At 58.0% G+C, this 57671-nt stretch carries 40 protein-coding genes and 1 pseudogene (1 of these 41 running past the window's edge); 25 read left to right on the top strand and 16 right to left on the bottom strand.

Going from position 1 to position 57671, the window contains the following annotated elements; translation table 11 throughout:
• A protein-coding gene (locus V6942_RS11340; RefSeq protein ID WP_106927113.1) for a UxaA family hydrolase crosses the window boundary here: on the top strand, nt 1–1003 show its 3' portion. The gene continues 485 nt to the left of window position 1, outside the view; 1003 of the gene's 1488 nt are visible here — the last part of the coding sequence; its start codon lies beyond the left edge, outside the window; it ends in the stop codon at nt 1001–1003.
• A gap of 84 nt (nt 1004–1087) precedes the next feature.
• Complete coding sequence (locus V6942_RS11335) at nt 1088–1639, top strand: YgjV family protein (RefSeq protein ID WP_182929976.1); 552 nt, start codon at nt 1088–1090, stop codon at nt 1637–1639.
• A gap of 21 nt (nt 1640–1660) precedes the next feature.
• On the opposite strand, the gene sstT is transcribed toward V6942_RS11335, so the two are convergent.
• The 4 genes from sstT to V6942_RS11315 all read right to left on the bottom strand — a co-directional run bounded on the left by sstT (nt 1661) and on the right by V6942_RS11315 (nt 5991).
• Nucleotides 1661–2908: a serine/threonine transporter SstT gene (gene sstT, locus V6942_RS11330; protein WP_106927109.1), complete on the bottom strand. Its 1248-nt coding sequence runs from the start codon at nt 2906–2908 to the stop codon at nt 1661–1663.
• 282 nt (nt 2909–3190) lie between these two features.
• Nucleotides 3191–4159: a TerC family protein gene (locus V6942_RS11325; RefSeq protein ID WP_106927107.1), complete on the bottom strand. Its 969-nt coding sequence runs from the start codon at nt 4157–4159 to the stop codon at nt 3191–3193.
• A gap of 272 nt (nt 4160–4431) precedes the next feature.
• Nucleotides 4432–5418 carry a Gfo/Idh/MocA family protein gene (locus tag V6942_RS11320; RefSeq protein ID WP_106927105.1) on the bottom strand — a complete coding sequence of 329 codons (987 nt, stop codon included), beginning with the start codon at nt 5416–5418 and terminating at the stop codon, nt 4432–4434.
• Between the two features lie 72 nt (nt 5419–5490).
• The gene (locus V6942_RS11315) at nt 5491–5991 is read right to left on the bottom strand and encodes a M48 family metallopeptidase (protein ID WP_333501266.1); all 501 of its coding nucleotides are present in this window, start codon (nt 5989–5991) and stop codon (nt 5491–5493) included.
• A gap of 83 nt (nt 5992–6074) precedes the next feature.
• Between V6942_RS11315 and rlmG the strand changes: the two genes are divergently transcribed.
• The 3 genes from rlmG (at nt 6075) to V6942_RS11300 (ending at nt 8159) form a co-directional block, all read left to right on the top strand.
• Nucleotides 6075–7211, top strand: coding sequence for a 23S rRNA (guanine(1835)-N(2))-methyltransferase RlmG (rlmG, locus tag V6942_RS11310; protein ID WP_106927101.1), 1137 nt, complete (start codon nt 6075–6077; stop codon nt 7209–7211).
• Nucleotides 7212–7422: 211 nt separating this feature from the next.
• Nucleotides 7423–7740 carry a type II toxin-antitoxin system HigB family toxin gene (locus tag V6942_RS11305; protein WP_182929979.1) on the top strand — a complete coding sequence of 106 codons (318 nt, stop codon included), beginning with the start codon at nt 7423–7425 and terminating at the stop codon, nt 7738–7740.
• Between the two features lie 2 nt (nt 7741–7742).
• Nucleotides 7743–8159, top strand: coding sequence for a helix-turn-helix domain-containing protein (locus V6942_RS11300; RefSeq protein ID WP_181358007.1), 417 nt, complete (start codon nt 7743–7745; stop codon nt 8157–8159).
• Nucleotides 8160–8162: 3 nt separating this feature from the next.
• Here V6942_RS11300 and V6942_RS11295 read toward each other — a convergent pair whose 3' ends face one another.
• The 4 genes from V6942_RS11295 to V6942_RS11280 form a co-directional block, all read right to left on the bottom strand.
• Complete coding sequence (locus tag V6942_RS11295; RefSeq protein WP_333501265.1) at nt 8163–10181, bottom strand: NADPH-dependent 2,4-dienoyl-CoA reductase; 2019 nt, start codon at nt 10179–10181, stop codon at nt 8163–8165.
• Between the two features lie 137 nt (nt 10182–10318).
• The gene (locus tag V6942_RS11290; protein WP_182929981.1) at nt 10319–11401 is read right to left on the bottom strand and encodes an ABC transporter ATP-binding protein; all 1083 of its coding nucleotides are present in this window, start codon (nt 11399–11401) and stop codon (nt 10319–10321) included.
• Nucleotides 11398–12786 (bottom strand): phosphomannomutase CpsG, encoded by a 1389-nt coding sequence (locus tag V6942_RS11285; protein WP_333501264.1) that lies wholly within the window; start codon nt 12784–12786, stop codon nt 11398–11400. Before V6942_RS11285 ends, V6942_RS11290 begins: the two co-directional genes overlap by 4 nt.
• 29 nt (nt 12787–12815) lie before the next feature.
• Complete coding sequence (locus V6942_RS11280; RefSeq protein ID WP_420107850.1) at nt 12816–13805, bottom strand: LacI family DNA-binding transcriptional regulator; 990 nt, start codon at nt 13803–13805, stop codon at nt 12816–12818.
• Between the two features lie 293 nt (nt 13806–14098).
• Between V6942_RS11280 and V6942_RS11275 the strand changes: the two genes are divergently transcribed.
• Genes V6942_RS11275 through V6942_RS11250 form a run of 6 tightly spaced genes read left to right on the top strand, consistent with a single transcriptional unit; the run spans nt 14099 to nt 20614 of the window.
• Complete coding sequence (locus tag V6942_RS11275; RefSeq protein WP_333501291.1) at nt 14099–15361, top strand: ABC transporter substrate-binding protein; 1263 nt, start codon at nt 14099–14101, stop codon at nt 15359–15361.
• A 10-nt stretch (nt 15362–15371) separates the two neighbouring features.
• Nucleotides 15372–16238 carry a carbohydrate ABC transporter permease gene (locus V6942_RS11270; protein WP_182929985.1) on the top strand — a complete coding sequence of 289 codons (867 nt, stop codon included), beginning with the start codon at nt 15372–15374 and terminating at the stop codon, nt 16236–16238.
• Entirely contained in the window at nt 16239–17066 is an 828-nt protein-coding gene (locus tag V6942_RS11265) for a carbohydrate ABC transporter permease (protein WP_182929986.1), read from the top strand.
• 11 nt (nt 17067–17077) lie between these two features.
• Nucleotides 17078–18664 carry an alpha-amylase family glycosyl hydrolase gene (locus V6942_RS11260; RefSeq protein WP_333501262.1) on the top strand — a complete coding sequence of 529 codons (1587 nt, stop codon included), beginning with the start codon at nt 17078–17080 and terminating at the stop codon, nt 18662–18664.
• The gene (locus V6942_RS11255; RefSeq protein ID WP_333501261.1) at nt 18645–19703 is read left to right on the top strand and encodes a glycoside hydrolase family 130 protein; all 1059 of its coding nucleotides are present in this window, start codon (nt 18645–18647) and stop codon (nt 19701–19703) included. Before V6942_RS11260 ends, V6942_RS11255 begins: the two co-directional genes overlap by 20 nt.
• Nucleotides 19679–20614 (top strand): DUF1861 family protein, encoded by a 936-nt coding sequence (locus V6942_RS11250; protein ID WP_333501260.1) that lies wholly within the window; start codon nt 19679–19681, stop codon nt 20612–20614. Before V6942_RS11255 ends, V6942_RS11250 begins: the two co-directional genes overlap by 25 nt.
• A gap of 38 nt (nt 20615–20652) precedes the next feature.
• Here the strand turns inward: V6942_RS11250 and ygjG are convergent, their stop codons facing one another.
• Entirely contained in the window at nt 20653–22044 is a 1392-nt protein-coding gene (ygjG, locus tag V6942_RS11245) for a putrescine aminotransferase (RefSeq protein ID WP_333501259.1), read from the bottom strand.
• Between the two features lie 346 nt (nt 22045–22390).
• On the opposite strand from ygjG, the gene V6942_RS11240 reads away from it, so the two are divergent.
• The gene (locus V6942_RS11240) at nt 22391–23911 is read left to right on the top strand and encodes a methyl-accepting chemotaxis protein (protein WP_333501258.1); all 1521 of its coding nucleotides are present in this window, start codon (nt 22391–22393) and stop codon (nt 23909–23911) included.
• Here V6942_RS11240 and V6942_RS11235 read toward each other — a convergent pair.
• Complete coding sequence (locus tag V6942_RS11235) at nt 23908–24477, bottom strand: PadR family transcriptional regulator (protein ID WP_106927089.1); 570 nt, start codon at nt 24475–24477, stop codon at nt 23908–23910. The two genes, V6942_RS11240 and V6942_RS11235, sit on opposite strands and share 4 nt — an antisense overlap.
• Before the next feature lie 236 nt (nt 24478–24713).
• Between V6942_RS11235 and V6942_RS11230 the strand changes: the two genes are divergently transcribed.
• The 4 genes from V6942_RS11230 to V6942_RS11215 all read left to right on the top strand — a co-directional run bounded on the left by V6942_RS11230 (nt 24714) and on the right by V6942_RS11215 (nt 29174).
• Nucleotides 24714–25478 (top strand): siderophore-interacting protein, encoded by a 765-nt coding sequence (locus V6942_RS11230; RefSeq protein ID WP_333501257.1) that lies wholly within the window; start codon nt 24714–24716, stop codon nt 25476–25478.
• Between the two features lie 491 nt (nt 25479–25969).
• Entirely contained in the window at nt 25970–27523 is a 1554-nt protein-coding gene (locus V6942_RS11225) for a peptide MFS transporter (RefSeq protein ID WP_106927085.1), read from the top strand.
• A 180-nt stretch (nt 27524–27703) separates the two neighbouring features.
• Complete coding sequence (locus V6942_RS11220) at nt 27704–28003, top strand: DUF1889 family protein (RefSeq protein WP_106927083.1); 300 nt, start codon at nt 27704–27706, stop codon at nt 28001–28003.
• A 784-nt stretch (nt 28004–28787) separates the two neighbouring features.
• Nucleotides 28788–29174, top strand: coding sequence for a hypothetical protein (locus tag V6942_RS11215; protein WP_106927081.1), 387 nt, complete (start codon nt 28788–28790; stop codon nt 29172–29174).
• 64 nt (nt 29175–29238) lie between these two features.
• Here V6942_RS11215 and V6942_RS11210 read toward each other — a convergent pair whose 3' ends face one another.
• The 5 genes from V6942_RS11210 to V6942_RS11190 form a co-directional block, all read right to left on the bottom strand.
• Nucleotides 29239–30309, bottom strand: coding sequence for an ABC transporter ATP-binding protein (locus V6942_RS11210; protein ID WP_106927079.1), 1071 nt, complete (start codon nt 30307–30309; stop codon nt 29239–29241).
• Nucleotides 30302–32071, bottom strand: coding sequence for an ABC transporter permease (locus V6942_RS11205; protein ID WP_182929992.1), 1770 nt, complete (start codon nt 32069–32071; stop codon nt 30302–30304). Before V6942_RS11205 ends, V6942_RS11210 begins: the two co-directional genes overlap by 8 nt.
• 78 nt (nt 32072–32149) lie before the next feature.
• Nucleotides 32150–33238 carry an ABC transporter substrate-binding protein gene (locus V6942_RS11200; protein WP_182966969.1) on the bottom strand — a complete coding sequence of 363 codons (1089 nt, stop codon included), beginning with the start codon at nt 33236–33238 and terminating at the stop codon, nt 32150–32152.
• Nucleotides 33239–33389: 151 nt separating this feature from the next.
• Nucleotides 33390–34091, bottom strand: coding sequence for a response regulator (locus V6942_RS11195; RefSeq protein WP_333501256.1), 702 nt, complete (start codon nt 34089–34091; stop codon nt 33390–33392).
• The gene (locus V6942_RS11190) at nt 34084–35736 is read right to left on the bottom strand and encodes an ATP-binding protein (RefSeq protein ID WP_106927072.1); all 1653 of its coding nucleotides are present in this window, start codon (nt 35734–35736) and stop codon (nt 34084–34086) included. The genes V6942_RS11195 and V6942_RS11190 overlap by 8 nt, the downstream gene beginning before the upstream one ends.
• Nucleotides 35737–36189: 453 nt before the next feature.
• Between V6942_RS11190 and V6942_RS11185 the strand changes: the two genes are divergently transcribed.
• Nucleotides 36190–37506, top strand: a complete 1317-nt coding sequence (locus tag V6942_RS11185) for a tyrosine-type recombinase/integrase (RefSeq protein WP_232931592.1) — start codon at nt 36190–36192, stop codon at nt 37504–37506.
• Nucleotides 37507–37510: 4 nt separating this feature from the next.
• Nucleotides 37511–38125: a Fic/DOC family protein gene (locus V6942_RS11180; protein ID WP_232931593.1), complete on the top strand. Its 615-nt coding sequence runs from the start codon at nt 37511–37513 to the stop codon at nt 38123–38125.
• Here V6942_RS11180 and V6942_RS11175 read toward each other — a convergent pair.
• Complete coding sequence (locus tag V6942_RS11175) at nt 38122–38280, bottom strand: hypothetical protein (RefSeq protein WP_106105421.1); 159 nt, start codon at nt 38278–38280, stop codon at nt 38122–38124. The two genes, V6942_RS11180 and V6942_RS11175, sit on opposite strands and share 4 nt — an antisense overlap.
• 286 nt (nt 38281–38566) lie before the next feature.
• Between V6942_RS11175 and V6942_RS11170 the strand changes: the two genes are divergently transcribed.
• The 7 genes and pseudogenes from V6942_RS11170 to V6942_RS11140 all read left to right on the top strand — a co-directional run.
• Nucleotides 38567–39264, top strand: a protein-coding gene (locus V6942_RS11170) for an IS1 family transposase (protein ID WP_227661257.1) whose coding sequence is annotated in 2 segments (ribosomal slippage) — nt 38567–38816 and nt 38816–39264 — 699 coding nt in all. Because the reading frame shifts where the segments join, the coding sequence is not laid out codon by codon here.
• A 320-nt stretch (nt 39265–39584) separates the two neighbouring features.
• Nucleotides 39585–50579, top strand: a complete 10995-nt coding sequence (locus V6942_RS11165) for an Ig-like domain-containing protein (RefSeq protein ID WP_232931571.1) — start codon at nt 39585–39587, stop codon at nt 50577–50579.
• Between the two features lie 79 nt (nt 50580–50658).
• Nucleotides 50659–52575, top strand: a complete 1917-nt coding sequence (locus tag V6942_RS11160; RefSeq protein WP_223596854.1) for a TolC family protein — start codon at nt 50659–50661, stop codon at nt 52573–52575.
• Nucleotides 52576–52589: 14 nt separating this feature from the next.
• Nucleotides 52590–53471 (top strand): efflux RND transporter periplasmic adaptor subunit, encoded by an 882-nt coding sequence (locus V6942_RS11155; RefSeq protein ID WP_001548177.1) that lies wholly within the window; start codon nt 52590–52592, stop codon nt 53469–53471.
• Nucleotides 53468–54817, top strand: a complete 1350-nt coding sequence (locus tag V6942_RS11150) for an efflux RND transporter periplasmic adaptor subunit (protein WP_232931569.1) — start codon at nt 53468–53470, stop codon at nt 54815–54817. Before V6942_RS11155 ends, V6942_RS11150 begins: the two co-directional genes overlap by 4 nt.
• 1 nt (nt 54818) lies before the next feature.
• Nucleotides 54819–56951, top strand: a complete 2133-nt coding sequence (locus V6942_RS11145; protein WP_232931567.1) for an HlyD family efflux transporter periplasmic adaptor subunit — start codon at nt 54819–54821, stop codon at nt 56949–56951.
• 378 nt (nt 56952–57329) lie between these two features.
• Nucleotides 57330–57620 (top strand): annotated as a pseudogene (locus V6942_RS11140) (Tn3 family transposase); the annotation flags it as partial.
• Nucleotides 57621–57671: the final 51 nt, after the last annotated feature.

The following is a 57671-nucleotide window of genomic DNA, read 5'->3' as shown; positions in this document are numbered from 1 at the left end:
CACTTACGGCTGTTCGCAACTGGGCGACGACCATATCAACACCCGTACCATGCTGCAAAATATGGTGCGTCATCCGAACGCGGGTGCGGTGCTGGTGGTGGGCCTGGGCTGCGAAAATAACCAGGTAGATGCGTTCCGCGAAACCCTTGGCGAGTTCGATCCTGAGCGCGTTCACTTCATGGTCTGCCAACACCAGGAAGACGAAGTGGAAGCCGGGATCGAACATCTCCATCAGCTGTACAGCGTGATGCGCAATGATAAGCGCGAGCCGGGCAAACTGAGCGAGCTGAAGTTTGGTCTGGAATGCGGCGGGTCTGACGGCTTGTCCGGTATTACAGCCAACCCGATGCTGGGCCGTTTCTCTGACTACGTGATTGCCAATGGTGGCACCACCGTGCTGACCGAAGTGCCGGAAATGTTCGGCGCCGAGCAACTGCTGATGGATCACTGCCGCGATGAGGCGACCTTCGAGAAGCTGGTGACCATGGTCAATGACTTCAAGCAGTACTTCATTGCTCATGACCAGCCCATCTACGAGAACCCATCGCCGGGTAACAAAGCAGGCGGGATCACCACGCTTGAAGATAAATCGCTGGGCTGTACGCAAAAAGCGGGCTCCAGCCAGGTGGTTGACGTGCTGCGCTACGGCGAGCGTCTGAAAACCCACGGCCTGAACCTGCTGAGCGCACCGGGCAACGATGCGGTTGCCACCAGCGCGCTGGCGGGCGCGGGCTGCCATATGGTGCTGTTCAGCACCGGCCGCGGCACGCCTTACGGCGGCTTTGTGCCTACGGTGAAAATCGCCACCAACAGCGAGCTGGCCGAGAAGAAGAAACACTGGATCGACTTCAACGCCGGCCAGCTGATTCACGGTAAAGCGATGCCTCAACTGCTGGAAGAGTTCGTTGACGTTATCGTCGACTTCGCCAACGGCAAGCAGACCTGCAACGAGCGCAACGACTTCCGCGAGCTGGCTATCTTTAAGAGCGGCGTCACATTGTAATCAAAGTGTGATCTGATACGATAAAACGGCGTTTCATCTTTTGAAGCGCCGTTTTTTTATGCTTGTTTAACAAGGACCCCCTCCATGACTGCGTATTGGCTTGCCCAGGGCGTAGGCGTTCTGGCGTTTTTGATTGGTATTACCACCTTTATCAACCGCGATGAACGACGCTTTAAATTTCAGCTGTCTCTCTACAGCGCTACGATTGGCGTGCACTTCTTTTTGATGGGGGCATTTCCCGCCGGAATGAGCGCCGAGCTGAACGTCATTCGTACCATTATTTCGGTCTATACGCGTCGTATCTGGGTGATGTTTGTGTTTATCGCGCTGACGTTGATCCTGGGGCTGGGCAAACTTCAACACGCCATGGAGCTGCTGCCGATTGCCGGTACCGTTGCCAGCACCTGGGCGCTGTTCCGCTGTAAGGGGCTCACGGTACGCTGCGTGATGTGGTGCTCTACCGCCTGCTGGGTAATCCACAACTTCTGGCTTGGTTCGATTGGCGGCACGCTGATTGAGGGGAGTTTCCTGGTGATGAACGGGCTGAACATCATTCGCTTCTGGCGCATGCAGCGCAAAGGCATCGATCCGTTTAACGTCGAGAAGAAAGTGCAGGAAGAAAACCCCTCCGCCTGACGGCAAAGGGGGCTGGTGTGATTAGCTGCGCAGCGCGTTTTTCGCCAGACGCTCGTCTTCCGCCTGACAGGCTGCCGCGGTAAACAGTACGTCGGTTGACGAGTTCAGCGCGGTTTCACAGGAATCCTGCAGGACGCCGATGATAAAGCCCACGGCAACGACCTGCATGGCCACATCGTTCGGAATACCGAACATGTTACAAGCCAGCGGGATCAGCAGCAGGGAACCGCCCGCTACGCCGGAAGCGCCGCAGGCGCACAGTGAGGCCACGACGCTCAGCAGCAGCGCGGTCGGCAGATCGACCGGAATACCGAGGGTATGCACGGCCGCCAGCGTCAACACGGTAATGGTGATAGCGGCACCGGCCATATTGATGGTTGCACCCAGCGGGATGGACACGGAGTAGGTGTCGCGGTCGAGGTTCAGTTTTTCGCACAGGCTCATATTGACCGGAATATTGGCCGCTGAGCTACGGGTAAAGAAGGCGTAGACGCCGCTTTCACGCAGGCAGGTCATCACCAGCGGGTAAGGGTTGCGGCGAATCTTCCAGAACACCAGCAGCGGGTTAATGACCAGCGCAACCAGGAACATACAGCCAATCAGTACCAGCAGCAGCTGTGCGTAGCCCCACAACGTGCTAAACCCGGTCGTGGCCAGCGTCGAGGCCACGAGACCGAAGATCCCCAGCGGCGCAAAGCGAATCACCACCTTCACGATAAAGGTCACGGCATGAGAGATGTCGTTGATTAAATTCTTCGTGGTTTCATTCCCATGGCGCAGGGCGAAGCCAAGGCCGACCGCCCATACCAGAATACCGATGTAGTTGGCGTTAAGCAGGGCGGCAATCGGGTTAGATACCATGCTCATCAGCAGGCCGCGCAGCACCTCAACGATGCCGGAAGGCGGTGCAATATCTTCTGCTGCCGCGCTGAGGTGTAGCGTAGACGGGAAAAGGAAGCTGAACAAAACGGCCGTTAATGCCGCGGCAAACGTCCCCAGCAGATAGAGAAACAGAATGGGGCGGATATTGGTTTTTTGCCCCTGCTGATGGTTAGCAATAGAGGCCATAACCAGCATCAGTACCAGCACCGGCGCAACCGCCTTCAGCGCGCCAACGAACAGCGTGCCCAGCAGCCCAGCGGCCTCGGCGGCAGGCTTGGAAACGACAGCGAGAAGTACGCCCAGGATCAAACCCACCAGAATTTGTTTCACCAGGCTACCAGCCATCAGTACACGCAAAAATCCGGGAAGCGAGGATTTTGTTGTCATTTATGCATTCCTTAATGTGATGTGTCGTGTCTTTCCAGTGACGTATTATTTGTTACGTTTATGTCTGGATGTAAAAAAATGTTTGCCAGATCGAGTATAAGGAAAGTCGTCGTTTGGGGAAGTACAAAATGCTGGAATTTACGCCATGCGTCATATTTTTTAACCAATAATTCACATTTCGTGACGCCAATCGCGTACAAAAGAGGGGCAGGGCGAGGCGTTCACGCCGGGGGATGTGGTAGGAGATATCCCCGGCATCGCAGTGCTCTGCCGGGGACGCCATTACAGGGCTTTATTTTTTATATCATGGCGATGGTTAACCCACGCATTGATCAGGAGCGTAACGACCAGGATCCCACCCACGACGCCGAGTGAGATGGCGATAGGGATATGGTAGAACTCGACGATCAGCATCTTGATGCCGATAAACACCAGGATCACCGCCAGACCGTACTTCAGCATCGAGAAGCGCTCTGCTACGCCCGCCAGCAGGAAGTACATCGCACGCAGGCCGAGGATAGCGAACAGGTTCGAAGTCAGTACGATAAACGGATCGGTGGTGACGGCAAAGATGGCCGGGATGCTGTCGACCGCGAAGATCACATCGCTCAGTTCGACCAGAATCAGCACCAGCAGCAGCGGCGTGGCAAACAGTACGCCGTTCTTACGCGTGAAGAAGTGCTCGTTTTCGATTTTGTCGGTCATGCGCAGATGCCCGCGCAGCCAGCGTACCAGCGGTTTGTCGCCGATGCCGCCTTCGTCTTCTTTTGCCAGCGCCATCTTGATGCCGGTGAACAGCAGAAACGCGCCGAACACGTACAGCAGCCATTCAAACTGGGAAATCAGCCAGCTTCCGGCGAAGATCATGATGGTACGCAGCACAATCGCGCCAAGCACCCCGTAGACCAGCACCCGACGCTGCAGCGCCGCAGGCACCGAGAAGTAGCTAAACAGCATCAGCCAGACGAAGACGTTGTCCACTGCCAGCGATTTTTCGATCAGATAGCCGGTGAGAAACGCCAGCGCCTGTGGATCGGCGACCGCGCGCCCCTGGGTTTGCACCAGATACCACCAGAATGCGGCGTTAAACAGCAGCGAGAGGGTAACCCAGACCAGCGACCAGCTTGCCGCCTGCTTCATTGACATGGTGTGAGCGCCACGGCGCCCCTGTAATAACAGATCGATGGCAAGCATGATCACCACGACGACAGCGAATCCGCCCCAGAGCAACGGTGTGCCGACAGTATTCATAGAAATTTCCTTACGCATAAAAAAAACGGCTAACGTCAGAAGACGATAGCCGCTGCTTTTTTATGCATAGACCTCGCCTTCCGGCAAGGTCTCACTTACAACAAAAAAAGAATGCGCTGACGCATTCCTTTTTCGTTGCCCGGCGACCGGATACGGTTTTGCACGTATCGTAATGACGATCCACCGACAAGGAAGTTACTCCCCTTTGCACGTAACAAAATATGACAGGCCATTGATTTCGTCAATGGCCGACAATATCCGTTTACGTTGCTTTACGCAGCAGGCGCATCCGCCGGGAACACGACGCCGGTCTGGCGACGAATTTCGGTCTGAACTTTGGCGGTAATACGGCTGACTTCAAGCCCCGGGTGGTCCACTTCGTTGTTTTCGACCAGCCGTGCAAACGCCTCGGCTTCATACAGCATAGTATTAATATGCTGCGGCTGGCTAAGATCCTGCGCTTTGCTGCCGCGCGGCACGAAGGAAACCTTCTGGCACTCGGAGATTTTCTCAATCACCAGCGCGCCCGCTTCCCCCTGGATTTCGCTCGGCAACGTGGAATCGCTGACTTTCGAGTGCTGTAACGTCACGCTGAAGTCGCCGTAGTCCATCACCACCACGCCGTGGGCGTCTACGCCGCTGTCCAGCAGGCTTGCTGAAGCCTGAATCTGCTTTGGCTCGCCCCACAGCGCAATGGCCGAGGCCAGGCAATAAAAGCCGATATCCATAATCGAGCCGTTCGAGAAGGCCGGGTTAAAGGTGTTTGGGTTTTCGCCATCAAGGTAGCGCTGGTAGCGTGAAGAGTACTGGCAGTAGTTGATGAACGCTTTACGAATCTGCCCCAGCTTCGGCAGCGCCTGCTGAAGCTGCTGGAAGTTTGGCAGACTGGCGGTTTTAAACGCTTCGAACAGCACCACCTGGTTTTCGCGCGCAGCGGCAATGACCCGCTCAGCTTCGTCAATATTGGAGGCCAGAGGCTTCTCGCAGATAACGTGCTTTTTATGTCGCAAGAATAGCTCGGTCTGTGGAGCGTGGAGCGAGTTTGGGCTGGCAATGTACACCGCATCAATATCGTCGCTTTGCGCCATAGACTCCAGCGAGGTGAAAAGGTGCTCAACGGGATAATCATTGGCGAAGCTTTGCGCCTGCTCAAGGCTGCGGGAATAAACGGCGGTCAACTTATACTTGCCGGTCTCATGGGCGGCATCGACAAACTGGCGGGTGATCCAGTTTGTTCCAATCACAGCGAAACGTATCATAAACGCCTTCAGGCTCCATAAAGGGATTCTTTGGTCAATGTACCATGCCTTTATGACAATGCCAGTGCCCGACTACGCAGTTTCCTTTAGCGAAAGGTGCGTCAGCCACAGACGAGTATCAAACTCCAACTGATGGTACTGCGGCTCCATATGACAGCACAGCTGATAGAAGGCCTTGTTGTGATCCTTCTCTTTCAGGTGCGCCAGCTCGTGCACCACGATCATCTTCAAAAAGGCTTCCGGGGCGTTGCGGAACACGGTCGCGACGCGAATTTCCGCTTTCGCTTTCAGTTTGCCGCCCTGCACGCGCGACACGGCGGTATGCAGCCCGAGCGCGTTCTTCAGCACGTGGATCTTATTGTCGTACATCACTTTATTGATCGGCGGTGCGTTGCGCAGATATTGGCTTTTGAGATCCTGTGTGTACTGCCAGAGGGCTTTGTCGGTGGCGAAATCATGCGTGTCCGGGTAGCGCTTTTCCAGCACCGCCCCCAGGCGCTGCTCCGCAATCAGCGTACGTACCTGAGAAAGCAGATGCTCGGGATAGCCCTGGAGGTAAGTTAGTTGGTTCATCTTTGCCCATGCCAATCATAAAAAGTGTATACTCACGCACCCTTTTCAGGGATACGCCGAAATTTTACCATTCAGGAGGGCCGATGAGCCACACAGACAACGGTTTCCGTTCACTGACACTTAAACGTTTCCCGGAGACGGACGACGTTAACCCGCTGCTGGCGTGGGAAGCGGCAGATGAATATCTGCTGCAACAGCTGGACGATACCGAGATTAGCGGCCCAGTGCTTCTCCTGAATGATACTTTTGGCGCGCTGGCCTGTGCGCTGGCGGAGCACACGCCATACAGCATTGGCGACTCCTACCTGAGCGAACTGGCAACGCGTGAAAACCTGCGCCATAACGATATCGCCGAATCGAGCGTGAAATTCCTCGATAGCACCGCGGAGTACCCGCAGGCACCGGGCGTCGTACTGATTAAAATTCCGAAAACCATGGCGCTGCTGGAACAGCAGCTACGCGCGCTGCGCGACGTGGTGACGCCACAAACGCGGATTATCGCCGGGGCTAAAGCCCGTGATATTCACACTTCCACGCTGGAGCTGTTTGAAAAAGTGCTTGGCCCGACGACGACCACGCTGGCGTGGAAAAAGGCGCGTCTGATTAACGGTACTTTCACCAGGCCTGAACTGGCTGAAACCGCGCAAACGCTGAGCTGGAAGCTGGAAGGCACCGATTGGACTATTCACAACCACGCTAACGTTTTCTCCCGTACCGGGCTGGATATTGGCGCGCGCTTCTTTATCGAGCATCTGCCGGAAAACCTCGAAGGGGAGATTGTTGACCTGGGCTGCGGCAACGGCGTGCTGGGCATGACGCTGCTGGCGAAGAACCCTGAGGCTAGCGTGGTATTCGTTGATGAATCGCCGATGGCGGTGGCGTCAAGCCGTCTGAACGTGGAGACCAACCTGCCGGACGCGCTGGATCGCAGCGAGTTTATGATCAACAACGCGCTCTCCGGCGTTGAGCCGTTCCGCTTCAACGCGGTGTTCTGCAACCCGCCGTTCCACCAGAAGCACGCGCTGACCGATAACATTGCCTGGGAGATGTTCCACCACGCGCGCCGCTGCCTGAAGATCAACGGCGAGCTGTATATCGTGGCCAACCGCCATCTCGATTATTTCCACAAGCTGAAGAAGATCTTCGGTAACTGCGAAACCATCGCCACGAACAATAAGTTTGTGATTCTGAAGGCGGTGAAGCTGGGCCGTCGTCGTTAAATAGCTAAATATCGGTGCCGGACAAGACATGAACGTCTTATCCGGCCTGGTTCTGGAATCGTGTTCGCAAACGATAAATTCTCCCCGTTATCCCCCCTCCTTCTCTTGTTATCTCTGGCGTATCGTCACGTTGATTCCTACAAGGTCATGAGTTGCCAAATTGGCAACTCATGTTATTATGTTGCCAATTTGTCAACGGACGTGATAAAGAATGCATCTGATATCAATGGCTGCAATTGACGAGGGATGTGGCAGATTTCCCCAGTTTGCGAAAGAAATTAAGCTGTTAGGTAAGGTGATTGCGAAAGCAAACTGTCCAACGCCAGAAGCGTTGAGGGCATTTTATCCCTCATTGGATAACTTCAAATATCTTGATAAACACTATGTTGTGAACATTGCTAACAACAATATCAGGGTGATTGCGTTGATTTTTTTCGAAAGCCAGAAGTTTTATATCCGGCACATTTTTAACCACGCTGAGTACGATAGGTTCACAGATAAACACAGAACGAAGGGGAAGAAATCATGATTATGATGACGGCAAAAGCCCTGAAAGCCACAAAAACGCTGGTTGCTGAAATTCCTCTTCTGGGAGATAACCCCACAGAGGCCGATCATCGTGACGCACTGGAACTGCTGGCTGAACTGCTGATGGACGACCCAACAAATCCGTTGGTTGATCTACTGTGCGTTCGCATCCGTGCGTATGAGGACAATCAGCCGAAATTACGTGCGTTACGTGAAGAGATTGAGGCTATTCCCACGGGCATCGCAATTTTGCGAACCCTGATGGAGCAGCATAAACTGACGCTTTCCGATTTTGCCGATGAGATTGGCAGCAAGTCGATGGTTTCACGCGTACTCAGCGGCCAAAGAAAATTAACGCTGGATCATGTCAAAAAGCTGGCCGCTCGATTTGGCATTTCACCCGCGTTATTTATTGATTAACCGCTAAATCCCCAGCGCCAGCTTCGTTCCCTGCGCAATAGCCCGTCGTGCGTCCAGTTCACCGGCCACATCGCTGCCGCCAATCAAATGCACAATCTTCCCTGCCGCCAGCAGCGGTTCTTGCAGCGCGCGGTTCGGTTCCTGCCCGGCGCAGATAATGACGTTATCTACCGCCAGCAGCTGACTTTCGCCGCCGATTTCCACGTGTAATCCCGCATCGTCGATCTTCTGATAGCTGACTGCCGGGATCATCTTCACGCCGCGTGACAGCAGGGTGGTGCGGTGGATCCAGCCGGTGGTTTTGCCTAACCCCTCGCCCGGCTTGCTGGCTTTACGCTGTAGCATCACAATCTGTCGCGGGCTGCGGGCCAAATGCGGGCCTTCCGGGCGCAGGCCGCCCGCCTGCTGCAGGCTGGTATCGATCCCCCATTCCACGCAGAATTCGGCAATATTCTGGCTGGTGGGGTTTCCCGGCTGGCTGAGATACATGGCCGTATCAAAACCGATGCCGCCGCAGCCAATAATGGCCACACGTTGCCCAACCGGCGCTTTGTCACGCAGTACGTCCAGATAGCTCAGCACCTTCGGATGGTCGATCCCCTCGATCGGCGGCGTGCGTGGCGCGATCCCGGTGGACAGGATCACTTCATCAAAGCCGAGTAAGTCGTCGGCGTTAACGCGCCGATTTAGCTCCAGGGTCACGCCGGTGACGTCGATCATGCGGCGGTAGTAGCGCAGCGTCTCGTAAAACTCCTCTTTGCCGGGGATCTGTTTGGCGATATTGAACTGCCCGCCGATCTCGGCGCTGCCGTCGAACAGCGTGACGTGATGGCCGCGTGCAGCGGCGTTGATCGCAAAGGCAAGGCCCGCGGGACCCGCGCCGACCACCGCCAGGTTTTTACGCACGACGGCAGGGACGATCGGCATTTTGGTTTCATGACAGGCGCGCGGGTTCACCAGGCACGAGGTCACTTTACCGACGAAGATCTGATCCAGGCAGGCCTGATTACAACCGATACAGGTGTTGATCTCGTCGGCGCGCCCGGACTGTGCTTTGGACAGCAGCTCGGCGTCGGCGAGGAACGGGCGTGCCATCGACACCATATCGGCGTCGCCGCGCGACAGAATGTCATCAGCGACCTGCGGATCGTTAATACGGTTGGTGGTGACCAGCGGGATCGTCACCCGGCCTTTCAGCTTGCGCGTCACCCAGCTAAACGCACCGCGCGGCACCGGCGTCGCAATGGTGGGGATCCGCGCTTCGTGCCAGCCAATACCGGTATTGATGAGCGTTGCGCCTGCCGCTTCAATCGCCTGTGCCAGTTGGACGGTTTCATCAAAGATGCTGCCCTTATCGACCAGATCGAGCATCGACAGGCGATAGATGATAATAAAATCGTTGCCTACCCGCTGGCGTACCGCGCGAACGACTTCGACGGCAAAGCGTATGCGGTTGGCGTAGTCGCCGCCCCATTGATCGTCGCGCAGGTTGGTGCGGGCGGCGAGAAATTCGTTGATCAGGTAGCCTTCCGATCCCATCACCTCCACGCCGTCATAGCCTGCCTCGCGGGCCAGCTGAGCGCAGCGGGCAAAATCGTCGATCAGCGTCAGGATTTCCTGGTGGGTGAGCGCGTGTGGGGTGAAGCGGTTGATCGGCGCCTGAAGGGCCGAGGGCGCCACCAGGTTTGGCTGATAGCTGTAGCGGCCGGTGTGCAGAATTTGCAGGGCGATTTTACCGCCTTCCTGGTGTACCGCATCGGTAATCGTGCGGTGATGCGGCAACTGGCTGACATCGTTAAGCATCGCGCCGCCCGCCATGCCTACGCCGGTGGGATCGGGGGCTATCCCGCCGCTGACGATCAGCGCCACGCCGTGGCGCGCGCGCTCGGCGTAAAAGGCGGCCAGGCGCTCAGCGCCGTCAGGGTACTCCTCCAGCCCGGTATGCATAGACCCCATCAGCACACGGTTTTTCAGCTGGGTAAAACCCAGATCGAGCGGGGCGAACAGCGACGGATAGCTCATAAGAATGTCCAGTATGTGAAATTATTGTTATGTGGTCGGATGAGTTACTAATTTAGCCGTCGGCGGGGAAAAGGGAAAAGGGGATTGCGATGATTGTGATGGGATTCAAAGAACGCCCCCGCAACCGGGGGCGTGACTCAGGCCGTAGGATCGCTAAAGGTGACACGTTTTCCAATGGAATCAAAAAGATGAAGGTGCGATTCCTGCACGGTCAGGGTCAGCGCGCTTTGCGCCGGGAAGCTGAGCTGCTGGAAGGACTTCAGGCAAATCGAATGCCCGGCAACGTCCAGCCATACCAGCGTGGAATCGCCCTGCAGCTCGCACAGGCGGGTGTGTCCGCTGAGGCTAAAGTCGCCGGGCTGCTGGAGCTGCATGTGCTCCGGGCGGATGGCGACAAACATCTTATCGTTTTCACGCACGCCGAGCGGCTGACGAGAGAGCGGGAAGATAATGTTCTCGGCAATATGCAGCGCGCCCTGCCGCCAGACGGCGGGCAGAATGTTGATTTTAGGCGTACCGATAAACTCGGCGACAAACAGGTTGGCCGGGGTGTTGTACAGCTCCAGCGGCGTGCCGACCTGCTCAATTTTTCCCTTATACAGCACGACGATACGGTCCGCGAGGGTCATCGCTTCAACCTGATCGTGCGTCACGTAAATCATGGTGTTTTTCAGCGTGTTGTGCAGCTGCTGGATCTCCTGGCGCATCTCCACGCGCAGGGCGGCGTCCAGGTTTGACAGCGGTTCGTCGAATAAAAACAGCGCCGGTTGCTGAACGATAGAGCGCCCGATGGCCACGCGCTGACGCTGGCCGCCTGAGAGATTCTGTGGCAGCCGGTCGAGCATTTCATCAAGCTTGAGCATGGTGGCCGCATGGGCGACGCGGCGGGTAATTTCCGCCGGCGGGGTGCGAATATTGCGTAGCCCAAAGGTCAGGTTTTCCCGCACCGTCATGTGCGGGTAAAGGGCGTAGGATTGAAAGACCATCGACAGGCTGCGTTTGCCAGCAGGCAGATGGGTGACGTCCTGGTCGCCCATCATCAGCTTGCCGCTATCGGGCATTTCCAGCCCTGCCACCATGCGCAGCAGCGTCGACTTGCCGCAGCCTGAAGGGCCGACCAGAACGATAAATTCCCCCGACGCGATCTCCAGCGAGAGGTTCTCGATGATGGTGGTTTTATCGTATTTTTTATGGATGTTGCTGAGGGAAAGGGCGGTCATTGCGTCTCCTCCGCGCCGCGCTGAGCGGCAATAAACGTTAAAATCTCATCGGTTTTGGTGGCCAGCAGAGCAGTATCGCCGCGCGTTTCGACGTTAAGCCGCAGCAACGGTTCGGTGTTGGAGGCGCGTAAATTAAAGCGCCAGTCGGCAAAGGCCAGGCTGATGCCATCGCAATCATCGCGCTGCGGTGCTGCCGACTGATAGTGCTCGGTAATGTTGCGGACCATCGCCAGCGGATCCTTCACCTGCAGATTGATCTCGCCGGAAACCGGGTAACGCGCCTGCGCGGCGGTAATGCGGGAAGAAAGCGGCTGAGGGTCGCCGCCGAGGATTTGTAGCATTAGCATCAGTGGGATCATGCCGCTATCGCAATAGCCGAAGTCGCGGAAGTAGTGATGGCCGCTCATTTCGCCACCGTACACGGCATCTTCCTCGCGCATTCGGGCCTTGATAAACGCATGGCCGGTTTTACTGACGACGGGCGTACCGCCGCAGCGGGTGACGATATCCAGCGTGTTCCACGTCAGGCGTGGGTCGAGAATAATGCGGCTGTCGGGATACGTGCGCAGGAAATGCTCGGCGAACAGTCCGACCAGATAGTAGCTCTCGATAAAACTGCCGCGCTCGTCAAAGAAAAAACAGCGGTCGAAGTCGCCGTCCCAGGCGATGCCGAAATCGGCCTGATGGTCGATAACGGCCTGCTGGGTAACCAGACGGTTTTCCGCCAGCATCGGGTTGGGTACCCCCGCAGGGAAGTGGCCATCCGGGTGATGGTGAAGACGTATAAACTCCACCTGCACGCCCGCGTGGGCCAGCCCTTCAGCAATTGCATCCAGCGCAGGCCCCGCGGTGCCGTGCCCGGCATTAGTCACGATGCGCAGCGGGCGGACCGGCGGGCGTTGCAGGAAACGCAGCAGGCAGTTAACCCAGGACGGGCGATTATCAAAATCTATCAGGCTACCGCGATGTACAACGGGAGAAAAAGCGTTCCGCTCGGCGAGCGCTTTAATCTCCAGCAGGCCATTGTCATTACTGATGGGCCGCGCCTCTTCACGCACCAGCTTCATGCCGTTGTACTGGGCGGGATTATGGCTGGCGGTGACCTGAATGCCACCGTCAGCCCGTAGCTCGCGGGTGGCGAAATAGATCTCCTCGGTACCGGAAAGACCAATATCAATGACGTCAACGCCGCTGGCGGTCAGACCTTCCGCAAGCGCCGCCTTCAGCGATGCTGAGCTCAGGCGCACGTCGCCGCCGCCGACGACTCGCCGCGGGCGCTGCCAGGTCGCGTAGGCGCGGCCAATGCGAAAGGCGATCTCCGGCGTAAGGTTAATACCGACTTCACCGCGAATGTCGTAGGCTTTAAAACAGGTTAGTTCATCCATAATCCACTCTTCTGTTAAGCAATAGGCACTCAGGCCGTCTCCCGCACGATGAGCTGATATTCCAGCGCATAGTGGGTGACAGGCCCGTTTTTCAGGAGCAATTCCACCGCAATTTCGCCTTTATGTTCGGCGTCCTGAGCGATGGTGGTGAGGCCAAGGCCGCCAACGACGGGCATGATGTTGTCGAAGCCGGTGACGGCGACCCGCTGCGGAATGGCAAGATGGTGCTGCTGGCAGTAGCGCACCGCGCCGAGCGCGAAGCGGTCAGAGAGGCAAATCAGCGCGCTGATTTCCGGGTGTTCGCTCAGCAGCGCCTCGGCGGCCAGCTCGCCGTGCAGCTCGTCGTGCTGGGTTTCAAACAGCCAGCAGTGGGTCAGCGGAATGCCGTGCTTGCGAAAGGCGTCGCGGCAGGCGTTAACGCGCGTCAGCATCAACGTATTATCGCCGGCGACGGCGCGGCTGAGGTGTCGCATACCCTGCGCGCCGGGGCGCGAGGCGAAGGCGATAATGCCAAAGCGGCGGTGCCCTTTGCCGATCAGATAGGTGGCGATATCGCGCATTGCGGCGGCGTTATTTATCGACACGCTGCTGTATTGCGGCAGCTGAAAATCGAGCGTGACCACCGGCAATTGGCGGGCGAGGGTTTGCTGAATAACGGCCGCGTTATTGTGGGTGGCGTTCAGGATATAGCCGTCGACCAGCGTGGTCAGAGAGGGCGTCTGGTTTTCTGCGCCTTTACGCAGCGGGATGAGCACCAGGTTTATACTCTGTGCTTCGCAGCGCACGGCGATCCCGCGCATCAGTTTAATATCGTGGGGATCGATAAAGACGTAGCTCATCGAATCGTTAAAGATGACGCCGATGGTGTCTGATTTTCCGGTCCGCAGCGCGCGGGCAAGCTTATCCGGCCCCTGAAAGCCGATCGTCTGCGCATAATTTAAAATACGGTCGCGCAGCTCGGCGGAGAGTTTTTCTGGATTATTCCATGCATTTGAAATTGTAGTATGAGAAATACCCATATCTTTCGCCAATGATTTAATGGTTATTCTTTCTGTCTTTGGCCGTTGGTAATTATTATGAATTATATTTTTATTTTTTATATTCATTGGTTTTATATATTTCTATTTTCTCTTATTCGATATAGGTGGCTGAGTTTATCGTTAAACAAAAATAGTTTTGTGATTTGTTTAACGTTAAACATAAAAAAGGGATGTTAGCTTACGCAGCATTCAAAGCAGGGTAGCGGTAAGCCAATAACACTTATTGAGAGTTAGGGAGAAATATCGTGAAAGTTGCAGCGGTTGCTAAATTAATGGCGTCAATATTACTGAGTCTATGTATTTCCGGATGTGGTCCGGATGATAAACAAGATGCGCAGGATAATGCCAAAACACCGATTAAAATGTGGGTGGCGCCCAATGAAAATGAAGAAGCCTTCTGGAATAAAATGGTGGCGGAATGGAATAAAGACCCGTCCCATACGCCCGTTGAATTTACAACTATTCCTGCGGCTAATAGTTCTGAAGAAGCGATTATGAATGCCCTGGCTTCCGGAACGGAGCCGGATATTTCCAGTAATATTTTTATTGGCTTTGCCAGTCAACTGGTTGATGTCGGGCAAATTGAAGATTTAGCCAAAATGCCTGGCTTCGATGAACTGGTGAAAACGCGGCAGATGTCGTCGATTATTCCGGCCTGGCAGCTCAACGGCCAGCAAAACGTGCTGCCGATTTATGTTAACCCGATAGTCTGGTGGTGGCGCGGCGACCTGTTGAAAAAGTACGGCTTTGACCATGCGCCGACCCGCTATGAGGAGCTGTATCAGCTGGCAGAACGCCGGGCGGCGGATAACAACGGCTACGTTATGCAACTGACCGCGGGTAAAAACTGGTGGGAACGTTGGTTTGACTTTATCCCGCTGTACTACGCGCAGAACGGCGGCAAAGCGTACATTGCGGACCAGAAAGCACAGTTTAATAACCCTGCGGGTCAAGCCGTGCTGACGTTTATGGGCAAAGTATTTAACAGCAAGTGGAGCAGCTATGACTTCACTTCCGCCGATGATCCTCTGGCGACCGGCCAGGTGCTGGCGTCCGCTCGCGGGCCGTGGGACCTGGCGCGCTATCGTAAGCAGTACCCTGAGGTGCTGAAAACCATCCAGATTGGCCCGATGTTAACCGAAAGCGGCGTCGACCATCCGCACACCTTTGGCGACAGTAAAGGGATGGTTGTATTCAGCTCCAGCAAGCATAAAACGCAGGCCTGGGCCTTTATTCAGTGGGTCTTCGGCGATGCCGAGCACGACCGCACCTGGCTTGAACTGACCGGTATGCCGCCTGCGCGAGCCGATCTGATGAGCAACCCGCTGTTTACCGACTATTTCGCACAGAACCCGCTGGAAAAAGACATCGCTTCCTACGTTGACGTTGCGCTGCCGCCGGTTGCCACCACGCAAACTACGGAGATCCAGCGCAGCATGACGCAGATGCTGGAGCGCGTCATTTTCAACAATGATGCCCCAGCGAAGGCGCTGGAACAGTCGCAGCAGGAAATTGATAAGCTGCTGGCGAAATAAGGGGCGCGTCATGGCTGGATATGATTCCCGTACCGGAGGCCTGCTGGCCTCCACATGGATCGGTTATTCATTGCTGTTCTGGTTTTATCCGCTGGCCTGGCTGGCGGTGCTGAGCGTGACCCAATGGCAGTTTATCGGTACGCCCCGTTTTTCGGGGCTACAAAACCTGCTTGGCGTGGTCAATGATGCGCTTTTCTGGACGTCGATGTGGAATATCTGTCGCTTTCTGATGTGGTATATTCCGATTGTCTTTATCGCTTCGCTGCTGTTTGCCGCCGGGTTGCGGCGAATTAAATACGGCAAAAGCTTTATTGCGCTCAGTTTTTTATTAGCCAATATTTCGTCTGGCGTCGCCTATTCCATCGTTTTCTCGAAGCTGTTTAGTGAATATGGGCCAGTGAATCAATTTCTTCGTGAATCTATTGGCGTCTCGGTGCCGTGGTTTACCAACCCCGACTGCGCCATGTTATCGATTGCGCTGATCGTTACGTGGAAATTTGTCGGCTATTACGGGCTTATTCTTTATTCCGGCATGCAGGCTATTCCTAATGATATTTACAGTGCGGCAATGCTCGATAAAACCGGGCGTTTTAAACAAGGCTGGGCCATTACGCTGCCGATGATGAATCCGCAGATTGTGATGGTCATGGTGCTGGCGATAACCGTGGCGTTCAGCATTTTTACCGAGCCGTATTTAATTACCGGCGGCGGCCCGCTGAACAGCACCACCAGCCCGATGGTCGTGATGTACGAAGCGGCCTTCCAGAATATGAAACCCACCTGGGCGGCAACGATGTCCATTATTGTCGCGGGCTGCAGTTTCCTGGCCATTTGGGTTTTCCGTAAACTGTTTGAGAAGAATATCGAGATTGTGTGAATGAAAAAACTCACTCCCCTGAGCCTGGTAATTCATGCGGTGATGTTTTTACTGGCGCTAAGCTGGCTCTATCCGTTTATCTGGATGACGATTTCTTCGCTGAAGCCGACGGCGGAGATTTACACCACCGGGCTGTTTTCCGGCCATCTGACGCTGGAGAACTACACCTTCTTGTTTGATAACAGTAACCGGGCGGATAAACCCTTCCTGCGCACGTTGGTTAACTCGCTGTTTGTCTCCATGACCATTACCGTCTGCGTGACCGTGACCTCGATGCTGGTGGGCTATGCGCTGGCGAAAACTGAGTTTCGTGGGAAAAGTGCTTTCCGTAACCTGCTGATTGTGCAGATGGTTTTCCCGGTATTTATGTTCATTATTCCGCAGTTTGTGCTGATGCGTGAGCTGGGGCTGGTGAATGGCTATAGCGCGATGATTCTGCCCTACGCCATGAGCGCATGGGGGATTTTCATGGTGTCGCAGAGCTTTAAGGGCACGCCGAACGATTACCTGTACGCCGCACGCCTTGACCACGCCAGCCTGTGGGGCATTCTGCGCCATGTGATGATGCCGCTGAACAAATCCATTCTGGCCATCGTTGCACTCTTCACTTTCTCCAGCTCGTGGGACAACTTTCTGTGGCCGCTTATCGTGATGCGTGACGTCGACAAGATGCCGTTCTCGGTGCTGCTGGCGACGTTCAGTAAATCCTACGGCGTCTATCTTGGCCCGGTGATGGCGGGCGCAGTCGTGCAAATGCTGCCGGTAGTGGTGCTGTTTATCCTCTTCCGCAAATATTTCCTGCAGGGCATGTCGTTATCATTGAAATAAGGAATTAACCGGTGAGTCATCAACCCTGGTGGCAGGCGTGCACCTGCTACCAAATCTATCTGCCGTCGTTTTGCGACGGCAACGGCGACGGGCTGGGTGATTTTCCCGGTCTGCTGTCCAAAGTGGGCTACCTGAAAGCGCTGGGCGTCGGCGCTATCTGGATAACGCCGTTTTACCCTTCGCCGCTGGTGGATAACGGCTACGACATCAGCGACTACTGCGCCGTCGACCCGCGCTTTGGCACGCTGGCCGATTTCCGTGAGGTCGTGGCGCGCTGCCACGCCTGCGGCATTCGCGTGATTATCGATCTGGTGGTAAACCACGTCTCCTCGGCGCATCCGTGGTTTCGCGATGCCTGGAATAACCCTGACAGCCGCTATCGTAATTACTTCCTGTTCAGCAAGCAGCCGAACAACTGGCAGTCGTTTTTTTCCGGCAGCGCCTGGCAGGCTGAGCCGGACACCGGCGAGTACTACTACCATAAGTTCGCCCCGGAACAAGTTGACCTGAACTGGGCGAATCCCGAGGTCGAGCAGGAAATCTACCGGGTGGTTGATTTCTGGAAAGCGCTGGGCGTCGACGGCTTCCGTTTTGATGTGATTAACTTTCTGACCACCAACGGCATCGGCCCGGACAACCCGGATGAGCACAACGAACAGCGCCATGCGTTCGATGTCAACCAGCCCGATATCATCGCCACGCTGGGGCGCTTGTGCCGCTACGTGCGCCAGCAGGGCGAGACGTTTCTGATTGGCGAAATCGGCAGCGATGAACTGGATGTTCTGGCGCGCTACCAGCGCCGCGATCTGATGGACGTGGTGTTCAATTTCAATATCGGCAGCCAGAAGACCTTCGATATTGCGCGGCTGTGCGAGCAGATTAACGCCACGCGGGTCCAGCAGAGCGGGCTGCCGACGCTGTTTTTCTCCAGCCACGACATGCCGCGCATGATTAGCCGCTTTGGCGAAGGTCCGCGTGATACCGAACGCGCGCTGGCGGTGTTGGCGCTGCAGCTGACGGTGTGTGGCGTACCGTTCATCTTCCAGGGCGAAGAGTTGGGTATGCCGGACTACCGTGCGCAGACCGTGGAGCAGATCTTTGATATTCAGGGAAAAACCCACTATCACACCGCCAGGCAGCAGGGGGCTAAGGCAGATGACGCGCTGGCGCAGGCCATTGCGCATTCGCGCGATGCTTCGCGGGCGCCGCTGCTGTGGCGCGATGCGCCGTATGCGGGGTTCTCAACCGTTGAACCCTGGATGCCCGTGTGCGCCGACTACCCCGAACTCAATGCGCAATGGCAGCAGGAGACGCCGGGCTCCCTCTGGCGGCAGTACCAGGCGCTGATTGCGCTGCGCGCCGCCACGGCAGCGCTCCGCGAGGGAAAGAGCAGCCCGCTGTCGCTGACGGACGACTGTATCTGCTTTACGCGCCAGACGGCCAGCGAGTGCGTCTGGGTCGCCATCAATTTTGGCTCGCCGGTGCCGAACCCCTTACGGGATATCGCCGCCGACGTGCTGTACGGCACAGATGCCCAGCGGTTGGGCAAAAATCAAATTTTGATGAAAAGGAGCGTTCATGAACAGACACAGCGGTAATCCACTTATCACCCCAAAAGACGTGGTGCCTTCTCTGCCGGGGCGCAAAGTTGAGTGTGTCTTTAATACCGGCGTGACCGAATACAACGGCGAAATTATTCTGCTCCTGCGCGTGGCGGAAAGCGTGCTGAGCGACAACCCGCAGCAGATCGTCGTGCCGCTGCTGGAACAGCAGGCGCAAGGCTGGCAGCAGGCGACGAAAACCTTCGATCGCGGCGACGACCGCTTCGACTTTAGCGATCCCCGCACCATCGTACTGAAAAGCGATCCGGCGGTGGTCTGGCTGACCTCGATGTCCCATCTGCGTCTGGCGCGCAGCAAGGACGGCGTAAATTTCACCATTGATACCCAGCCTTTTATCATCGCCGATAGCCGCTATGAAGAGTTTGGCTGCGAAGATGCGCGTATTACCCGGATCGACGATCTCTGGTACATCAACTACTCCGCCGTTTCGTCGCTGGGGATCTCTACGGCGCTGGCGACCACCCGCGACTTTATTTCGGTAGAAAAGCGCGGGCTGATTCTGTGCCCGGATAACCGCGACGTGTGCTTCTTTCCGGAAAAAGTCGGTGGCCGTTATATGGCGCTTACCCGTCCCGCGCCGTGCCACTTTGGCCATCCGGAGATTTGGATCTGCGAGTCTCCCGATATGCTGCACTGGGGGAACCATCAGCACCTGCTGGGTCGCTCCGGCGACGAGTGGGACTCACGTAAGTCCGGCGGCGGCGCGCCGCTGATTAAAACCGATCGCGGCTGGCTGGAGATCTACCACGGCGTTGATGCCGATCAGCGTTATTGCCTGGGGGCGCTGTTGCTCGATCTTCACGATCCGCTGAAGATTCTGGCCAAATCGCCGGTGCCGCTGCTGGAGCCCACCGCTCCGTACGAACGCGAAGGTTTCTTTGGCAACGTGGTGTTCACCTGTGGGGCGCTGGTCCGCGATGATACGCTGCACGTCTGGTACGGCGCGGCGGATGAATGCACCGCGCTGGCGACGCTGCCGATGGATGCCCTGTGGCAGCATCTCGGGCTGGCGTGATGCGCGACAACGTTGACGACCTCTACCAGCGCTACCGGGCGCGGCCGCAAACGGGACACCGTGGCAAAATACGCTTCTCAGGCGTTGATGGGCTGGACGTCTATAACCCCACCGCACCGTTCAGCGATGGCGAGCGATGGTGTATTGCCGCGCGGACAGAGGCGCGAGACAGCGAGGTATCTCAGGTACGCTTTTTCGCCTGGGATGGCCTTAATGCTGCCGCGCTGCTGGACGATATGCCGACGTATGCGTTGCAGGATCCTTTCGTGGGTCGGATTGGCGGACAGCTGCTGTTCGGCGGCGTAGAGGTTGCCTTTATGCCGGAAGGCGAGGTTCGCTGGCGGACGCAGTTCTTCGCGGGCCCCTGCATTTCGGCGCTGCGTCCGGTGGCAACCGGCCCGTGGGGGATGAAGGATATCCGCCCGGTTGAGCTGCCCGATGGGCGTCTTCTGGTCTTTACCCGTCCACAGGGAGAGCCCGGCGGGCGCGGCACCATCGGCTGGGTACTTTTATCGCGGCTGGAGGATCTCAACGCGCAGACTCTCGCTAACGCTACGCTCATCGATCACGTTGATCCGTTGTGCTGGTGCGGGGTGAACGAAGCGCGGGTGTTGCCGGATGGGCGGGTCGGCGCGCTGGCGCACGTGGCGCGATATGACGAGCAGGGCAACCGGCATTACTACGCGGCGCGCTTTCTCTTTGACTATCAGCAGGGCGTGAGCAGCCCGATGGCCATTATCGCCTGTCGGGACGATTTTTTGCCCGGCGAGAGAAAACGTGATGATTTACGGGACGTGGTATTTCCTGCCGGTTTACTGGAAAGTGAAACGGGCGAAACGCGGCTGTTTTGCGGCACCAGCGATTGCGAGGTGCAGTGGCTGGACATCGCTTCACCGTTTAGCGGCGAATAAAAATAACGCCCCCCTACGCTGTCGTAGGGGGCGTGAGTTTACTGCTCGGTGGTGAGCTGATCCTGGCTAACGCGCAGAGCAGCCAGCGCTTTACGTGCCGCTTTCAGCACCTGGTCACACTGTTCTATCGTCAGCGTTAACGGCGGCTCAACGCGGATAGTTTTCGCGTTGTTGAGCGTGCCGGCTACCAGAACGCGCTGGCGGAACATCTCGCTGGCAAAGTTGTAGCCGATTTCGTTATCGACAAACTCGATAGCCATCAGCATCCCCTTACCGCGCGCTTCCCGCACCAGGTCTGGATATTCACGCGCCATTGAGCGGAAGCCGTCCAGCAACATATCGCCCTTCTGTTCCGCCTGGGCAGGCAGATTTTCAGTCAGCAGTACGTTGATGGTTGCCAGCGCTGCCGCGCAGGCCAGCGGATTGCCGCCAAAGGTGGTGGTGTGCAGGAACGGGTTGTCGAACAGCACCGAGAACACCTCTTCAGTGGCGATGGTCGCGCCAATCGGCATCACGCCGCCGCCAAGGGCTTTCGCCAGGCATAAGATATCCGGCTGCACGTTCTCATGCTCGCAGGCGAACATCTTGCCGGTGCGCCCCATGCCGGTTTGCACTTCGTCAAAGATCAGCAGCGCGCCGAACTCGTCGCACAGCTTACGCACCGCGGGCAGATACCCCTGCGGCGGCAGGATCACGCCGCCTTCGCCCTGGATGGGCTCCAGAATTACCGCCGCGACGTCGTCGCCTGTTTTCTGGCACTCGCTGAGCATTGTGCGCATCGCGTCAATATTGCCGAACGGTACGTGGCGGAAGCCTGGCAGCAACGGCATAAAGGGCTTGCGGAAGGTTGACTTGGCGGTGGCGGAAAGCGCGCCAAGAGATTTACCGTGAAACGCGCCGCTGGTGGCGATAAAGGTAAATTTGCCGCGCGGCGATTGATACGCCTTCGCCAGCTTCAGGGCGGCTTCGACGGACTCGGTGCCGCTGTTGCTAAAGAAGCTGTATTTCAGTTTGCCCGGTGCCAGTGCGGCCAGCGTTTTGGCGAGCATGGCGCGCAGCGGATCAAGCAGTTCCTGGCTGTGAAGCGGCTGTTTGGCGAGCTGATTCTGTACGGCGGAAACCACAGTTGGATTACGGTGCCCCACGTTGAAAATACCAAAACCGCCCAGGCAATCCAGAAACTCCTGGCCCTGGGTGTCGACAAGCGTATTTAATCCTCCCGCCTGCCACTCTACGGCTCCGTAATCCCCACCGGCAGTTACAGATTTTCGGTACTCTAAAAACCCCGGATTCACATGCTCTTTAAAGTATTCCCTGACCTCCTGGTTAAGTGCTTTCATCTCCTCATGGTCAAGCGTGCGCTTTTCAATGAGATTCAGTGCGTGTGCGCTGCAGGCTAAAGCCGATGCGCTGGAAGGTAACCTGTTCAAAATATGCTCCTGGGGGTCACGTATCACACGATACTGAGATTAAGTATTGCAGGGATTACGCCACTTCAGTGGCGGCAATGAAAATCGGGATAAACGCCTGTGAAGAACGGGGGTGTACAAGATTTAATCGTCCAGCGCAGCGGAGGGGCATTTGGGGGCGGTATCGGCAGAGGGCACGCTGCGCCATGAGAGGGCAGGTTTTGCGCCAGGATAGCGCGGCATAAAAAAAGTAGGGCTTTTGCTCATTTTGCGATCTAACGCAAAATTAACAATTAAGATTAATTAAAATCCCTCCGATATAACAATTGTAATACATTTTCTTTCTGCACCTGAAAAGGATGTCCGTATGTCTACCCTGTCCGATCTGAACGCGTCCGCCTCCCTGCTGGACGAACACACCACGCTTATGTCGACCACCGACCTCAATAGCTACATTACCCACGTCAACGATGACTTTGTGAAGGTCAGCGGCTACAGCCGCGAAGAGATGCACGGCAAACCGCACAACCTGGTGCGCCACCCGGATATGCCCAAGGCGGCGTTTGCCGATATGTGGCGCACGCTCAAGCAGGGGGAACCGTGGAGCGGCATTGTCAAAAATCAGCCAAAAAACGGCGGCCATTATTGGGTGCGCGCGAACGCTATCCCGCAGGTGCGTAATGGTAAAACGATCGGCTATATGTCGATTCGGACGCGTGCGACGGCCGAAGAGGTGGCCGCCGTCGAGCCGCTGTATCAGGCGCTGCGTGAAGCGCGCAGCCATAAACGCCTCGATAAAGGTCTGGTCGTAAGCAAACGCTGGTGGGGCCGTCTGTCTGCGCTCCCGCTGCGCTGGCGCGCCAGAAGCGTAATGCTGGGATTTTATCTGCTGCTGGCGGCGAGTCTGCTGGCGCTGAGCGCGCCGGTGTCGGCGGTACTGGTGTCAGCGCTGATTCTGCTGCTGACAACGGCGGTGTTTGAATGGCAGATCGTTCGCCCGATTGAAAACGTTGCGCGTCAGGCGCTGAGCGTTGCGACCGGCGAGCGTAATAGCGTAGAGCATCTGCAGCGTAGCGATGAACTGGGGTTGATGCTGCGCGCCGTAGGCCAGCTGGGCCTGATGTGCCGCTGGCTGATTAACGATGTCTCAAGCCAGGTCAATAGCGTGAGCAACGGCAGTGATGTGCTGGCGCGCGGTAACGAAGACCTGAATCAGCGCACGCAGGAAACGGTGGTTAACGTCCAGCAGACCGTGGCCACCATGAGCCAGATGGCCACGTCGGTGCAGAATAACTCGCAGACCGCAGCGGAGGCCGACAAGCTCTCGCTGGCCGCCAGCGGCGCGGCGGCGCAGGGCGGCCAGGCGATGCACCGGGTGGTACAGACGATGGAAGAGATTGCCGACAGCACCCAGCGTATCGGCTCGATTACGACGTTGATTAACGATATTGCCTTCCAGACCAATATCCTGGCGCTAAATGCGGCAGTAGAAGCCGCGCGGGCGGGAGAGCAGGGGAAAGGATTTGCGGTCGTGGCCGGCGAGGTGCGACATTTGGCCAGTCGAAGCGCAACGGCGGCCAACGAAATTCGTCAACTGATAGAAGCCAGCGCCAGCAAGGTACGGTCGGGATCCGAGCAGGTGCATTCGGCAGGGCAAACGATGGATGACATTGTCTCGCAGGTACAGAATGTCACCCAACTGATTGCACAGATTAGCCAGTCAACCTCCGAGCAGGCGACCGGGCTTTCTGAGTTAACCCGTGCGGTATCGAAGCTCGATGAAATCACCCAGATGAATGCCGGGCTGGTGGCGGAAAGCGCCAACGTATCGGCGATGGTTAAGCACCGCGCCAGCCGACTTCAGGATGCCGTCACCGTACTGCACTAATCCAGCTGTGAAATCTCCAGCGCCGCGCGGTCGATGACGCCGACAATCTGCTTGAGCTGCGCGTCGCTGATTTCTTCCTGGTTAACTTTCAGGTCGAGTACGGCCTTGAAGTTATCCAGGGCGCGCTTCATTTGTGGGTGCTTACGCAGTTCGTGACCGACCATTCTGGCCTTCAGACGCACCTGAATCTGCGCCAGCTGTTCTTCGCTCTCCGCCAGCGCCTGCGTTCCTTCGGCGGTAATGGCGATCTTTTTGCGGCCGCCATCCTCTTCGTGCACGGTAATCAGCCCCTGATCTTGCAACAGATCAAGCGTCGGATAGATCACTCCCGGGCTCGGGCTATAGTGGCCCTGGGTCAAGGCTTCAACGGCCTTAATCAGCTCGTAGCCGTGGCTGGCGTTATCCTTCACGATGTTGAGAATGACCAGACGAAGCTCACCGTGGCCGAAGAAACGCTGGCGACGTCCGCCGCCGTGGCCCTCACCATGCCCGCCGCGGTGTTCGCACTCGCGATGCCCGCCGCGATGACCACGGCCACGATGTTCAGTATCAGAGAAAGGTTTCATTGTTTTTTCCTTATCGTTATTTAGATATATCTAATTTATATCTAATAATGATGATTTAGCAATACAGAAATAAGTAATTTTTTTAATTAATTGATAATATTTGTTATTTTTTGTTGTGTCGGTTTTTTGTTACTCATTTATTGCTATATCATAAAAACTGCTTGCTTTCTGTTTAACTAGCAATCATTATCATTTGCAAATTGTTTAGATATATCTATTTGTGAGAGAGACGCCAGATGAAAGAAAAAAAGTACCCACAGCGCGTACGTAATGAACTTCGCTTTCGCGAACTGACGGTGCTGCGCGTCGAGCGTATCAGCGACGCTTTTCAGCGCGTTGTGCTGGGCGGTGAAGCGCTTGATGGCTTTAGCTCGCGCGGTTTTGATGACCACACCAAGCTGTTTTTCCCTGAGGCCGGGATGACCATCACGCCGCCGACGGTGACTGATGAAGGGATTGTGTGGGCCGAAGGCGTTCGCCCACAGTCGCGAGACTACACGCCGCTGTACAACGCTGAGCGTCATGAACTGGCCTACGATTTCTTTATTCACGAAGGGGGCGTCGCCAGCCGCTGGGCGATGAATGCCAAAGTGGGCGATACGTTAACCCTCGGCGGGCCGCGCGGCTCGCTGATTGTGCCAGAAGATTATGCATGGCAGCTTTACGTTTGCGATGAAACCGGTCTGCCGGCGCTGCGTCGCCGCTTGATAGCGCTGAGTGCGCTAGCAAAGCGCCCGCAGGTGACTGCGCTGGTGATGGTGGGGAATACGGCGGACAAAGCCTATCTGGCCGGATTTGATGACGTGAACATCGAGTGGATTAGTGGATATGATAGCGCCGCCGTGGCCGCGCGGTTGGCGCAGCTTAAGGTTCCTGAGTCAGATTACTTTATCTGGCTGACCGGTGAGGGTAAGGTGGTCAAAAAACTGACCGACGATTTTGTGACCGACGACCTCGACCCTCAGTTGGTGCGTTCCAGCGCCTACTGGCACGCAAAATAACGCTATTTTTCCTCCTGCGGCCGCCGATGATTTTGCTGCGGCTGCCGATATCAATGGCGCGTTCTTGCGCCATTTTCAAGGCCTCCCGACAGCAGCAATCTTGCTGCGATCATTATTGCCACTTATCGGTTATGTACCGTTGAAGAGGCTCTTTTCCCTACTTTTTATACTTTTATTTTCCCCGTCTTTGACGCAATTATTGTCGAGTTTTGATTTGATAATTGTTTGTTTTATATGGTAAATAAAACAATGTTTGCATGATATTGTGATGTCAATCACCTTAAGCGTTTTGCCAATGCAAAATCTATAAAACTAGATGTTTGTCGAGTTTTCATCTAAAAATAGCGGTGAAGGGGCTAGACATGACCATATTATGGTTATCAAATGGTTAAAAAACACCGAGCTTAATGTGAAATTTCGACAAAATTAGAAAATGACTAGCCTGCTTACACGACTTACCTGCGTTACAACGCACCTTCTCTGGAGAAACTATGCATTCCTCTGTTAACAAACACGAAAGCCGTACCTTTTTCGGTCACCCGTATCCGCTCGGGTCGCTGTTCTTTACCGAAATGTGGGAGCGCTTTTCGTTTTACGGCATTCGCCCGCTCCTGATCCTGTTTATGGCCGCGACCGTGTATGACGGCGGCATGGGGTTAGCGCGTGAGAATGCGTCGGCCATTGTGGGTATCTTTGCCGGCACGATGTACCTGGCGGCGCTGCCGGGCGGTTGGCTGGCAGATAACTGGCTTGGTCAGCAAAAAGCCGTATGGTACGGCTCAATTCTGATTGCGCTGGGTCACCTGTCGATTGCGCTCTCCGCCTTTATGGGCGACAACCTGTTCTTTATCGGCCTGATGTTTATCGTTCTGGGATCGGGGTTGTTTAAAACCTGTATCTCCGTGATGGTCGGTACGCTGTATAAAAAAGGCGACGCCCGCCGCGACGGCGGTTTCTCGCTGTTTTACATGGGCATCAACATGGGCTCGTTTATCGCGCCGTTGATTTCCGGCTGGCTGATCAAGTCACACGGCTGGCATTGGGGCTTCGGTATCGGCGGTATCGGGATGCTGGTGGCGTTGGTTATCTTCCGCGTGTTCGCTGTGCCGGCGATGAAACGTTACGACAGCGAAGTTGGGCTGGATTCCACCTGGAATAGCCCGGTCGCTAAGAAGAACGGCGTGGGGGCCTGGCTGCTGGCGCTGGCGGTTGGCGTAGCGGTCATTATCACTCTGATTGCCCAGGGTATCATCGTGATTAACCCGGTCGCGGTGGCGAGCGTGCTGGTGTACGTGATCGCCGCGTCGGTCGCGTTGTACTTCGTTTATCTGTTTGCCTTTGCGGGCCTGAGCCGTAAAGAACGCGCGCGCCTGCTGGTGTGTTTTATCCTGCTGGTGTCCGCCGCGTTTTTCTGGTCGGCGTTCGAGCAGAAGCCCACCTCCTTCAACCTGTTTGCTAACGACTACACTAACCGCATGATCGGTGATTTCGAGATCCCGGCGGTGTGGTTCCAGTCGATTAACGCGCTGTTTATCATTCTGCTGGCTCCGGTGTTTAGCTGGGCCTGGCCTGCGCTGGCGCGTCGGAACGTGCGTCCAGGCAGTATCACCAAGTTTGTTATCGGTATTCTGTGTGCGGCGGCGGGCTTTGGCCTGATGATGCTGGCGGCACAGAACGTGTTGAGCAACGGCGGGGCTGGCGTATCGCCGCTATGGCTGGTGGGCAGCATCCTGATGCTGACGCTCGGTGAACTGTGCCTGAGCCCGATTGGCCTGGCGACCATGACGCTGCTGGCGCCGGAAAGAATGCGCGGCCAGATGATGGGCCTGTGGTTCTGCGCCAGCGCGTTGGGTAACCTAGCAGCGGGCCTGATTGGTGGCCACGTTAAGGCTGACCAGTTGGACATGCTGCCGGATCTGTTTGCCCGCTGCTCTATCGCGCTGCTGATTTGCGCGGCAGTGCTGTGCGTGCTGATTGTGCCGGTACGCCGGATGCTGGAAAACAGCAAATCCAGCGCGGAGCAGAGCCCGACCACTCACGCCTGATTGTTCTTTCTGCGGTATCAGCCGGCGCTTGGGTGCCGGCTTTTTTTTGTCCGTAAAACGATAAAACGGGGGATACTTCACGAAAAAGTGCAATAACGTGAGCTGTTTCTTTGTAATCGCTGCTGATTCCGGGCAATAGTATAGACTTGTTTACTACGTGGTTAATTTAAGGACATGAATATGCCAGCAGTCATTGATAAAGCATTGGATTTTATTGGTGGTATGAATACGTCTGAGCCGGTGCCACAGTCTATGGACGAAAGTACAGCGAAGGGAATTCTCAAGTATTTGAACGAACTGGGTACGCCGGTGAGCGCTGCCGACATTACGGCACGAGGCGATCGCGATGGCTGGAATGCCGGGTTTACCCAGAAGGTTGTGGGCTGGGCCGAGAAGGTCGGCTCTGGCGATCATATGCTGATTAAAAACCCGGAATATTTTTCCGATTACATACGTGAAGAGCTGCGCGCTCTGGTATAAACCGTCCTGTATGCCGATAAGGCGGATGTGAAAGCATCCGCCTGCCGAAGCCACTCATTGTAGTGGCTTTTTGTTGCCTCAAATACCGATAAATAGCCCGGACAGCGAGTATGATGATGGCGGTTATTTAATCTCTACGGCGGTTAAGCTATGCCATAAATGTGATTCAGTTGCCGTGAACTGTATTGTGGATATATTTTGTGGTGAACAGCGGAATTATCCTGAATTGGTTTTTATTATGATTTCAGATGTATTGATTAAAATATGAATTATTCAAAACCTTATTTTCATCTTCTCCTGCTTTGATTGTCAGGAAGGCAAGAAGGTGCAGGCGGCAAGCGCACTGTGAAAGATTAATTAGTCAGTTAATTATTTCAATGTTCTTCTGAAAAATAATGCCTTATCCGGTGCGTAACGTGGCAATATTATTCACGAAACAGTAAAGGGGCATTTCTATTAAATGGATTTCATTCGAAATCCATTGTGTTGAATCATTTGTTATTTTTTAACAATATTATTTCCATTGAATAACAAAGTATAAATAACATGGCGTTTTTTTAGCGTTATGATCTTATTTTATACATGTTCATGTGTTTATTTATTAATGTTGTTTGAGCGTGATGCCGATGAAACATTCCAATATTAATGCGAGCAGTTTTAACCCCTGATTTCACGCATGATGTGGTTAGCGTTACCCATTTCAACATTCACAGCGACAGGCTAAAAAACCAGCGCATTTCTGGCGCCGGTTTTACTTTATTATAAGTTTAACAAGATATTACTAATGAGATTTCACATTCTGGCTGCCATAGTCATAACTACCGCGTCACATACCGCTTGGGCAAAACAGCACGCCGATGATTGTTTGCAGGTCGTGGGCCAGGCCTATGCCTTTATTGAACAAGCGCTAAAAGAGAAGCCCGAACTGGCATATTCCCCCGTTCGTACGAATGAAACGTCCGGCATGCTGATGGAGGCTTGTATGGACGGTATGACGCAAGGCCATCACCACGACACGGGCAAACTCACTATGTTATTTGAAAATGTCGAAACCGAGTCCCACAGACTGCATCCGAGCCTGGAGCAGTCGCGTTTTTTAGTCAACCACGAAGCGATGGCGCAGGCATATCTGGACGGTTACGAAATCGGTAACGATGGCGGGGCCCGCTAAGCGCGATGGCGGGATGCCGCTTATGATCGGGCTTCGGGGCGGCAATCGCCGCCCCTGTTTGTCGTCAGGATTTTGGAAACACCCAGACGTGCTGTTCCGGCAGTGCCAGATGACAGTGCTGTGAACCGCGTACATCGTTACCGTAAGCGCGGATAACAAAGTTATCGCCCGGCGTGCGGAACAGGTACTCCCAGCGGTCACCAAGATACATGCTGGTGAGCAGCGGCAGCGCCAGCTGATTCTCCCCCGGTCCCTCGACCAGCGCCACGCGCTCGACGCGGATCACCGCGGTGCCTTCATGACCCACCTGTATCCCTTCACCCGCCTGGCCCCACAGCGTCCAGCCCTGGCCTTCAATACGCGCTTTGCCGTCCCGAATCTCGGTCACTTTGCCGTGCAGCCGGTTGTTGCTGCCCATAAACTCGGCCGTGAAGAGCGTTTTCGGTGACCCGTACATCTCCTGCGGCGTGCCCTGTTGCTCAATTTTGCCGTTGTTGAGCAGCAGAATACGATCGGAAATTGACATCGCTTCGTTCTGATCGTGGGTCACCATCAGCGCAGAAAGCCCCAGTTTGATGATCAGCTCGCGCAGGAACACGCGCGCCTCTTCGCGCAGCTTCGCATCAAGGTTGGACAGCGGTTCATCGAGCAGAATCACGGGCGGGTTGTAGACCAGCGCGCGGCCAATGGCAACGCGCTGCTGTTGGCCGCCGGAGAGCTGGTGCGGGTGGCGCTTGCCCAGGTGCCCCAGACCCAGTTGATCCAGCACGTCCTGCACGCGTTTGTTGATCTCCGGACCGGGAACCTTGCGCAGCTTCAGCGGATAGGCCACGTTCTCAGAAACGGTTTTGTGCGGCCACAGGGCGTAAGACTGGAACACCAGCCCCAGATTGCGCTCTTCGGCCGGAATTTCGCTGCGCGGCGTGCCGTCGTAGACTTTGCGATTGCCGATGGTAATTGCGCCCTGCGTGGGCTTTTCCAGCCCGGCCACCGCCCGTAGCAGCGTGGTTTTCCCGCTGCCCGAGGGGCCCAGCAGAGAAACCACTTCGCCGCGTTTAAGGTTCATGGTCACGCCCTTTAACACCGGGTTATCGCCGTAGGTTAAGTGCAGGTTTTCGACCGATAATTCAATCATGTAATTTCACTCCAAAACGAAGGGCCACACCCAGACCGACCACCACCAACAGAATGTTAATAAACGAGAGCGCAGCAACGATATCAATTGCGCCAGCCGCCCACAGGGACACCAGCATCGAGCCGATGGTTTCCGTCCCCGGCGACAGCAGGTAAACGCCCGTTGAGTATTCCCGTTCGAAGATCAGGAACATCAGCAGCCATGAACCAATCAGGCCGTAGCGTGAAAGCGGAATGGTGACGTGGCGGGTGATTTGTCCACGCGTCGCGCCGGTACTGCGCGCCGCTTCTTCCAGCTCCGGCCCGACCTGCAGGAGCGTTGAGGAAATCAGCCGCAGGCCGTAGGCCATCCACACTACCGTGTAGGCCAGCCAAACGCTGAAAATGGTGCTACGTAACGAGCGCAGCCAGACTATCAGGGTATCGCGCAGCCACTGTGACCACGGCATGCCCGAAAGCCAGCCGGATTTCAGCGCGTTATCGAGCCACATCGGCAAAAACAGGAAGACCCACAGAAATGCCAGACCGGCGAGCAGGCCTGGTACCGCACGGGGGACCAGCACGCTGTAGTCGAGGAAGCGCGTGGTGTTATCCGGTTTACGGTGCATCGCGATGCCAATAAACAGATAGCAGCCCACCGCCAGCGCGCCGCCGATCACGCCAATGGCCATGGAGTTGACGATGGCCCGCAGCAGGTTCGGCTGCGCCCAGATGGTGCGGAACGTATTGAGCGAGAGCTCGTCCCAGAGCGACACGCCAACGCCCCAGTTGGAGATAAAAGCGCGGAGCACCACGCCCATCAGCGGGACGCCGATGGTCACGGTGAGCCAGAAGGCGACTACCGCCCCTGCCACCCAGCGCCATTTCCCCAGCGGCAGCGCGCGCGCCTGTGAGGCCTTTCCCTTCATGGTGACAAAGCGGTTCGCCGTACGCATCAGGCGGCGTTGCAGCATGACCAGCGGAATAGTCAGGCAGATAAGCACCACCGCCACCGCGGCCATCAGATGGTAAGACGGCGTACCAAGCTTATTGGTGAGCTGATACAGGTAAGTCGCCAGTACCATGTTGCCTTCCGGATCGCCCAGCACCAGCATCAGGCCGAAGACTTCCAGGCCGAGGAAAAACAGCAGCACAATGGCATACAGAATGGACGGCCGGACCATCGGCAGGCTGACCGAGGTCATGACCTGTAGCGGAGACGCACCGGCGATCCGCGCGGCTTCTTCGACGTCCGAACTCACGCTGCGCAGCGCCGAAGAGATGTACAGATAGGCGTGCGGAACGTGGGTCAGCCCGGCGATGACCACGATGCTCGACATGTCGTAAATGTTCCACGGGACGAAGCCGATCAGCGACTGCGCCCACAGCGACAGGAAACCCACGGGACCGGCGGCGACCACGTAGCCAAATGCCAGCACCATCGGCGAGACAAAAATGGGGACCAGGATCAGCGGTTCAATTAACCGTCTGCCGGGGAGATCGGTGCGCACCATCAGAAACGCCAGCACGCCGCCGAGAGGGATGGCGATGATGACGAGGCCGAAAGCCAGAATAAACCCGCTTTTCAGCGCCTTGTAGAAGTCAGGGTCGGTAAAAATGAAGCCGAAGGATTCCAGGCTCCAGGTCTTTGCCGGTGAAAAGAAGGGCGCGGACAGGAAGCTTTGGATCACAATAAAGGACAGCGGCGTGTAGATAACCAGCGCGGTGAGCAGCACGACGACGCCGCGCGGCAGGCTTTGCCACTTTCTGCGTAATGCATTCATAAGCGAAGAGATCCGATAACACGAATTCAGGTAGCGAGTAGCAAGCGCGCCGGCGAACGGCGCGCTTAGGTTACGCGTTTATTTGGCCGCGGCTTCACGCCACTGTTTGATGTAGTCCAGACGTTTTTTCGGCTGCAGGTATTCAAGCAGCGACTCATCAACCGGGATCGGTTTCAGCGCGTTGCCCAGCATTTTGGTCATGCCGTCGATGTCATTTTTGCCATCGATGTCGTTACGGATGGAGGGGATATCCGCCTGGTTGGCCAGAATGTTTTGCCCTTTTTCAGACAGAACGTAGTCCAGCCACAGTTTTGCGGCGTTAGCATGTTCTGCCTGCTGGCTGATGAAGGAGACGCGCGACAGCACCAGGGTGTAGTCCTTCGGATAGGCAATGCCCAGCGACGGATCGGTTTTGGCTCGCGCTTCAGCGTAGGACCCCAGGATATTGAAGCCAATTAAGTTTTCGCCGGAGGATACCCGCTCCATCATCGTGCCGGTAGATGACTGCACGGCTAAGCCGCCTTTAGCGACATCGGCCAGCGTTTTGAAGTAGTGCGGATCGGCCTTGTAATCCTGTACCGACAACATGAAGCCGAGCCCGGATTTTTCGATATCGTAAGTGGTGACCTTACTTTTAAATTTGTCGACCTGGCTGGCGATCAGCTTGGCCAGCGCGGCGTGAGAATCCGGCACTTCATTCGCCGGGATGAGGCGCTTATTGTAGATAAACACCACCGGCTCGTAGGTGGTGCCATAGGCTTTATTGCTCCAGACCGCCCATTTTGGCAGTTGGCTTTGTTCCGGCGAAACGTACTGCTGGGCGTAGTCGGTCGCCAGCTTCAGCGCGGTGTCCATCGAGGAGCTCCAGACGACGTCGCCGCTGCCGCCACCGGCGGCCTGTTCACTGATAAAGCGATTGTACAGCTCGGTGCTGTTCATATCGTTGTATTCGACTTTGATGCCGGGATAGAGGGCTTCAAAACCCTGAATAAGCGGCCCGGCCGCTTTGGTGTCGGTGGTGGAGTAAATCACCACTTTGCCTTCTTTCGTGGCGGCATCAACGACCTTCTGATAGTCGGCCGGATAGCCCTGCGGCAGAGCGGACAGCGCGGAGGATGACATGAACACAGCAGCAGAGAGCAGAGAAATACGGAATACGTTCGACATTATTATTAACCTTTTAGTTACGTTTGAAGAACTAAAAGTCAACATAGCTGACGCAGCAAAGGTGACAAGAGGGGGGCCAGCGCGGGCTGGCCGAAATGTGATAGTTGGCGTTTTTTCAGCAATTAACACCATAGAAACCGCGTGCGCGAAGTTAATTAGCGTCGTTTTTTTTACGGTATAAACGGCGTGGATGACCAATATTGCCGTACTGAATTTCGATGGTAATAAAGCCGATTTCCACGCAGTATTCCAGATAGCGACGTCCTGTCGTTTTGCTTATCCCGGCTTCTTCTACGATCTGTTCGACGGACCAGCTAAACTCCGGGCGCTCGCTGAAAAGACGTTTGACGCGTGCCAGCGTGGCGGGCTCGATCCCCTTTGTCGACGGTGCTGCTGAGGCATCGCCTGCGGGTAAATTAAACAGTTTGTCCAGCGCGCGCTGGTCGACAACCTTCACCTGGCGCAGCGTGCGCTCCAACAGCATAAAGCGTTCAAGCGAAGCGCGCAGACGATGGGAAAAAACCGGCTTAATGAGATAGTCAAACGCGCCGCTGCGCATGGCATGGCTACAGGTTTGCATATCGCTGGCGGCGGTTATAAAAATGACGGCACAGCCAAACTGCTTGAGCAGCGGGCTGTCGATGAGTTCAACGCCCTGACCATCCGGTAAATAGTTGTCCAGTAGTACCAGACGCGGCTGGTGGCGGGAAATCAGCTCGCGGGCCTGTTCCAGCGAACCGGCGATGCCGACCACTCGCAGATGAAAATTTTGCTCAATATACTCCCGATGCAGCTGCGCCAGATGCGGCTCATCTTCAACAATCACAACCTCAAGAGGACGGATATCAGTCATAGGAAAATCCTGCACAAGGAGGGGCATTGAATGGGAGGAAAACCGTAAACACGGTTCCCTGCGGAGCGTTATCGCTCATTTCGATGCTGCCGCCGGCACGCCGGACGTAGCCCGCCACGAGGTAGAGGCCGATGCCATGTTCTGCACCGGTGAGTTCGCATCCTGTGGACGTTTTGCTGGTGAAGCCTTGCTCGAAGATATACGGCTTCATGCTTTCATCGACGCCGCAGCCCTGGTCGGCGACCTCGATAACCAGCTCGTGGTTTCTATCTGAAATGTAGACGTCAACCGGCGTGGCGCGTGCGGATGTTTTTAGCGTGGCATCGACGGCGTTATCCACCAGGTTGCCGATGACTGACATCAGCTCGGTTTCGCTCAGCCCTTCCGGCAGACGAGAAAGCTGGCAGGCCGGGTCGAAAAGTAGCTCTACGCCCTTTTCGCGGGCGCTGACATATTTTCCCAGCAGCAGGCCGCATAGGGCAGGAGAGACAAACTGCGTGGAGAGAAAATCCAGCACCTGCTGGGCACCTTCCGCCTGTACCTGAATGTAGCGTAGCGCATCGTCATAGCGCTGCATTTGCAGCAGGCCGACCAGCGTGGCGGTCCAGTTAAGCTGCTCATGGCGCATGATGCGCAGATTATCGGCGTAGCGGGTTACCTGACTCAGCTGGCTACTGAGCGTATTGATATCGTTTTTATCGCGAAAACTGAATACCCAGCCGCTGGGAACCCCGGGCTCAACTTCAATGGCGACCCGGTTGACGATGGTTTCCCGTTGATTCAGGACGGTGATGTGATCGTGATGGCGGCTATCATAAGCGGTATTACCCGGCGCAAAAAACGACGGCGGCAGCTGAATAACCTCATCAAGCGGCTTGCCCAGCAGCGCTTGCTCGCTGTGGGGAATATTGAGCATTTCCCTCGCGGCGCGGTTGATCAGTATTAATTGTTTATCGACGTTGACCGCAAACACCCCCTCATACATGGCCTCAAGCAGCGCTTTTTGCTGCAATACCAGTTGGGCAATATCTTTGGGCTCCAGGCCGAACATCTGCTTTTTCAGCGTGCGAGCCAGCAGCCAGGAAAAGATAAACAGCATCAGGAGCAGGGCGAAGCCATACAGCGCGGTTCGCCATAGCAAACGGGCGTTAATATTGGCGATATAAGAGGTGAGGTAGCCAACGGAGACGATACCGATAACCCGATGTTGGCTATCGAAAATGGGGGCTTTGCTGCGCAGCGACACGCCAATCCCTCCTTTACGCACCGAGATAATGGTTTTGCCGTTGAGTACGTCGCGGTTATCCCCGCCGATCATCGGCAGATTAAGGCGCTCCGGTGATTCCGAGTGGTACAGATGCTGTTCGTGAACGTCGCCAATCACAATATAGCTGGCATCGCTTTCGGCGCGCAGCGGCTGAATAAGCCGCGCAATGCCGGGAATATCGCGCTGCAGCACCTTTTCCGCAAGCCCGGGCATTAATGCTATCTCGCTAGCCTGTACGCGGGCGCGCTGACCTAAATCATGGTGCAACTGGCGGTCAATAAAGTGGAAGAGCAGCGTGCCCAATAGCGCCAGCAGCAGACAGGAAAAAACCACCAGTGCGAGAAAGAGCTTCACCTGGAAGGATAATTTGAGTTTCATAGGATCCGCAGCGGCCTGAGCTGAAAAGGGTCGTTCGGAAAGCCTATCATGCGAAAATCCGCAGCGTAATTGAGGGACTGCAGAGTTGTGAACTGCCTACGTTCTGTGATGATGGGCCGCGGTGGGGACAAAAAGGAGCCGGGTAGGAAAACCAACAAAAAAGCCACTTCGCTGGAAGTGGCTTAATGATATGACGTTAAAGCTAAAATTTGGTGGCCCCTGTTGGGTTTGAACCAACGACCAAGCGATTATGAGTCATAAAATCGGCATGATTTTAATTGTTCGCCATTGTCTCTATTTGTATTTTTAATTGTCTATAATCAATCGGTTATGAAGTTATTTTTGTTTCTGATTGGTTCTCTTATTTCCTCATTGTACTATCCTTACCTGACCCATTACCTGACCCGAAATGGGCATCGGGTCAGGTAACGCTTATCTTAGAAAGGTAAACTCATGGCCGCTAATCTTACTGAGACTGCTATACGTGGATTGAAGACAAAAAGCACGGCGTACTACGTGTGGAGCAACAGTGCTCAACGTGGTACTGGCAGGCTGGGCGTTAAGGTTCAGCCTTCTGGCAGCAAAGTTTTTTATTTCCGTTACTACGTTGAGAAAGGGAAGAAAGAGAAGTTCATCCAGTTGGGCATCTGGCCTGAGATGAAACTGGTGACGGCCAATGAGCTGGCGAAAAAGTATGGTGCCTGGCTTGTTGAAGGAAAAGAGCCCCAGCACGAGCTTGAGCAACAGCGCCTGGCCGAACAGCACATTATGCAGTTGCATCGTTCTCAGGGATCGTTTGAAGAACTGGTGCATGGTTACGTCAATAAGATGAAGCTCGACAACAAGCGGACGTGGGCTGATGTATTGAAGCGCATTGAAAGAGAGTGCTATACGGTTATTCCTCGCGAAACCAAAGCGAAGGATGTAACACCTCTGCAGATCAAGACCATTCTCTCAGGTATTATCCAGCGTGATGCTGTAGTCCATGCGAACCGAATTCGTTCCTACCTTATGGCGGCATTTAACTACGGTCTGAAGGCCGATAACGATCCGATGAATACCAGCGTGGGCATTACGTTCGGGCTTGAAGTTAATCCGGTATCGGCCATACCGAAACAGTCCTCGGCAGAAAAAGTGGGTGATACATGGTTAACGCTGGAAGAGCTTCGTTTTGTCATGGAGCAGTTCGCTCAGGCCACCAACGTTGGGCCGCTGATGCAGCACCTAATCCGCTTCTGTGTTTATGCTGGCGGGCAGCGCCCGTTCGAAATGATAGCCAGCCAGTGGAGCGCGATTGATTGGCAGCAAAAGACGTTGCTGGTCATTGCCGATGTATCGAAAAACAAGCGTGAGCATTTGATCCCACTGACTGAATCGGCATTAAGTGAACTAGCCTCTGTTAAAGAACTCACTAAGGAAAGCAACAGCCCCTATATTTTCCCGCTATCAACAAACGGTGAGCGCCCAGTGCGCACCGATAGTCTGGCGCGTTCCATCATGTATTTTCGGGCTTTTAATCCGGAGTTTAAAGTTTTTACGGCACGAGATTTACGTCGCACCTGTAAAACGCTGATGGGAGAGGCGGGGATCAGCAAAGAGATCCGCGACCGTATCCAGAATCACGCTTTGAATGACGTCAGCTCGAAACACTATGATCGTTATGATTACTTGCCTGAAAAGCGCAGGGCGCTTGAGATTTGGGAAGATAGGGTCAACAATTATCAGCGACAGCAGGAAAACAACGTTGTGAACTTGTTTGGACGGAGGTAAGAGCTTGGCAAGATATGAGCTTAATTCAGCAGAAGAGCGGTATCAACCGGGCTCTGGAGACCTGGTGCTGGCTAATAAGTTAGGGATCACTGATGAAGAGGAAATGGAGGCTCTGGAATCTGGCCTGCTGCTGATGCTTTATGAACAGCTATTTATCGAAGGCCAGCTGCCAGCGGCGCTGGCTTTTGAGCATATCAGCGGGTGGCATCGCCAATGGTTGGGGAATGTGTACGACTGGGCGGGGAGGTTGCGTAATGCCAACTTGACTAAGGATGGCTTTCAGTTTGCCGCTGCTGACAGGATTCCGCTGCTTCTAGATGGTTTTGAGAGGCTGTTTCTCTCCCGGTCTGGTGAACTGAAATCCCTGGCTCGTCCGGAGCTGGTTAGTTATCTGGCTGAATGCCATGTGGAGTTTATTTTGATCCACCCATTCAGAGAAGGTAACGGGCGTCTGTCGCGGCTACTTTGCGATGTGTTGTCGGTTCTGGCGGGGAAGGGATTACTAGACTACAGCCTGTGGGATGAGCACAAGGCATTTTACTTCAAGGCAATACAGGCGGGTGTTTCAGGGAACTACAACCCTATGAAACAGCTGGTGAGTGATATCTTGCCAGACTAGCGAGCGAGTCCAACGGCTTTCGCTTGTGCCTGATTTTTTTTGAGTTGCTGCTCAATTTTTTGCACTGAAGCACCTGTTTCGATCGCGGTTGAGCTGGCAACGGCGCGGTAGATTTGAGTCTTGGTGATCTGACTATATGCTGTTTTTTTTGTCATGGTGAAAGCCTCGTTTTGTTGCTCTGATTCTAGTGTGGATAGGGACTGCCCGCAAGGCTGGTATCAAGTGAGATAGCACGGTAAATGCCTGCATCGTTCACAGAGTAGCGCTGTACATATCTCGATTTGAGATGATGAAAAAACTGACTTGTCATTAAATAGCTTTTAAACTCATTGCGTTACCTTGATACAATCCGTTGTAATTGATAGGGGCAATTCATTGGTGGTGATGGTAATGGTGCCAACTTACTGATTTAGTGTATGATGGTGTTTTTGAGGTGCTCCCGTGGCTTCCATCTCCATCAGTTGTCCCTCCTGCTCAGCTACTGAAGGCGTGGTGCGTAACGGTAAAAGTACTGCCGGACATCAGCGCTATCTCTGCTCTCACTGCCGTAAAACATGGCAACTGCAGTTCACTTACACCGCTTCTCAACCCGGTACGCACCAGAAAATCATTGATATGGCCATGAATGGCGTCGGATGTCGCGCCAGTGCACGCATTATGGGCGTTGGCCTCAACACGGTTTTACGTCACTTAAAAAACTCAGGCCGCAGTCGGTAACCTCGCGCATACAACCGGGCAGTGATGTGATTGTCTGCGCTGAAATGGACGAACAGTGGGGCTACGTCGGTGCTAAATCACGTCAGCGCTGGCTGTTTTACGCGTATGACAGGATACGGAGGACGGTTGTGGCGCACGTCTTCGGTGAACGCACTCTGGCCACACTGGAGCGTCTTCTGAGCCTGCTGTCGGCCTTTGAGGTCGTGGTATGGATGACGGATGGCTGGCCGCTGTATGAATCCCGCCTGAAGGGAAAGCTGCACGTAATCAGCAAGCGTTACACTCAGCGCATTGAGCGACATAACCTGAATCTGAGACAACATCTGGCAAGGCTGGGACGGAAGTCACTGTCGTTCTCAAAATCGGTGGAGCTGCATGACAAAGTCATCGGGCATTATCTGAACATAAAACACTATCAGTAAGTTGGAGTCATTACCACTTAATTGTTACTAAAAGCGAGTTGCTTTAAAAGTATTCAAATGCTAAGTTAATGAAATTAATTATAGAATTTTGCTTACGGTTAAGCCTTTCGTCGTATTGGTTTTTTCAGGGCTGGCGGGGCGCTGTCTTGTTTGTCCTTTAAGATTTATTTATTCTTCGTGCGCTAAGCGTCCATTCGATAATTTCGATGAATATATCCCCTGTTTGCCCTCCTCTGGCCTAGCGACATGGTGTACGCTCCTGGCAACGCTGAACTCAGAATATTTATCCAGTCACTCTATTTTTTAAGAGCAGTAAACCTATGACTACAATAAAGAACCGTCGTTTACGTCCGCGTGCGCATCGTTTTGCTCTTGAGTCTCGCCAGCTTTTTGATGGAGCCGCTCTGGCTGAAACCGCCATCCATGAGGCATCGGCAAGCGATCTGGTGCACCATGAAAGCGCCACCGAACCCGCGAAGGCGCTGGATATTCCCCACGCCGCCACAGCCGACGCCGCAAGCGAAAAACCGGGCAGCGCCGCCAGCGAAGTCTATGTAATAGACCAGCATATCTCCGGCTGGCAGTCGCTGGTGGACCAGGTGCCGCAGGGCAGCCAGGTGGTGATTATCGATGAAAACAGCTCGGGTCTGAGCCAGCTTGCCGACGCGCTGAAAGGCGAAACCAATATTTCCGCCATTCATATTCTGAGCCACGGCGCGTCCGACACCATTACGCTTGGCACCGATGTGCTGACGGCGGACAACCTCTCGGCGTGGTCTTCACAGCTCAGCGCTATCGGCGCAAGCCTTAGCGACAGCGGCGACATCCTGCTTTACGGCTGCGACGTCTCCGCCCAGGATAACGCCTTTATCACCCGCTTCGCCGAAGTGACTCAGGCGGACGTGGCGGCCTCCAGCGACATGACCGGCAGCGCGGCGCTTTCCGGCGACTGGGTGCTGGAAAACCATACCGGCAGCATTGAAGCGAAAACCTTCGCCTTTGATTACGACGGTCTGCTGGCCGGGCCGGAAGTCACCGCGCCGGAAAAAGGCATCACCGTCGCCGAGCCGAGCAGCCTTAACGCCGCAGGCGCCGATACCGCCACGCTCAGCGGCTGGCAGGTCAGCACCACGGACGCCAGCGAAACCGTCACCGTCACGGTGAGCCTGAGCAACAGCGCCATCGGCAAACTCAGCGACAGCCAGACCAGCAACGCTTCGCTGACCATGACCGGCACTGCCAGCAAAGCGCAGGCCTGGCTTAACAGCATCACCTTTACCTCCGCTGACGTCGAGCTTGGCAACACCGCCGCCAGCGGCAAGCTGGACGTCACGGTGCGCGACAGCGCGGGCGTCAGCACCAGCAAATCCATCGATGTGACCGTGACCCCGTCTAACGACCCGGTAAGCGTGGCCGACGCCACCCAGAACGTGCCGGAGATCGAATCGGGCGGCAGCGTCATCACCACCGTGACCCTTAACGCCATCGATGCGGAAGTAACGGCGGGCACCCAGCAGCCCGTGCAGATTGTCTATGATCTGACCGACCCGCCGCAGTATGGCTATCTGACGCTGAACGGCGACCGGATGGGCGTCGGCTCTATCTTTACCCAGCAGGATTTGATCGACGGCAAGGTGAAGTATGTCCACACCGCCACGGGCGCAGACCAGAACGCCGCCGACGGCTTTACGGCGGTCATCAACGACGGCGCGACGCCGAAGGCGCAGTCCGATACCGTCCACGTCACGCTGAACATTACCCCGCAGAACCAGGCGCCGATCCTTAGCGGCAGCGGCGTGGTCTTTGAAGGCCAGCCCAACAATGCGGTCAACACCGGCAACGTCGGCCAGTATATAGAGGCGGACGGCGGCGGCGATCCGGGCGACACAACGCTGACTCTCACCATTACCGCCCTGCCGACCCACGGCACGCTCTGGTTTAACGGCGTCGCCGTCACCGTCGGCCAGACCTTTGACTATGCCGATCGCAATCTGCTGACCTATGCTAACGACGGCAGTGAAAACCAGGGCACCGACAGCTTTGGCGTACGCGTCACCGACCAGGGCGGCGGCACCGGCGTGCCGGCCAGCACCGACGGCACCATTACCCTGACCGTGCGCCCGGTGGATGACGACCCGACTCTGGACAACGTAACGCTGCACGCGCAGGTGGACGATCTGGCGAACGCCGTCACCCTTACGTCTGCGATGATCGGCGCAAGCGACGTGGATTCCACCGATAACCACCTCAGCTTTATCGTTGACGACAGCAAGCTCACCCACGGTTACCTGACGCTGGACGGCTACCGCCTGCAAAACGGCGGCACCTTCACCATGCAGGATATCGTCGACGGCAAAGTGCAGTACGTGCAGTACGCCAGCGCCAGCGCGTCGGGTGACACCGACAGCTTCAACTTTGTGGTGGTGGACAACACCGCTGCGCTGCGCTGGAACGCCGACGGCACGACCTACAGCCGCATCGGCGGGGTGTACACGCCGGGCACCGAAACGCTGACCAGCTTTACCTTTACCATCGGCCTTGCGGTGGTCACGGGCGGCGGTCCCGGCACGATCCCGGCTCGCGTCACCACCATCACCAACCGCGACTCCACCTGGGCGGGCGTGGACTTCACCTCCGGCAACGCCCGCGGCGAAGTAGAAGAAGGCGGCACCCTCGTGCTGAACGGCACCAGCGGCGACTTCTCAAGCGTGCCGGGCCTGAGCTACACCGCCACGGGCGTGGACGCCTCGCAGGTGGTCTATACCTTCCTCGGTTTCTCGAACGGCGCAAGAGGCGGCGAGCTGCAAAAAAATGTCGGCGGCAGCTGGGTGACGCTCGGCGAATATGCCACCTTTACGCAGGCCGACCTCGACAGCGGCAATATTCGCTTCCAGCACGACGGCGGAGAGACCTTTGTCTACGCCGCGGCGTTCTCTGTCTCGGCGGGTCTGACCACGCTCGATGCCAACGGCAACCCGGTGACCAATATCTGGACGCCGACGCTGAACATCTACGTCACGCCAGTGAACGATCTGCCGGTGGTGACCGGCTCCTCCTCCACCGTCATCGCCGAAGGCGAAACCGCTTACCTGACCACCGGCCAGATAGCGATAAGCGACCCGGACGACGCCAACAGCGGCAACGGGCTGGAAGAGAGCGCGACGATCAAAGACGGCAGCGCCAGCGCCAACAATTACGCCTATAACAACGACGCGACCGGCGCCAACGCCCTGACGTTCACCATCAAAACGCTGCCGGACGGCTGCACGCTGCAATACTACAACGGCTCGCAGTGGGTTGACGTTACCGTCGGCCAGACGCTCAACGCCTCGCTGCTTACCGCCAGCGCCTCGACCACCGGGCTGCGCTTCGTCAGCGACGGCTCGGAAGTGCGCTCCACCACCTTTACCGTATCGGCCACCGACCGCTGGGGCGCCACCTCCGCCAGCGACGCGACGGTGAAAATCCAGATAACTAACGTCAACGACGCGCCGCAGATCGCCAAAGACCCGACCCAGGCCGACCCGACGGTGACCGCAGGCTCGCCGAACCTGATTGGCGGCACGCCAGTCAACAACCCGCTGTACGTCACCGAAGGAAGCTATGGCCAGATAACCAGCGCCATGCTGCAAGCCTACGATTCCGACAGCAGCTCAATGCAGCTGCAGTACACCATCACCGGCGCGCCGACCCACGGCACCCTGGCCTATTCCAAAGATGGTGTGAACTTCAGCCCCATCGGCAAAGGCTCCTCCTTCACCCAGCAGGATGTGGCGAACGGGTACATTTACTACCTGAACGACGGCACCGAAGGCAGCGGCAACAGCGAACCCGCCACCCCGGACGATAAGTTCACCTTCACGATTTCTGACGGCGACAAAGAGCAGACCGGCAACGCGTTCTGGATCTACACCCGCCCGACCGACGACGCGCCGGAAGTGACCGCGCCGTCGGGCATCAAGAACATCGCCAGCGCCACGGCGACGAGCAACGCCCTGCCGGGCTTCTCGGTCAAAGATGGGGATCTGACAGACAGAGTGACCGATGGCGAGAGCGATTATTTGCAGGTGACCGTGCGTCTGCTGCATGCGGACGGCAGCGCCTTCGTGGCCAGCGAATACAGCGACGTGACCCTGGGTTACGCGACCGGCAGCGGCGCGACGATCTCTACCGCCCACGGCGGCCAGCACGACTATCTGGTCTTGAGCGGCACCCGCGCCCAGGTGAACGCGGCGCTGGCGGGCCTGACGGTGACCTTCAGAACCGACCGCAACGCCACCTATCAGGTGCAGACTATCGCCGATGACCGCCTGCGCGACGCAAGCGGCACGCTGACGGCAGGCGCTAACGGCGGCACGCTGAACCAGCCCGCGACGCCTGGCAGAGGCGCGGCGGCCACCGCCGTCGACGCCACCGAGTACAACTGGTACAGCGCCTCCGTACCGGAAAAAAGCGGCAACCTGAGCGCGGCGTCTGTCACCATTCGCGCCTCGGAAATCAACGATCCGGGCACGCTGACCGTGACCAACCTGGACCGTACCGTTTATGAAGATCAGGCAAGCTTTATCGGCGGCAATATCGTGGTGCAGGACACCGAATCCGCCGCCTTCGGCACGCCGGTGACCGTCACCATCACCGCGCCGTCCGGCACCCTCGGCATCGGCGGCGCGGACGTGAACACCAGCGCCACCGCCAGCGCCGCCGGCAGCCAGCCGGTTACGATTTCCGGCGACAACTCCGGCACGCTGACGCTGACCGGTCGCGCCAGCGACATTGAAGCGCTGCTGAACGACGCGGCGCTCGGCCTCACCTGGCAGAGCGGCGCCAACGTCAACCACGACCTGAACGGCGCAGCGGCGGGCGATGTCACCATCACCCTGCATCTGGACGACGGCGACTCGCATATCGGCGACACCGTGCAGGCCGACCCGGCCGACCAGACGCTGAACCTCACCATTGTGCCGGTGAACGACGCGCCGGTTGTCTCTGCAACGGGCGGTACGGTTTACCTCAACAGCAATCCGGCGGTAGTCGACGGCACCAAAGTCGGCGGCTTTGTGATTTCCGACCCGGATTACACCGACCGCGAAACCGATTTTATGCAGGTGACGGTGCGCATCACCGACGCCAGCGGCGTGCCGCTGACCGCCGCGCAGTACAGTAACGCCGGCGTATCCGACATCACCATTAGCTCCGGCAACACAACGTCCGGCGTGACGATTGACAGCGTCTATAACGGCAGCGAGTCCGCACTGGTGATCCGCGGCACGCTGAGCCAGGTGAACGCGTACCTGGCGGCGCTGACCGTCTCCATGACCGGCTCCGCCCTGTCGAACGCCGATAACGCCTGGCGTGTGGAAGTGATTGCCGACGATCGCCTGCGCGACGCCTCTGGCAACCTGACAAGCGCCAACAGCGCCAACGGCGGCCAGAACGATGCCGTCACCGGCGTCGCGGCGGTGCCGACCACGGCTATCGACCCTTACGGCGCGCTGCCTTCCGGCCTGAGCCAGAACGTCAGTACCGCATGGCGCAGCGTCTTCCCAAGCGACGTCAACGATCCGGCGACCATCACGGTGACGGACAAGTCAGTCAACGAAGGCTCAACGACCGTCGCCCTGCCCGCCATTACTGTGGCGGACCCGGACGCCGACAGCGCCAGCCTGACAGTGACGGTCACTCTGCCGGGCGGCTTTACCTTTAAAACGATTGGCGGGACGGGCGGCACCGTTAATGCGGGCGGCGTCAACACCACCAGCTTCACACTTACCGGCACGCTTTCGCAGATCAACAGCCGCCTCGCTAACCTGACGGTGAACCTGCCGACCAACGCGGGCGTCACCGCCGCCGACTGGAACGGCACCTTTAACGTCACCGTAGTGGTGAACGATAACGCCAACCACGGCAGCCGCCCGACCACGCTTACCGGCGACAGCAATAACCCGAACGCGAACCCGGGCGACATCAGCTACGCCGATGACACCTCCGCCGCGCTGGTCACCACCCGTACCTTTAGCGTGACCGTGAAACCGTCGAACGATGCCCCGGTCGTGCTGGGCGGCGCTACCCAGACGCTGGCCCCGGTGAGCGAAGACACCAGCGCCGCAGCGATTACCGGCGACACCATTGCCAACCTGTTTGCCGGTAACTTCTCGGACCCGAACGATCAGGTCAACAATGCGTCCATTACGGCAACCGGCGGCACCAGCGCTGACAGTTTCTGGGGCGTGGCTATCACTAACCTGTCAGTCAACAGCGCGCAGGGCGAATGGCAATACTCCACCGATGGCGGCACGACCTGGGCTGCCATTGGCAGCCGCACCGACGCCAACGCCCTGCTGCTGGATGCAACGGCCAAAGTCCGCTTTGTACCTGCCGCTGACTTCTTCGGGACGCCTGCTGCCTTGAAAGTACGTCTGGTGGAAACCAACAACAACGGCGACACCACCGCAACGACAGGGTCGCTGACCAGCGGCCAGACTGTATCAACGGCAACCAACGACAGTAGTTCACGCTATAGCGCAGCGATGGTCACCCTCTCAACCAGCGTCACTAACGTCAACGACCGTCCGACGATTAGCGCGACGCCGCTGACCATGCAGGAAGATACGCCAGTTGGCAAAACGCTGAGCTCTATTCTTGGCAGCTACAGCGACGCCGCCGACAACCAGACGGGAATTGCTGGCGGCGACAAGGCCAGCGGCGCTATCGGCTATGTGGCGATCGTCGGCAACACCACCGACGCAAGCCTCGGCCACTGGGAGTACTCTACCAACGGCACGACCTGGACTGCGCTTGGCACAAGCTACAGCGAAACCAACGCGCTGGTGCTGCTCGCCTCGACCCAGCTGCGCTTTGTGCCGCTGGCCGACTACAACGGCGCGGTGCCGGGCGGCCTGGCGGTGCGCGTCTCCGACAGCACCAGTTCCGCCGATACCGGCGTCAGCGCCGCGGGCAGCACGCAGGATCTGCAAAGCGCCTTCAACAGCGGCCAGACCAGCCACTGGAGCACGGCGCAGAGCATCAGCATGAGCATTACAGCGGTGGCGGACGCGGTGAGCGACACCGCCGCCACCCATTCAGGCGAGGCGAAAACCATCGACGTGCTGGGCAACGACAGCTTCAGCAACAGCGATAAAGCGATCACGGCGGTCACCCGGGGCGTTTATGGTTCCGTGGTTATCGACAACGGCAAGGTGATTTATACCCCGAACGCGGGCTTTAACGGCACTGACAGCTTTACCTATACCGTCACCAGCGGCGGCGTAACGGAAACCGCGACCGTTAATGTCACCATCGCCAACATTGCGCCGGTGGCGCACGATGATTTTACGTGGACTGCGGAAGACACTACCCTGACGCGCAGCGCCGCCACCGGGTTGCTGGCTAACGACAGCGATGATGACAATGATGCTCTTGCCATCACGCAGTTCAGTACCGGTACGCAGATTTACGCGGCGGGCCAGACCGCGACGCTTGCAGGCATGGGCGACCTGACCATTAACGCCGACGGCAGCTATACCTTTGTGCCAGTCGCCGACTGGAACGGCGCCGTGCAGCCGATCCTTTACCAGGTAAGCGACGGCAACGGCGGATTTAGCGTGGCGACGCTCTTACTTACCGTCAACCCGATCGCGGATGCGGTCAACGACAGCGTCAGCACCCATGCCGATGTGCCGGTGGTGATCGACGCGCTCGACAACGACAGCTTCAGCAACAGCGACCAGACGATTACCGGCGTCACCGCTGCCGCCCACGGCACGGTGACGATTGAGAACAACACGCTCGTCTACCGCCCGAACGCGGGCTATGTCGGCAGCGACACCTTCGACTACACCGTCACCAGCGGCGGCAAAACCGAAACCGCGACCGTTACCGTGGACGTCACCAACGTGGCGCCGCGTCTGACCAGCGTACCGACGATTTCCACGCCGGAAGACACCACGCTTAACAGCACTGCGGCGCAGAACCTGCTGACTAACGCCCACGATGACGATGGCGACGCCCTCGCCGTGACGGAGTTTACCGTCGGCGGCACCCGCTACCTCGCGGGCGACACCGCGACGCTGGCAGGCTATGGCGATTTGACGATCCGCGCCGACGGCAGCTTCACCTTTGTGCCAGTGGCCGACTGGAACGGCGTGCCGCCTGCCGCGACCTACACCATCAGCGACGGCAAAGACGGCGGCGTCTCCACCGCCACGCTCGCCTTTAGCGTAACGCCGGTGGCGGACGCGAAGGACGATACGGCCAGCACCCATGCGGGTGTTGCGGTCACTATCGATGCGCTGCATAACGACAGTTTCAGCAATGCCGACAAAGCGATTATCGATGTGGATCAGGGCCAGCACGGCTCGGTGACCATTGAAAACGGCCAGCTGGTTTATCGTCCTGTGGCAGGCTATGTCGGCCAGGATACCTTCACCTACACCGTGGAGAGCGGCGGCGTTCGCGAAACCGCCAACGTCACCGTCACCCTGACCAACAGCGTGCCGGTCGCAACGGGCGAGACAGTGGCTTCGCCGGAAGATTACGAGGCGCGCGGCGACCTGCTGCTCAACGACCGTGACGCGGACGGCGATCCGCTGTTTATCGCGAGCTTCACCGTCGGCGGCCAGACTGCTCAGCCGGGCGACACCGTCCAGCTGGCGGGCGTCGGCGCGCTGACCGTTAACCGCGACGGCAGCTACCGCTTCACGCCAGTCGCCGACTGGAACGGCACGGCGCCAGTAGTAACCTACACGGTCAGCGACGGCAACGACGGCGGCACCGCTACCGCGACGCTCGCCATCACCGTCACCCCGGTAGCGGACGTGAAAGATGACAGCGCCACCACCCACGCAGGCGTGCCGGTGACGATTGATGCGATCGGCAACGACCGCTTCGTTAACCCGGACCAGGCCATTACCGGCGTGACCCAGGGCGCGCACGGCTCCGTCGCTATTGAAAACGGGCAGCTGGTTTATACGCCAAACGCGGGCTACGTCGGCCAGGACACCTTCACCTATACCGTCACCAGCGGCGGCGTCACCGAAACCGCCGCCGTGAGCGTCGTGATGACCAATACCGTGCCGGTGGCCGACGGTGAAATCGTCACCACGCCGGAAGACACCGCTATTGGCGGCGAACTGCTGACCAACGACCGCGACCCGGACGGCGACCCGCTGCACATTGCGGGCTTTACCGTCGGCGGCCAGACTGCTCAGCCGGGCGACACCGTCCAGCTGGCGGGCGTCGGCGCGCTGACCGTTAACCGCGACGGCAGCTACCGCTTCACGCCAGTCGCCGACTGGAACGGCACGGCGCCGGTGGTGACCTATACGGTCAGCGACGGCAACGACGGCGGCACCGCTACCGCGTTGCTCGTTATCACCGTTACGCCGGTCGTGGATGTGAAAGATGACCGCGCCACCACCCATGCAGGCGACCCGGTCACCGTTGACGCGCTCGGCAACGACAGCTTCAGTAACGCCGACCGCGCTATTACCGGCGTCACCAACGGCGCGCACGGCACGGTGACCATTGAAAACGGCAAGGTGGTCTACCAGCCGAATACGGGTTATGTCGGCCAGGATACCTTCACCTATACCGTCACCAGCGGCGGCGTCACCGAAACCGCCCAGGTCACGCTTGAGGTCACCAACACCCCGCCGGTCGCGGTGGCGGATAAAGCGAGCACCCTGCCGGAAACGCCGGTCAGCGGCAATCTGCTGACCAACGACCGCGACGCGGACAGCGACCCGCTGCACGTGGCGGAGATCACCGTCGGCGGCGCGACCTACGCGCCGGGGGACATCATTACGATCCCGGGCCAGGGCACGCTGGTGGTTAACCGCGACGGCAGCTATCTGTTTACCCCGGCAAGCGGCTGGTCCGGCTTTACGCCAGTGTTGAACTACACCCTGAGCGACGGCAACGACGGCGGCACCGCCACGGGCAAACTGCGCCTGCTGGTGAACCCCGTAGCCGAGGCGTGGGTGAAAGAGGCAGGTCTGGTCGATACGGCCAGCGGCGCGCAAACCACCACGGGCGCGATGGCCGTACTGTCGCTGGAGCCGGTGGAAAGCCTGACCATTGGCGGCCAGACCCTGACGCTTGCGCAGCTCCAGGCGCTGAGCGCCCAGGCGCCAGTGGATATCGCAACGCCGGACGGCGTGCTGTCGCTCACCGGTTTCCAGGTGGACGGCGAAGGCCGCGCGACGCTGCAATACCGCTTCACGCTGACCCAGGCGGTTAACCAGCCGGGCGAATCCACCACCCGCGAAGAGATTCGGTTCTCCGTCAACGGCCAGCAGACCCGCGCGCCGGGCCTGCTGCGCGTCAATATTCTCAACGACGCGCCGGTCGCGGCAGCGGACGACAACAGCATCGACCAGGATCGCGGCCAGCAGGCGGCGTCGGGCAACGTCTTTAGCAACGACGCTATCGGCGCAGACGGCGCCGCGGCGGGCGGCCCGGTGAGCGCGATTTCCTCCGTGAACCTCAACCGCGCGGGCGCGGTCGGCGGCGTAAGCCTGGGCGAGTTCGGCGCCCTGACGCTCGACGCCCGCGGCAACTACAGCTATGTGCTGAACCGCAGCAACAGCCGCGTGGCGTCGCTGGACGCCAACGCCACCCTGAGCGAGGTGTTCACTTACACCATTACCGACGCCGACGGCAATACCAGCCAGGCGCAGCTGACCATCGTTATTCACGGCGTGACGCCGCCGCAGTCGGTACGCACAGGCGATCAGCACTTCCCGAGCTACTACACCAACTACGAGCTGTCGCTCGATCAGCCGTATTCGCCGGGTCTGTTTATCCTGCCCGCCATCTACGGCGTGTACAGCGACCAGTTCTCTCGCAAGGTGGAGCTGAACCGCAAAATTACCGAGCTGGGCCGCGGCATGAATGACAACGGCACGCCGGTGCTGGAAGACGGCATTCTCTTTACCCGCTGGGTAAACACCACGCTGCAACGCAGCGTGGTGAACACCTTAGCCGCCACCGGTATCGGTTCGCAGCTGCTGGGCGATCACTTCAGCCACTTCTCGCTGAATAAATCCGTACAGCCTGCGCCCGTGCTGGAAAACGCGCCGGAACGTCCGCCGCTTAACGAGCGCATCAACGAAAGAACCACCGTGCAGCAGGAGCGCGGCGAGAAAACCCCTGATGCGAAGCAGGCTCACGCCGCCGCGCCGGGCGTGGTGATCGTGCCGCAAGCCGCCGCCCGACCAGGCGCGCCGTCACTGGCGGCGCAGGTCGACGCGCTGGCCCGTAACCGCGTCGCCGCGCCAGAACCGGTCACCGTGGGAGGCGCCACACCGCATCGTTAATCGCGCAACTCCAAAAACCTTTTACACCGGCGGCGCCGCGCCGCCGGATTGTTAACTCAACACTTTAAGCATAACAATGATGACGACTTTAACTGCCGTAACCCCGACTGCCGTACGTTCCGCGCCTCTGCTCGCCCCTGTCGCCGCACTGGTTTCCGCGCTGCTGTTAAGCGGTTGCGGCACCATTAAACCTGAACCGCTGACCCAGGATGAAATCGGCGCGCGCGTCAGCGCCGACCGCGCCGCCATGTACCGCGACCAGCAGCCGGTCTCTGGTCCGCTGACCCTGTCAGACGCCATGGCCCGCGCGCTGAAATACAACCTCGACTACCGCCTGAAGATGATGGAAACCGCCCTGTCGCGCGGCATCCTGGATATCTCCCAGCAGGATATGCTGCCGAAGTTGATGACCGATGCCGGCTACCGCTGGCGCGACAACGATTCCGGCGGCACCAGCGTCGGTATCGAAGACCGGGTCGTCAGCCTGCGTCCGTCCACCTCTGAAGAGCGCGAGCACCTGCTGGCCGACGCCACCTTCTCCTGGGACGTGCTCGATTTCGGCATGAGCTACTACCGCGCGAAGCAGCAGGCGGATAACGTCAACATCGCCGAAGAGCGTCGCCGCAAGGTATTGCAGAATATTGTCCAGGAGGTGCGCGACGCGTACTGGCGCGCGCTGGGCGCACAGCGTCTGCTGAGCGAAGCGCAGCCGCTGGCCGAAGAGATCCAGACCGCGCTTGAGAAAACCCGCGAAGCGGAGCGCGCAGGCATTCTGCCGCCGGTCGAGGGCCTGGAGTACCAGCGCGCCCTGCTCGACGCGGTGGCGCTGCTGAACCAGAAGCGCCAGGAGATGCAGATGGCGAAAAGCGAGCTGGCCGCCCTGCTGAACCTGCCGTCCACCACCGACTTCACCTTACAGGACGTCGCCAATCCGGCGCTTTCCGGCGTGCCAAGCCAGCTTGATACGCTTGAGCAGATGGCGCTGGAACGCCGCCCAGAGCTGCGTGAAGAAGATTACAAAACCCGCATCGACGTGCTGGAAACTAAACGCCAGATCGCCTCGCTGTTCCCGAACCTGAATCTGTTCGGCGGCATCAGCTACGACTCCAACAGCTACCTCTACAACAACAGCTGGGTGCAGGGCGGCGTGGGCGTTTCCATGAACCTGTTCAAGCTGCTGAGCGCGCCGGCCATCAGCCGCACCAACGACGCGCGCCTGGCCACCGACAATGCCCGCCGTATGGCGCTGAGCATGGCGGTGCTGACTCAGGTGCGCGTCTCGGTTGAGCGCTACAAGCTCGCGGTGTACGACTACCAGATAGCCCAGGAGTCCGCCCGCGTCGACCAGCGTCTGGCGAGCATCTCCCGCGCCGGTTCCGACAACTCGCTCTCAAGCGACCTGGAATCCCTGCGCACCCAGGCGCGCTCCATCGTCTCCCGCTTCCAGGAAGCCGCCTCCTACGCGCAGGCGCAGTCCGCCTATGGCCGCGTGCTGAACTCGGTAGGCATCGACCTGCTGCCGGAAAAGGTGACCAGCAGCGATCTGCCGACCCTGTCGCGTGAAATCAACCAGAGCCTGGTGGCGGGCGAGAAGCAGGTCTTCACCCAGAGCGCCGACGCGGTAGTTTCCCGCCATCCGGTCAGCGTCACCCTGGGCCGCCTGCCAGCGGGCGTCAACAAGAGCGCGATTTATCAGTCGGTCACCCATGTGCTGGCCGCCAACCAGCTGGTGCAGGGCAACGGCGCCGACAGCGTGAAACTGCAAATGAACCTCAACCTTGAACGCGCGTCAGGCTCGCAGCGCGGCGTGTGGGAAATGGCGGTCTATAACGCCCAGGGCGCGCAGGTCGCCTACCAGAAATACACCAGCTATCTGCCGAATGACGTCAACACCCGTTCGGTCAGCGCGCTGGCAGAAGCCGCCGCGCTCTCCGTGGTGTCCGACCTGCATAAAGCGGCAGGCGACACCGGCGTGATGACGGCAAGTAACCCTTAATAACAGGAACAGTTATGAACAACGTGAACGAAGGCTGGCGCAGCGTCCGCGCGCTCATGCCGCTGACGGGCCTGGCGCTGTGCGCCAGCGCCTTCGCCGCCGACCCAACCCCCGCTGCGGCGGGGGCAGTCGCAACGCCGGATGCGGCCGTTGCCGCAGCGCCTGAGAGCGCGCCTGACGCCACCGCCGACAACGGCGCCGCGCCGGTGCGTTTTCTGGTGATGGCCAACCAGGAAAGCCCGCTATCAAGCGTGGTGGCCGGGCGCGTGTCGCAGGTCAACGTTGAGCTGGGCGATACGGTCAAGGCAGGCAAACTGCTGGTGACGCTGGACTGTAGCGAGCTGAAAGCCCGTCGCGACGCGGCAGACGCCGAGTACAGCGCCGCGCAGATCAAATATGAAGCGAAGGCGAAATTGCAGGGTCTGCATTCCGCAGGCGCGCTGGAGGTTGGCCTTGCCGCCGCCGACGTGAACCGCACCCGCAGCCAGATCAAAATCTTTGAAGCGCAGCTGGCGCAGTGCCGCTTTACCGCGCCGTTCGACGGCCGCGTGGCGCGTATTTACGTCAAAGAGGGCCAGGGCGTCGGCGCAGGCGCGCAGGTTATCGATCTTGTAAGCAACGGCACCCGCAAGGCGCGCCTCAACGTGCCGTCAGGCTGGACCACCTGGCTTGCGCCCGGCGCGCAGCTTGACGCGGTGGTGGGTGAAACCGGCAAGCATTACCCGATGACCGTCACCCACATCAGCGGCCGCGTGGACGCCGTGAGCCAGACGATTGAGATTGAAGCGGAATTTGGCAGCGACGCCCAGGACGTACTGCCCGGCATGAGCGGCCGCGCGACGCCAGTCTGCCCGAAAGCGGCGGCGCAGTGCCAGAGCGGGACGACCAACTCGTGAGCATCGCCCTGTTCTATTCTCTCGCGGCGCGCGTGAAAGCGGCGCGCAGCCCCGAAGAGCTGGGTTTTGTGATGTGTAACGATACCCGCTCGCTGGTGGAGTATCGCCAGGCGGCGCTGCTCGCCGTTTCCGCCACCGGGCGCGCCCAGCTTGCGGCGCACTCCGGCCTGAGCGACACCGACCGCAATACCCCCTACGCGCTGTGGCTTGCCGCCGTTGCCTGCGACATCGCGCCGCGCTGCGCCGCGCTGCCGGAAACCGCCCGCGTGATGCCGCTGTCGCCGGAAATGCTGAGCGAGTCGCTGGCGCGCGAGTGGGACGAATGGCTGCCGGGCCACGTCTGGGTGCTGGCGCTGACCGGCCCGGACGGCAAGCTGCACGCCCTGCTGCTGCTGGCCCGCGATACCCCGTGGCCGACGCAGCTTGGCGTCGAAAGCCCCGAATACGCCCTGCTCCAGCTGGCGAACCTGTACGGCTACGCCTGGTGGGCGCTGGTGGCGCGGCCTTCTCGCCTGCAACGGCTGCTGCCCGCCACGGTGCGCCGACGCGCGGGTCTCGTGTTGCTGCTTCTGCTGCTGGTTATGCTGATCCCGATTCGGGAATACACGCTGGTGCCCGCCGAGGTAATTTCGCTTAACAGCGAAGTGATCGCCGCGCCGAGCGACGGGGTGATTCACCAGATGAAGGTGCCGCCGAACACGCCGGTCGTGGCCGGACAGGTGCTGGCGGAGCTGGATGATACGACTCTAAAAAACCGTCTCGCCATTGCTCAGGCGGAGCTGGCGACCGCCACCGTCAATATGCATCAGGCGTCTCAGCAGGCGATTGAAGACCCGAACGCCCGTGCGGAACTGGCTCTGACCGAAGGCAAATGGCGCGAGCAAAAGGTGCAGGTTGCCTCGTTGCAGCGCGAGCTGGAGAAGCTGTCGATCCGCGCCCACAGCAGCGGCGTGTTTGTCTACACCGACCCGGACGACTGGGCGGGCCGTCCGGTACAGACCGGCGAGCGCATCGGCCTGCTGGCGGACCCGACGAAGCTCGGCGTGCGCGCCTGGGCGCCTGCGGCGGAATCCACCAACCTGAACCCGCACGCGGCGATGACCGTATTTCTTAAGGTCGCCCCGCTGCACCCGCTGACCGCGCGGCTGGATTACGCCGGTTACGAGACGGTGGAAGCGCCGAACGGCGTCGCGAGCTACCTGCTGCGCGGCACCGTAACCGACCCGTCCAGCGCCGCCCGTATCGGCTTGCAGGGCACGGCCCGCGTCTCCGGCGACTGGAGCCTGCTCGGTTATCTGATTTTCCGTCGTCCGCTGGCGACGCTGCGCGCCTGGTGTGGATTCTGATATGCAAACAGCCGCGACGCTCCCGCCTGCGGGCGGGACAGCTCTTGCGCAGCCGCAGCCGCTGCCGCCGCTGCGCGACGAGCTAAAAATTCACCCGGCGGGCAACAACCGCGACGGCTCGCCCGCCTGGCATCTGGCCGACCCGGTGCGCAACCTCTATTTCCGCCTGGGCTGGCTGGAGCTGGAGATGCTGCGCCGCTGGCCGCTCGGCGCGCCGCAGGCGATTGCCGACAGCATCAGCCAGGAGACCACCATGACGGTGGACGAACAGGATGTGTTGCAGTTCCTGGGCTTTTTACAGCAGCAACAGCTGCTGCGCCGCGGCGCGTTCAAAGCGCGCGGCTCGCTCTGGCGGCGTATTCTGCACGGCTACCTGTTTATCCGCCTGCCGCTGGTGCGCCCGGAGAAAGCCCTGCGCCGCATGCTGCCGTGGGTGGAGTGGCTTTTCAGCGCGCCGTTTCTACTGCTGACCGCCGTCGCCGCGCTGGCAGGCGTCGTTCTGGCCGCGCGCCAGTGGGATAACGTCGAGGCCGCGCTGCACGGCGCCCTGAGCTGGAACGGGGCGCTGGCCTTCGCGGTGGCGCTGATCCTCTCCAAATGCTGGCACGAACTGGGGCACGCCTTTATGGCGACCCGCTACGGCGTACGCGTCGGCCATATGGGGGTGGCGCTGCTGGTGATGTGGCCGATGGCCTACACCGATACCGGAGAGAGCTGGAAGCTGTCGCAGTCCCGCCACCGGCTCTCCATCGCCAGCGCGGGCATTATGGCCGAGCTGATGCTGGCGGCCTGGGCGACGCTGTTCTGGAGCTTCGCGCCGGAAGGCAACGTTAAAGGCGCGCTGTTCTTTCTCGCCACCACCGCCTGGGTGCTGACGGTGGCGGTGAACGCCAGCCCGTTTATGCGCTTTGACGGCTACTTTATTCTCAGCGATACGCTGGACTACCCTGGCCTGCACGAACGGGCGGGCAACTGGGCGAAGCGCTGGCTGCGCTGGCACCTGCTGGGGCTTGAGGATCCGATCCCGGATAACGTCTCGCCCGCCTTTGCCCGCTTCCTCACCCTTTTCGCCTTCGCCACCTGGGTTTACCGGCTACTGCTGTTCGTCGGCATCGCGCTGGTGGTCTACAACGCCTTTTTTAAGGCGCTCGGGCTGGTGCTGTTTTTTATTGAGATAGTCACTTTTGTGGTGCAACCGATGTTTCGCGAACTCAAAATCTGGCGCGCGCGCCGCCGGGAAATCGCTCCGGCGCGCCTGCTGCGCCTTGTCGCCGTCGCACTCGTGCTGGGGCTTTCGGTCTTTCTGCCCTGGTCCGGGCAGGTCTCCCTGCACGGCGTGATGGAGGCGGGCGTGGCACAGCCGGTTTACACGCCCTATGCCGCCCAGCTTGACAAGGTGCTGGTGCAGGAAGGCCAGCAGGTCAAGGCGGGCCAGAAGCTGTTTGAACTGGTGGCCCCCGTCCCGGCGGACGAGCAGGATAAGGCGCTGGCGCTAAGCCAGGCGTGGCAGACCAGCGCCCGCGGCGCGATGGCGCTCGATAAAAACGGCGCGGCGAAGCAGGTGGTCGCTGACCAGATGGCGCGCCAGTACGCCATTCAACAGCGGGCCAGCGCCGTTGAGCTTCAGCGGCTCCAGCTGGTGGCGCTGGAGGATGGCGTGGTGCATGACGTTGAGCAGACCCTGCGCCCCGGCAGTTGGGTCTCGCCTGGCACCCGCATCGCAAGCGTGATCGACACCCACCGCTGGCGCGTGAAGGCGCTGGTCAGCGAAACCGACCTGGCCCGCCTGCGCGACGGCGCGACGGCGCGGGTTTATCAGCAGGGCCGCTGGCAGCCGCTCGCAGGCGCGGTAGTGACCATCGACCACGACGCCATCCGCCGTCTGCCTAATCTGATGCTGGCGCAGAGTCACGGCGGCCCGGTGGCGCTGAACCCGGTTGCGCCCGCCAACGAACTCCGTCCCGCCGCCGTCTGGTACCGGGTAGTGATCGAAGGCATCTCCGCCGCGCCGGTCAGCAAAGAGCAACTGGTACGTGTTGACGTGGCGAGTGACCGCCAGAGCCTGGCTCACGGCTGGGTCAACAGCGTTATGCTGATGCTTATCCAGCAAACTGGCTTTGGTAAAGAGGGTTAGCGTGCGATTTTCGCGCCAGGCCGCCTGGCCTGGCGCAGGTTTTCTCCCCACCGCGGTTTTAGGTTAAACCCCGTTTCGCCAGAGCAAACTGGCACCTACGTTTTGTTAGTCTGTTCGGTGTTCTGCAACTGGACCCGGAGGTTATATTACTTGCAGGCGTGCAGCTGATGCTCGCAAGACTCGTTGGTTTCTGTTTCCGGAGGTGTGGTTATGCAAAAAATTGTCTGCAAAACGCCACGATTGTCATCACTGGCATGTCGAGTTGTTTCGGCCACGAGGCCGCCCTGCGGCTGGCGGAGATAGGTGCCAACGCCATGCTGGCAGCCAGACGGAACTGGAGGCGCTCGCCGCCGATATTGTCACGGCGGGCGGCAATGCGAAAGTGATCTGAAAATTACCGAACATTACACCGATACAGCGGGCTTCACTGAGCATGTTTTCACCCTGATGCATCTGCTGGGATTCTCTTTTTCGCCAAGGATCCGGGATATTCATGAGAAGCGGCTGGTTATTCATCAAAAGGCCGAGCGTTATTCCGGGAAACAGTCCGTCATATCAACAACCAGCCTGAATCTCAAAGACATTGAGGCGCGCAGGGATAAAATATTGTACCTGGCAGCCTCAATTAAACAGGGGATTGTCACCGCATCGCTGATAATGAAAATGTTAGGGAAGGTGCGAATAAGCAGGTCATTTCTTCCCAAGCTGACTCGCTGATTA

The sequence above is a fragment of the Kluyvera genomosp. 2 genome (genome assembly GCF_036759865.1).
GTDB lineage: Bacteria > Pseudomonadota > Gammaproteobacteria > Enterobacterales > Enterobacteriaceae > Kluyvera > Kluyvera ascorbata_B.
Note: the sequence above shows the minus strand (reverse complement) of the source record. Positions and strands in the feature narration are given on the sequence as shown.

What these genes read in the sequence shown, in the direction of transcription:
- V6942_RS11200 (WP_182966969.1), bottom strand. Translation starts at nt 33,238, where the DNA reads ATGTCGAACGTATTCCGTATTTCTCTGCTCTCTGCTGCTGTGTTCATG.
- rlmG (WP_106927101.1), top strand. Translation starts at nt 6,075, where the DNA reads ATGAGCCACACAGACAACGGTTTCCGTTCACTGACACTTAAACGTTTC.
- V6942_RS11190 (WP_106927072.1), bottom strand. Translation starts at nt 35,736, where the DNA reads ATGAAACTCAAATTATCCTTCCAGGTGAAGCTCTTTCTCGCACTGGTG.
- V6942_RS11275 (WP_333501291.1), top strand. Translation starts at nt 14,099, where the DNA reads ATGGCGTCAATATTACTGAGTCTATGTATTTCCGGATGTGGTCCGGAT.
- V6942_RS11305 (WP_182929979.1), top strand. Translation starts at nt 7,423, where the DNA reads ATGCATCTGATATCAATGGCTGCAATTGACGAGGGATGTGGCAGATTT.
- V6942_RS11235 (WP_106927089.1), bottom strand. Translation starts at nt 24,477, where the DNA reads ATGAAACCTTTCTCTGATACTGAACATCGTGGCCGTGGTCATCGCGGC.
- V6942_RS11225 (WP_106927085.1), top strand. Translation starts at nt 25,970, where the DNA reads ATGCATTCCTCTGTTAACAAACACGAAAGCCGTACCTTTTTCGGTCAC.
- V6942_RS11175 (WP_106105421.1), bottom strand. Translation starts at nt 38,280, where the DNA reads ATGACAAAAAAAACAGCATATAGTCAGATCACCAAGACTCAAATCTAC.
- V6942_RS11265 (WP_182929986.1), top strand. Translation starts at nt 16,239, where the DNA reads ATGAAAAAACTCACTCCCCTGAGCCTGGTAATTCATGCGGTGATGTTT.
- V6942_RS11220 (WP_106927083.1), top strand. Translation starts at nt 27,704, where the DNA reads ATGCCAGCAGTCATTGATAAAGCATTGGATTTTATTGGTGGTATGAAT.
- V6942_RS11185 (WP_232931592.1), top strand. Translation starts at nt 36,190, where the DNA reads ATGGCCGCTAATCTTACTGAGACTGCTATACGTGGATTGAAGACAAAA.
- V6942_RS11205 (WP_182929992.1), bottom strand. Translation starts at nt 32,071, where the DNA reads ATGAATGCATTACGCAGAAAGTGGCAAAGCCTGCCGCGCGGCGTCGTC.
- V6942_RS11320 (WP_106927105.1), bottom strand. Translation starts at nt 5,418, where the DNA reads ATGATACGTTTCGCTGTGATTGGAACAAACTGGATCACCCGCCAGTTT.
- V6942_RS11230 (WP_333501257.1), top strand. Translation starts at nt 24,714, where the DNA reads ATGAAAGAAAAAAAGTACCCACAGCGCGTACGTAATGAACTTCGCTTT.
- V6942_RS11255 (WP_333501261.1), top strand. Translation starts at nt 18,645, where the DNA reads ATGAACAGACACAGCGGTAATCCACTTATCACCCCAAAAGACGTGGTG.
- V6942_RS11300 (WP_181358007.1), top strand. Translation starts at nt 7,743, where the DNA reads ATGATGACGGCAAAAGCCCTGAAAGCCACAAAAACGCTGGTTGCTGAA.
- V6942_RS11285 (WP_333501264.1), bottom strand. Translation starts at nt 12,786, where the DNA reads ATGGATGAACTAACCTGTTTTAAAGCCTACGACATTCGCGGTGAAGTC.
- V6942_RS11195 (WP_333501256.1), bottom strand. Translation starts at nt 34,091, where the DNA reads ATGACTGATATCCGTCCTCTTGAGGTTGTGATTGTTGAAGATGAGCCG.
- V6942_RS11295 (WP_333501265.1), bottom strand. Translation starts at nt 10,181, where the DNA reads ATGAGCTATCCGTCGCTGTTCGCCCCGCTCGATCTGGGTTTTACCCAG.
- V6942_RS11215 (WP_106927081.1), top strand. Translation starts at nt 28,788, where the DNA reads ATGAGATTTCACATTCTGGCTGCCATAGTCATAACTACCGCGTCACAT.
- V6942_RS11335 (WP_182929976.1), top strand. Translation starts at nt 1,088, where the DNA reads ATGACTGCGTATTGGCTTGCCCAGGGCGTAGGCGTTCTGGCGTTTTTG.
- V6942_RS11210 (WP_106927079.1), bottom strand. Translation starts at nt 30,309, where the DNA reads ATGATTGAATTATCGGTCGAAAACCTGCACTTAACCTACGGCGATAAC.
- V6942_RS11160 (WP_223596854.1), top strand. Translation starts at nt 50,659, where the DNA reads ATGACGACTTTAACTGCCGTAACCCCGACTGCCGTACGTTCCGCGCCT.
- V6942_RS11270 (WP_182929985.1), top strand. Translation starts at nt 15,372, where the DNA reads ATGGCTGGATATGATTCCCGTACCGGAGGCCTGCTGGCCTCCACATGG.
- V6942_RS11155 (WP_001548177.1), top strand. Translation starts at nt 52,590, where the DNA reads ATGAACAACGTGAACGAAGGCTGGCGCAGCGTCCGCGCGCTCATGCCG.
- V6942_RS11280 (WP_420107850.1), bottom strand. Translation starts at nt 13,805, where the DNA reads ATGGGTATTTCTCATACTACAATTTCAAATGCATGGAATAATCCAGAA.
- V6942_RS11145 (WP_232931567.1), top strand. Translation starts at nt 54,819, where the DNA reads ATGCAAACAGCCGCGACGCTCCCGCCTGCGGGCGGGACAGCTCTTGCG.
- V6942_RS11315 (WP_333501266.1), bottom strand. Translation starts at nt 5,991, where the DNA reads ATGAACCAACTAACTTACCTCCAGGGCTATCCCGAGCATCTGCTTTCT.
- V6942_RS11165 (WP_232931571.1), top strand. Translation starts at nt 39,585, where the DNA reads ATGACTACAATAAAGAACCGTCGTTTACGTCCGCGTGCGCATCGTTTT.
- V6942_RS11240 (WP_333501258.1), top strand. Translation starts at nt 22,391, where the DNA reads ATGTCTACCCTGTCCGATCTGAACGCGTCCGCCTCCCTGCTGGACGAA.
- V6942_RS11325 (WP_106927107.1), bottom strand. Translation starts at nt 4,159, where the DNA reads ATGAATACTGTCGGCACACCGTTGCTCTGGGGCGGATTCGCTGTCGTC.
- sstT (WP_106927109.1), bottom strand. Translation starts at nt 2,908, where the DNA reads ATGACAACAAAATCCTCGCTTCCCGGATTTTTGCGTGTACTGATGGCT.
- V6942_RS11290 (WP_182929981.1), bottom strand. Translation starts at nt 11,401, where the DNA reads ATGACCGCCCTTTCCCTCAGCAACATCCATAAAAAATACGATAAAACC.